Origin of the sequence: Pseudomonas sp. K8, assembly GCF_014889455.1 — a bacterium.
In the GTDB taxonomy this organism is placed as follows: Bacteria; Pseudomonadota; Gammaproteobacteria; order Pseudomonadales; family Pseudomonadaceae; genus Aquipseudomonas; species Aquipseudomonas veronii.
In genome coordinates, this window is the sequence record NZ_VJWO01000016.1 from 1 (window position 1) to 57,671 (window position 57,671).

General features: G+C 56.3%; 49 protein-coding genes and 1 pseudogene (1 of these 50 running past the window's edge). 19 read left to right on the forward strand and 31 right to left on the reverse strand.

The window, feature by feature from the left end:
• Window positions 1–90: 90 nt before the first annotated feature.
• From INT12_RS13710 to INT12_RS13735, 6 genes are all read right to left on the reverse strand, one after another.
• Window positions 91–897: a hypothetical protein gene (locus INT12_RS13710; protein WP_193040898.1), complete on the reverse strand. Its 807-nt coding sequence runs from the start codon at window positions 895–897 to the stop codon at window positions 91–93.
• Complete coding sequence (locus tag INT12_RS13715) at window positions 890–1,567, reverse strand: TauD/TfdA family dioxygenase (RefSeq protein ID WP_193040899.1); 678 nt, start codon at window positions 1,565–1,567, stop codon at window positions 890–892. The genes INT12_RS13710 and INT12_RS13715 overlap by 8 nt, the downstream gene beginning before the upstream one ends.
• Window positions 1,568–2,064: 497 nt before the next feature.
• Window positions 2,065–3,279, reverse strand: a complete 1,215-nt coding sequence (locus INT12_RS13720) for a hypothetical protein (protein ID WP_193040900.1) — start codon at window positions 3,277–3,279, stop codon at window positions 2,065–2,067.
• A 137-nt stretch (window positions 3,280–3,416) separates the two neighbouring features.
• Entirely contained in the window at window positions 3,417–4,565 is a 1,149-nt protein-coding gene (locus tag INT12_RS13725; protein ID WP_193040901.1) for a hypothetical protein, read from the reverse strand.
• Window positions 4,566–4,674: 109 nt separating this feature from the next.
• Entirely contained in the window at window positions 4,675–5,145 is a 471-nt protein-coding gene (locus INT12_RS13730) for a hypothetical protein (RefSeq protein ID WP_193040902.1), read from the reverse strand.
• 597 nt (window positions 5,146–5,742) lie between these two features.
• The gene (locus INT12_RS13735; protein ID WP_193040903.1) at window positions 5,743–6,003 is read right to left on the reverse strand and encodes a hypothetical protein; all 261 of its coding nucleotides are present in this window, start codon (window positions 6,001–6,003) and stop codon (window positions 5,743–5,745) included.
• Between the two features lie 432 nt (window positions 6,004–6,435).
• Here INT12_RS13735 and INT12_RS13740 point away from each other — a divergent pair, with 432 nt between their 5' ends.
• A complete protein-coding gene (locus INT12_RS13740; protein ID WP_193040904.1) occupies window positions 6,436–7,422 on the forward strand; it encodes a hypothetical protein in 987 nt (328 codons plus the stop codon).
• A gap of 279 nt (window positions 7,423–7,701) precedes the next feature.
• Here INT12_RS13740 and INT12_RS13745 read toward each other — a convergent pair whose 3' ends face one another.
• The 4 genes from INT12_RS13745 to INT12_RS13760 form a co-directional block, all read right to left on the reverse strand.
• Complete coding sequence (locus INT12_RS13745) at window positions 7,702–8,190, reverse strand: hypothetical protein (RefSeq protein WP_193040905.1); 489 nt, start codon at window positions 8,188–8,190, stop codon at window positions 7,702–7,704.
• Between the two features lie 309 nt (window positions 8,191–8,499).
• Window positions 8,500–9,132: an HAD family hydrolase gene (locus tag INT12_RS13750; RefSeq protein ID WP_193040906.1), complete on the reverse strand. Its 633-nt coding sequence runs from the start codon at window positions 9,130–9,132 to the stop codon at window positions 8,500–8,502.
• Between the two features lie 59 nt (window positions 9,133–9,191).
• A complete protein-coding gene (locus INT12_RS13755) occupies window positions 9,192–9,689 on the reverse strand; it encodes a hypothetical protein (RefSeq protein ID WP_167656324.1) in 498 nt (165 codons plus the stop codon).
• Between the two features lie 498 nt (window positions 9,690–10,187).
• Entirely contained in the window at window positions 10,188–10,922 is a 735-nt protein-coding gene (locus tag INT12_RS13760) for a metallophosphoesterase (protein ID WP_193058877.1), read from the reverse strand.
• Window positions 10,923–11,236: 314 nt separating this feature from the next.
• On the opposite strand from INT12_RS13760, the gene INT12_RS13765 reads away from it, so the two are divergent.
• Window positions 11,237–11,611 (forward strand): helix-turn-helix domain-containing protein, encoded by a 375-nt coding sequence (locus tag INT12_RS13765; protein ID WP_226926188.1) that lies wholly within the window; start codon window positions 11,237–11,239, stop codon window positions 11,609–11,611.
• A gap of 150 nt (window positions 11,612–11,761) precedes the next feature.
• On the opposite strand, the gene INT12_RS13770 is transcribed toward INT12_RS13765, so the two are convergent.
• The 10 genes from INT12_RS13770 to INT12_RS13815 all read right to left on the reverse strand — a co-directional run bounded on the left by INT12_RS13770 (window position 11,762) and on the right by INT12_RS13815 (window position 22,815).
• On the reverse strand, window positions 11,762–13,270 hold the full coding sequence (locus tag INT12_RS13770; protein ID WP_193058878.1) for a hypothetical protein: 1,509 nt from the start codon (window positions 13,268–13,270) through the stop codon (window positions 11,762–11,764).
• Window positions 13,263–14,249, reverse strand: a complete 987-nt coding sequence (locus INT12_RS13775; RefSeq protein WP_193041106.1) for a hypothetical protein — start codon at window positions 14,247–14,249, stop codon at window positions 13,263–13,265. Before INT12_RS13775 ends, INT12_RS13770 begins: the two co-directional genes overlap by 8 nt.
• A gap of 15 nt (window positions 14,250–14,264) precedes the next feature.
• A complete protein-coding gene (locus tag INT12_RS13780) occupies window positions 14,265–14,531 on the reverse strand; it encodes a hypothetical protein (RefSeq protein WP_193058879.1) in 267 nt (88 codons plus the stop codon).
• Window positions 14,532–14,554: 23 nt separating this feature from the next.
• The gene (locus tag INT12_RS13785) at window positions 14,555–16,339 is read right to left on the reverse strand and encodes a hypothetical protein (RefSeq protein WP_193058880.1); all 1,785 of its coding nucleotides are present in this window, start codon (window positions 16,337–16,339) and stop codon (window positions 14,555–14,557) included.
• Complete coding sequence (locus INT12_RS13790; RefSeq protein WP_193041108.1) at window positions 16,336–17,019, reverse strand: hypothetical protein; 684 nt, start codon at window positions 17,017–17,019, stop codon at window positions 16,336–16,338. Before INT12_RS13790 ends, INT12_RS13785 begins: the two co-directional genes overlap by 4 nt.
• A 1,161-nt stretch (window positions 17,020–18,180) precedes the next feature.
• Window positions 18,181–18,744, reverse strand: a complete 564-nt coding sequence (locus INT12_RS13795; protein ID WP_226926189.1) for a hypothetical protein — start codon at window positions 18,742–18,744, stop codon at window positions 18,181–18,183.
• A 328-nt stretch (window positions 18,745–19,072) separates the two neighbouring features.
• The gene (locus INT12_RS13800; protein WP_193041154.1) at window positions 19,073–19,918 is read right to left on the reverse strand and encodes an amidohydrolase family protein; all 846 of its coding nucleotides are present in this window, start codon (window positions 19,916–19,918) and stop codon (window positions 19,073–19,075) included.
• A 28-nt stretch (window positions 19,919–19,946) separates the two neighbouring features.
• Window positions 19,947–21,236, reverse strand: coding sequence for an MFS transporter (locus INT12_RS13805; RefSeq protein ID WP_046489496.1), 1,290 nt, complete (start codon window positions 21,234–21,236; stop codon window positions 19,947–19,949).
• A 135-nt stretch (window positions 21,237–21,371) separates the two neighbouring features.
• Entirely contained in the window at window positions 21,372–22,103 is a 732-nt protein-coding gene (locus INT12_RS13810; protein ID WP_017846225.1) for a GntR family transcriptional regulator, read from the reverse strand.
• 205 nt (window positions 22,104–22,308) lie between these two features.
• Entirely contained in the window at window positions 22,309–22,815 is a 507-nt protein-coding gene (locus INT12_RS13815) for an AAA family ATPase (RefSeq protein WP_104904551.1), read from the reverse strand.
• Between the two features lie 313 nt (window positions 22,816–23,128).
• Between INT12_RS13815 and flgE the strand changes: the two genes are divergently transcribed.
• The 4 genes from flgE to INT12_RS13835 all read left to right on the forward strand — a co-directional run bounded on the left by flgE (window position 23,129) and on the right by INT12_RS13835 (window position 26,407).
• A complete protein-coding gene (gene flgE / locus INT12_RS13820) occupies window positions 23,129–24,445 on the forward strand; it encodes a flagellar hook protein FlgE (protein ID WP_017846227.1) in 1,317 nt (438 codons plus the stop codon).
• A gap of 77 nt (window positions 24,446–24,522) precedes the next feature.
• On the forward strand, window positions 24,523–25,308 hold the full coding sequence (gene flgG, locus INT12_RS13825) for a flagellar basal-body rod protein FlgG (protein WP_057004138.1): 786 nt from the start codon (window positions 24,523–24,525) through the stop codon (window positions 25,306–25,308).
• A 152-nt stretch (window positions 25,309–25,460) separates the two neighbouring features.
• Window positions 25,461–25,871, forward strand: a complete 411-nt coding sequence (locus tag INT12_RS13830) for a response regulator (RefSeq protein WP_132849932.1) — start codon at window positions 25,461–25,463, stop codon at window positions 25,869–25,871.
• A 194-nt stretch (window positions 25,872–26,065) separates the two neighbouring features.
• Window positions 26,066–26,407: a hypothetical protein gene (locus INT12_RS13835; RefSeq protein ID WP_193058881.1), complete on the forward strand. Its 342-nt coding sequence runs from the start codon at window positions 26,066–26,068 to the stop codon at window positions 26,405–26,407.
• 88 nt (window positions 26,408–26,495) lie between these two features.
• On the opposite strand, the gene INT12_RS13840 is transcribed toward INT12_RS13835, so the two are convergent.
• The 5 genes from INT12_RS13840 to INT12_RS13860 all read right to left on the reverse strand — a co-directional run bounded on the left by INT12_RS13840 (window position 26,496) and on the right by INT12_RS13860 (window position 37,331).
• Window positions 26,496–29,249, reverse strand: coding sequence for a fimbria/pilus outer membrane usher protein (locus INT12_RS13840; RefSeq protein ID WP_226926190.1), 2,754 nt, complete (start codon window positions 29,247–29,249; stop codon window positions 26,496–26,498).
• Between the two features lie 119 nt (window positions 29,250–29,368).
• Complete coding sequence (locus INT12_RS13845; protein ID WP_226926191.1) at window positions 29,369–30,130, reverse strand: molecular chaperone; 762 nt, start codon at window positions 30,128–30,130, stop codon at window positions 29,369–29,371.
• A 66-nt stretch (window positions 30,131–30,196) separates the two neighbouring features.
• Window positions 30,197–30,772: a fimbrial protein gene (locus INT12_RS13850; RefSeq protein ID WP_169886607.1), complete on the reverse strand. Its 576-nt coding sequence runs from the start codon at window positions 30,770–30,772 to the stop codon at window positions 30,197–30,199.
• 268 nt (window positions 30,773–31,040) lie between these two features.
• A complete protein-coding gene (locus INT12_RS13855) occupies window positions 31,041–34,484 on the reverse strand; it encodes a hybrid sensor histidine kinase/response regulator (RefSeq protein WP_193040170.1) in 3,444 nt (1,147 codons plus the stop codon).
• Between the two features lie 75 nt (window positions 34,485–34,559).
• On the reverse strand, window positions 34,560–37,331 hold the full coding sequence (locus INT12_RS13860; protein WP_193058882.1) for an ATP-binding protein: 2,772 nt from the start codon (window positions 37,329–37,331) through the stop codon (window positions 34,560–34,562).
• A gap of 246 nt (window positions 37,332–37,577) precedes the next feature.
• Here INT12_RS13860 and INT12_RS13865 point away from each other — a divergent pair, with 246 nt between their 5' ends.
• A complete protein-coding gene (locus INT12_RS13865; protein WP_017846236.1) occupies window positions 37,578–38,255 on the forward strand; it encodes a response regulator transcription factor in 678 nt (225 codons plus the stop codon).
• On the opposite strand, the gene INT12_RS13870 is transcribed toward INT12_RS13865, so the two are convergent.
• Window positions 38,218–39,147: an EAL domain-containing protein gene (locus INT12_RS13870; RefSeq protein ID WP_193040168.1), complete on the reverse strand. Its 930-nt coding sequence runs from the start codon at window positions 39,145–39,147 to the stop codon at window positions 38,218–38,220. The two genes, INT12_RS13865 and INT12_RS13870, sit on opposite strands and share 38 nt — an antisense overlap.
• Before the next feature lie 66 nt (window positions 39,148–39,213).
• Window positions 39,214–39,888 carry a response regulator transcription factor gene (locus tag INT12_RS13875; protein WP_026139934.1) on the reverse strand — a complete coding sequence of 225 codons (675 nt, stop codon included), beginning with the start codon at window positions 39,886–39,888 and terminating at the stop codon, window positions 39,214–39,216.
• A 257-nt stretch (window positions 39,889–40,145) separates the two neighbouring features.
• Here INT12_RS13875 and INT12_RS13880 point away from each other — a divergent pair, with 257 nt between their 5' ends.
• The 3 genes from INT12_RS13880 to INT12_RS13890 all read left to right on the forward strand — a co-directional run bounded on the left by INT12_RS13880 (window position 40,146) and on the right by INT12_RS13890 (window position 43,497).
• Window positions 40,146–41,000 carry a hypothetical protein gene (locus INT12_RS13880; RefSeq protein ID WP_319017427.1) on the forward strand — a complete coding sequence of 285 codons (855 nt, stop codon included), beginning with the start codon at window positions 40,146–40,148 and terminating at the stop codon, window positions 40,998–41,000.
• A gap of 22 nt (window positions 41,001–41,022) precedes the next feature.
• Window positions 41,023–42,093, forward strand: coding sequence for a linear amide C-N hydrolase (locus tag INT12_RS13885; protein ID WP_104903214.1), 1,071 nt, complete (start codon window positions 41,023–41,025; stop codon window positions 42,091–42,093).
• Between the two features lie 390 nt (window positions 42,094–42,483).
• A complete protein-coding gene (locus tag INT12_RS13890; RefSeq protein ID WP_193040167.1) occupies window positions 42,484–43,497 on the forward strand; it encodes a fimbrial protein in 1,014 nt (337 codons plus the stop codon).
• 104 nt (window positions 43,498–43,601) lie between these two features.
• Here the strand turns inward: INT12_RS13890 and INT12_RS31980 are convergent, their stop codons facing one another.
• Both INT12_RS31980 and INT12_RS31985 read right to left on the reverse strand, forming a co-directional pair.
• Complete coding sequence (locus INT12_RS31980) at window positions 43,602–44,465, reverse strand: methyl-accepting chemotaxis protein (protein WP_371920069.1); 864 nt, start codon at window positions 44,463–44,465, stop codon at window positions 43,602–43,604.
• Window positions 44,460–45,224 (reverse strand): annotated as a pseudogene (locus INT12_RS31985) (MCP four helix bundle domain-containing protein); the annotation flags it as partial. The gene INT12_RS31980 and the pseudogene INT12_RS31985, both read right to left, overlap by 6 nt.
• 190 nt (window positions 45,225–45,414) lie before the next feature.
• On the opposite strand from INT12_RS31985, the gene INT12_RS13900 reads away from it, so the two are divergent.
• Complete coding sequence (locus tag INT12_RS13900) at window positions 45,415–46,626, forward strand: multidrug effflux MFS transporter (protein WP_017846243.1); 1,212 nt, start codon at window positions 45,415–45,417, stop codon at window positions 46,624–46,626.
• A 43-nt stretch (window positions 46,627–46,669) separates the two neighbouring features.
• On the opposite strand, the gene xerC is transcribed toward INT12_RS13900, so the two are convergent.
• A complete protein-coding gene (gene xerC, locus INT12_RS13905) occupies window positions 46,670–47,584 on the reverse strand; it encodes a tyrosine recombinase XerC (RefSeq protein WP_017846244.1) in 915 nt (304 codons plus the stop codon).
• Window positions 47,585–47,692: 108 nt separating this feature from the next.
• Entirely contained in the window at window positions 47,693–48,505 is an 813-nt protein-coding gene (locus INT12_RS13910; RefSeq protein WP_102617093.1) for a M949_RS01915 family surface polysaccharide biosynthesis protein, read from the reverse strand.
• Window positions 48,506–49,017: 512 nt separating this feature from the next.
• Between INT12_RS13910 and arnC the strand changes: the two genes are divergently transcribed.
• The 8 genes in view from arnC to INT12_RS13950 are tightly spaced (at most 15 nt apart) and all read left to right on the forward strand, a layout consistent with a single transcriptional unit that may run on beyond the window.
• Window positions 49,018–50,055 carry an undecaprenyl-phosphate 4-deoxy-4-formamido-L-arabinose transferase gene (gene arnC / locus INT12_RS13915; RefSeq protein WP_032804319.1) on the forward strand — a complete coding sequence of 346 codons (1,038 nt, stop codon included), beginning with the start codon at window positions 49,018–49,020 and terminating at the stop codon, window positions 50,053–50,055.
• Window positions 50,052–52,043 carry a bifunctional UDP-4-amino-4-deoxy-L-arabinose formyltransferase/UDP-glucuronic acid oxidase ArnA gene (arnA, locus tag INT12_RS13920; RefSeq protein WP_017846247.1) on the forward strand — a complete coding sequence of 664 codons (1,992 nt, stop codon included), beginning with the start codon at window positions 50,052–50,054 and terminating at the stop codon, window positions 52,041–52,043. Before arnC ends, arnA begins: the two co-directional genes overlap by 4 nt.
• Entirely contained in the window at window positions 52,043–52,927 is an 885-nt protein-coding gene (arnD, locus tag INT12_RS13925; protein WP_017846248.1) for a 4-deoxy-4-formamido-L-arabinose-phosphoundecaprenol deformylase, read from the forward strand. Before arnA ends, arnD begins: the two co-directional genes overlap by 1 nt.
• Window positions 52,924–54,579 (forward strand): lipid IV(A) 4-amino-4-deoxy-L-arabinosyltransferase, encoded by a 1,656-nt coding sequence (gene arnT, locus INT12_RS13930; RefSeq protein WP_193040164.1) that lies wholly within the window; start codon window positions 52,924–52,926, stop codon window positions 54,577–54,579. The genes arnD and arnT overlap by 4 nt, the downstream gene beginning before the upstream one ends.
• Window positions 54,576–54,923, forward strand: a complete 348-nt coding sequence (gene arnE / locus INT12_RS13935; RefSeq protein WP_193040163.1) for a 4-amino-4-deoxy-L-arabinose-phosphoundecaprenol flippase subunit ArnE — start codon at window positions 54,576–54,578, stop codon at window positions 54,921–54,923. The genes arnT and arnE overlap by 4 nt, the downstream gene beginning before the upstream one ends.
• Window positions 54,920–55,333 carry a 4-amino-4-deoxy-L-arabinose-phosphoundecaprenol flippase subunit ArnF gene (gene arnF, locus INT12_RS13940; protein WP_017846251.1) on the forward strand — a complete coding sequence of 138 codons (414 nt, stop codon included), beginning with the start codon at window positions 54,920–54,922 and terminating at the stop codon, window positions 55,331–55,333. The genes arnE and arnF overlap by 4 nt, the downstream gene beginning before the upstream one ends.
• Window positions 55,330–56,709: a UDP-glucose dehydrogenase family protein gene (locus tag INT12_RS13945; RefSeq protein ID WP_017846252.1), complete on the forward strand. Its 1,380-nt coding sequence runs from the start codon at window positions 55,330–55,332 to the stop codon at window positions 56,707–56,709. The genes arnF and INT12_RS13945 overlap by 4 nt, the downstream gene beginning before the upstream one ends.
• Window positions 56,710–56,724: 15 nt before the next feature.
• Window positions 56,725–57,671 carry the 5' portion of an ArnT family glycosyltransferase gene (locus INT12_RS13950; RefSeq protein WP_193040171.1) on the forward strand. It continues 664 nt past the right edge of the window, so the window shows 947 of its 1,611 coding nt (coding positions 1–947); its start codon is at window positions 56,725–56,727; the stop codon falls past the right edge of the window.

The window sequence follows — 57,671 nt, forward strand, 5'->3', positions numbered from 1 at the left end:
GAATTAATCCTGCGTTGCTGCCTGCCTTGTGGGTGGCCGGATGGCCGTGGAACGGGTGGCCGGATCATCGTGGAATCAGTGGCCGGATGTTCATGGAATGGGTGGCCGGATGCCCGTGGAATCCGCACATGCAGGGCACGGGATGTCCCAGTGGCTATCCAAGTGGTATCTGAAGGCACCTCGATACGTCCACCACTCCAAGCCTTGGGAATGCTCTCGCAGTTCCTTGATCTCTTTATGAGAGCGCTTTTTCGGCTTCTGCTGTGATGATCCAGGCACTTCATCAGGTTTTTCGAAGGTCGCTCGGGCGTTTGCGATGCTTTGTTTGGCTGCCTGCACCTTGATCGTGTGGAAGTCCTTGGCAAGGGTCGCAGGGATTTTTGACTTACTGCCCACCCAATCCTCCAACTCCAGTCCCATGGATGCGAGGATGAGTTCTGAGGTTGTCCAGAACTCCCCCTCCCAGTCGCTATCCACGACGCCGGCGTATGCTGCCTGGCCCGAATGGAGTTCGGCATTTCTACGTGAGGAGATCAATTCGCATGACTTAGCATGCGGTGTGCCGAATTTTGCCACCGTATGCTTCAGTCGTGCGAAAACCACGTGAGCACTGATGGTCTTCACCTTGGTATCGGTTTCGACACCGCAAGCCTCCAAAAGGCTATTTGGATTGTCGGTTTCCACGACCAGGCAAGGATGAATCGCCGCAAGCTGAGCTTTACCCAGGAGTTCAAGGGCCAGAGCTGCCCAAATCTGATAGACCTCCGAATCCTTCGAGGCCTTAGCTTGCAACGCTCGCAAGGCGTAAAGCCGAGACTTCCCTAGCAGCGCCTCCGCCGAGATTGCTGATGGCACGTCCTTGCGCGGTTTTTTTACGCCACTTCCCGTGTTAGCCATGGTTGCCTCTCTCCATTACGGTGACCCTAAGGAGTTTCCGCTCAGTGCTTCCCTGTGCAGCTCCGCGGCGATGTAGAAAACGCCAGTTATCAAGCAGCAAGAATTTCCCGGCCTGCCAAGTGATTGCCTGTCCGTCTGCAGGCTCAAAGAGATCGATCGCGCGCACGATCTCCTGGGCGCCGGCATCCACTGGCGTCATGCAGCCAGGGTCAAACCTGTAGTAGCAATCAGAACTTCCTCGAGCCGCGACGTAAAAGCTGTTTCCGCCATTGGTAACCCTGAACACCGACGACCGAGCACCATCAACATTCAATGGATCGAATGTGCTGCCCTCGCAGAAGAGCGTTTGGGCAGTGTGTGGGGCGGCCTCCAAGCAGGCCATAACTAGGTACCGCGGCGGCGTACTCCAGTGGGCTCCGTCGGTGTGCCATGGGAATGGGCTCAGCCCATAGCGGAAGCTGAGAGAGCGACGATTCGCAGATCGCCTATCAGTCGGAATTAGTACATCGACCAAAGGCCCCAGGCGTCGCGTTGCCTTGGGCTGCCCGAGGAGAAAGGCAATATCGAGCGCAGTTTGCTCTATTACTGCGGCGCCATCATCCGGCAATTGAAAGCTCGCCCATCCTTTTGAGCTCAAAGCTGAAACGGCATTCTTGATCAGGTGTGGCATTTCGCATCCTTGCGGCGGGAGGGCAACGTGAACGATTGTAGAACCTCAAAGCTATCCGAAGCGTGCTCCTTCGCTGGCATGCTGGATTTCACTCTTCGCAGTGACAGCGTAGTCGCCCTGCGTAAACCCTAGGTGCGCCGAGCTGATGCTAGCCCAAAACCGTGCCCCCCCCATTAGCGGTTCAAATCTGGTTCAGCACCCCTCCTTCATCACCTCTAGCTGGGTATTACATTGGTTGTACACGTGGACACCGTCGCGGTCTGACTGACAAATATCATGCGCTCAAACACAGCTGACTTGGCGCACCAGACCTATCCCCGAAAATTGCTCCACAGACCGAAGGCTTCTGGCCCTCAGGTTAACTGCAACTCGCCGCAATACATTGATGTCTCTATCCCAGCTGTAGCCAAGCTAGCTTTCGGCCGAATTGGGAGGATGAATGAGGTGATGAGTCCCAAGCAACGTCGTTGCGATCATTAAGTCCGCCTTGTCGCGGATCAGGTACCCGCCACACGTTCCAATATTGCTCCGACCCCATCACGACTTTGGAATATCACCTGGCCAGCTGAAACTACCTTTCCGTCTCCGGAGCTTTTCGCATTGTCAGGGGGCGGGGCCAGCATCGCCGGGGTTTCAGCAACTGCCGGAGCGTTATCAGAAACCAGGTTTTCTAAGGCCTCCTCTAGCACGTCGAGCCTACAGAACGGCTGCATTGTCCAAGCACCTTGATCGCCCAAATCGACAATTCGTCGTTTGCCTGTGTACACGGAACCAAGATCATCAATATCTACCGCGCTTCGCCGAGCAGCATCCATTTCGGCTCTCGCTAGCCCCAGAGGGCCACCAATGAAATGGTTGGCCATAGCGTTTAAACCTAAGAGATAGAAAGCGTTGGTGAAATTGATTTTCTGAACAGTTTTTATCGCTTTGCTGGTAGTGCTCACTCGGCTCGAATGCCCAGCGCCCGGAGGAAGAGAAGAGCCTAGAAATCGTCCGTGCGCGGTTACTAGGCCGACACCATTCGGATTTGCCAACGAGGCCGCGATAATGCGCCCCTCGGTAGCCGTGCCACCGCCAGCTAACTTTACTAGTCTGTTTGAGTAGATTTGACGCTTCCACTCATTCTTGGCGATCTGTCGCACTTCCTGCATCGTTCGAGCAGAACCCTTAGCATCGACTAAACATACGTTGCTCGAGGAAGCAAACACAAAGTCAGGCGCGGGTGCTTTGGTTTTAGCTTTGGCTGAGCCGGAAGCTTTCGACGTCGATGCTGCGGAGCTTATGATCAAAACTGCGGGAGTTGTACAGTCCTCCCAATGACCGCACCATGCGTATCCTAGATCTTGCATCTCCAAGTAAGCCAAGGCTGCACCGATTGTTCCTTTTATACTGGAACCAATGAAGTCTTTGGTGTAATTAAAATTGTGATGAAGAAAAATTCTATTAGTTACCTTTGCGCCCGGACTGTAGAGATTAGGTGTCAGATAGCATAAAGCAGCTGCGCCCAGCCCTCGTCCAGCCAGCTGACCTCTTAGTCCAATTTTTTGCCCGAGTATTGACGCGCGGGTTGACGCATAAATAAAAAGCGATGGATCAATAGCTAGCGGTGGCCCAGCTGGAATAACGGGTTTATCCCATGATGCCTTCGTTCGGACTTGCTTCAATTTGTAAAGTTCGTAGCGTGGAACATCCTTAATTCCGTGGAACCACATTGGGCCGTCTCCAGTCGCTCGTACATGATGATGGAGCGCGATGATATCATGGCGCCACCTCGAGCAGGATCCCTGGCAACAGCCATGTCGCTTAGATGTTGGTAGCGAAAGCCTCGAAGATGTTATCCGGGTACGGTTTAGTTCGACGTCCCCGCTTGCCTCTTCAATTCGGCAACCTTGAAAGCGATTTCCTCTTTGACGCTCAGAGGGGGGATCTGGATTGGAGGCAAATCTTGGATGCTTTTCAACATGGCCCATGCCGCGAAGTCATGGAAAGGGTTAAGTCCCATCACATTGCCTAACGTTTCATCCGCCTGCAGCTTACTGGAGGCAATTTGCGCAAAGCAGCTGACCGCAGCGTCCAGGTGCCAGTCGGAAATGAACAATAGCAAAGCCGAAAACGCCAACAGCGGTTTGACATTTTTCAGCCCATTCAAGGGGTAGTGAGCTTTCGACAATCGTCTCAACGGGCTATGGTTTGAGCACATGAATGCTGCAAGCCGGTTAGTAAGCTGGAAGTGGTTTTGCAGAACTGTAGGGTCATAGACCGATTTTCCATGGTAGTCAGTGGCCAGCTTTTCGAGGCGCTCAACCATTGCACCTGGGTACAGGCGTTTCTCCCGGATGATGTCTAGCGTAGCGCGATGGCGCTGAGAAACCTCTCGCGTTGCTGCGGCCTCGAAATTAAAACCGGGAATGCCCAGCACCTCTGTCGTCAGCTCAATAGGCACAGCATCCAAATCTTGTGACCATGAGACATGACGATGCAGTCCATCCAACCATCCAGGCAGTTTGGGATCCAGCGTAATGGTGAACTGCGACTGTAGCTTGGTCTGGAAGAACCACTCGCGCATCCGCCGAATATCCCACTGCGTGAATATCTCTAGCTGAATGCCTTTGCATACGAGCTCCCGCACAACCCTGGAGACGCCATCCTTCGCAGACGAAAACTGGACAAGGTTTTCCGGGATGAACGCAGCTGAGACATTGCCCGAAAAGTCACAGAATGGATGGTGTCCTGTTGAACTATCGCTTTGAGGGAACCGGAAGTACGCCTGCCGCACATCGTGACCATCGACCTTGGACTTGCTCGCCCTTACCACCTCCGCACCTGTGCAGAAGCACGAGGGGCACTCGAGATCCGTCGAACAATGCACCTTCCAGCTTTCCGGAATGGGCGTACTCTTCGACGGCATGACATAACCAGTCTCAACCCCTAGCTGTGTTAATAGCTGCTGAACGTCCAATTCCATCCGGCGGGATGCGGAAAAAACGGTTAAGGGCATGGCGACTCCATTCACGCGAGGGTTGATTCATCATGCTCGAGCTTAACCACATTTCGCCTACTGCGCTAAGGGTGGAGCTGGCTCACTCGCCACTGCTGAAGATCACAGGTCAATAAAACCTTTCGTAGTCGCCTCGGAAATCACCGAGCTCCACCAGCCCCTCCAGCACAGCTGCACTCGATGTGAGGAGAGACTGCGTACGTTGAGGGCAATCCCAGCCAGCGGCGCCATGCTTGCCACCATGGAATAGATTGTTGCGAACTGTTTTCACCGTTCGGACAACCTTCGCTAGGTCAGATCTACAGTCTTGAAATCCAACTGGCGCCCACTCCAAAACCAACCCGGCTCCAACCACTTGCCGATCAGGTGGAGCAGCAAGAAGCTCTGCCGCTTCAGCTGTCAGCACGTAGGTTTCGGCATGGCGCTCTACAAATTTGTCCCAACCTGGTTCAGCTTTCTGCCCAGGGATTTCGAATTTTAGGTAACCGTTCTCTTTGAGACAGAACTCAAATCGTGAAAACCGGTAGAAGAAGTCAAACGCGAGCAATGAGAGCTCGATCGGTATCTCACCTTTACGCATAGCACCCTCTCGAACGGCCTGAGCACAAGAGTGAAGTATAACTCTACGAGCTTGGGCGCGCCGTCACTGGCTGAGCACCCAGGAACAAGCCACCCGCCACTTCAGCCTTCTAACCCTTTGGAGGTCAAAGCAGCGAAGCCGTGCGAGGGGTGAAACACCGAGCTCTTGGTGGAGTACACCACCCGATGACGTAATGGCTTGCGAGAACTCAAGCAAATCGCCGAACCGTCCTGCTCTATTTCGATCCAATTGATAGCCTAGAATTGCGAGGCTCAAGTAATCAGACTCAAGCCGTCCATGTAGTTGTTCAAGGCTGGGCTTATGATGGTTGCGTCCGATTTGTGAGTCTTTACCGGGGCTGTTTTGCCATCGAAGAACTTGGGCAGTGCACTTACCAGTTCCTGCTTAGTCGCGGCTCGCTTGGACGCTTGACCCGGAGCGCGCACTCCTGTGATAGGGACGCGAGAATGAGTTGTCCTGTGTGGTACAGAGTGGCCAGTTCGCGTGGATGGACATTCACCTGCAGGCTTGATTCACACACCCTAACGTCATCCGAGAGCAGTTTCGATCCTGCTCTCAGACGACCTGATTTGCGTCTCAGAAGAGCTTGTGCTCTCGACGCAACTGGATCGAAATCATCTTGGCGCAGCCCGTTAGGGCGAAGACCACAGCGCAGCTTGCTACGTACGGGAATGACTCCCACAGCGTCATGCATTGTGTGACCTCAATCGTCGCCCAAGCGAGATCCCACATTCCTTTGATTGCCATCGAGAGTGCTCCGGGAATGAGCAACCATGCACCGATAACCTTGGCTTGTGGGGATTGGGTGCACTCATACAGCTTGCGAAGCATTTTCACATCAGCATCCTCTGGTGGTAAGAAGATCCCACTCTAGGGAGGTGCCAATCGAATTTCCTCTCAACTGGATGCATTTACTCAATGACGGTGCTGATGACGCACCGCCCGATGGCATCTCTCAGCCGCAACGAGTCCTTGTGAGCCGCCGCCGTCTCAAGCCCGTGTTCCTGAGCGATTGCTGAAGCTATTTCGCGCCTTGTGTCCGCTCTTGCCCCGTTGATACATTCTGGGATCGGGGATGAAGTTAACGGATACCGACCCCTCCACTGCCGCGCTAGCAGATCGAACGCTAGACGCTAAAGCGTCCGGCTTTGAAGTAATCGACCTCTGACTTAATGCTCATCGTCAGTGTAATGGGCAGTGACCGCGACCACTCAACCAACTCCCGCGGCCGGCCTTTAACAAAATGAGGCGTTAACAGGAGGTACATCTATGGGCATCAAGATGAGCCAGGCACGAGACCAAAATGGCCATTTTTGGGATGCGGAGACCTATCAGAAAGGGCTAGGTGCAGAACCGATGCTGTGCATGCATTGCGAGACAAACGTGGCTCACAACCCTCCTTACACCAGGGAAATGTACGACAAGTCAGTATTCGTACCTGGTTACTTCCGCTTGAAGCCCAAGGGGGCTCATGCCGCGCACTGCGATTACGGCGTCGATGAAGAAATCGAAAAGATTGCGAAATCCTCAGAGGATCTCATCGAGAGCATTCAGCGCGACAAATATCGCCTGCGCTTGGTCATGATCCAGGAGGCATTGGCTGGCAATGCAGGTAAGCCTAGGCAGGGCGATGGAGAAAGACGCCAGGGCGGCCGTACTTACACCTCAAATCCGGGGCTTCTGCCGGCGTATGTCAACTCGGCTAACAGAGTCCTGAAGCTGCGCGCACTGTGCGCAAGCAATGAGGAGATGGAACAGCATCTTGAGCTGGTCTTCGAGGGCAACACCACCGTCTCGTGGGATCAGTTCTACTTTGAGCAAGAGCGCCATAGACACGCCTACCACGCCGTGTCACAAAACACCGTGTCGCACCCTATTGCAATCCAGGGGCGTATCAAGAGCGTGCGATACGCTGTTAAAGACAAGCCTTCGAGCAATGTGATCAACCTGGTAATGAACAAGGTGCAAGCCGATCCAAATGATCCATCCAATGGCATTGGTTTGGAGGTGAGCATCTGGTCGAACCAGCCCGAATGGTTCAAAGGCTTCGAGCAAGACGACGAGGTGGTAGTGCTTGGGATCTGGCGCCACTCAGTTTCTGAACCACGGCCAGCACCGATGCAAGGTGGAAGGTATGAAACCCTGACCAATCGTAGGCTCTCCTTAACTCTCGCACTAAAGGCTCAAATTAGCCTTGTCGAGCCCCTCAAGGTCGCAGGTAAGCGAGCCAGTGTGGAGCCCTCTGCTGCAGAGTAGAGTGCCCCCACCAAATCAGTGGGGGACACGCTATCAGTGCTTGAACAGTCCGAGGATCAAGTTGGCCAGGCCAATCACGATTTTCAGGATGTCCAGCAATCGGGTGACCCACCTCCGCTCAGGCTTCTGGGGCTTCTCAGGGGCGGGATTCGAAGGCGACACGGGTACCGGACGCCCCTGTTTGCCCGTATGCGGGCATTTGGAGCAGGCACAGCGCTTTTTTTCAGGCACAAGCAAATCTCCCAATCGAACAAGGAAATGACCAATTCGAAGGAAGAGTTAGCGAAGGCGGTGCTTGTAGCCGTTGAGCTCAGGGCCGTCAGCGAACAGCGGAACCTCCAGGAAGGAGTACCGAGAATAGGCAAAGAGGATAAGGAGCTTCGCCACAGTGGCCCGGGCGAACGCCAAGACTTCGAGCCAGTACTTGACCTCCCGTTGAAGAGAGGGTGTGAGTCCGATAAAACGACAGTACGAGGCAATGAAATCCAATGCCTTGCGCGCTTGCTCAGCCTCATCCAATGCTTTGGTTAAAGCACTCATCCAGACAGAACTCAAAATCGTTTTCCCCGACCCAAAGGCAGCGTGGATTGGGATTTCGCTATCTACGGGCAGGCTATTTTCGATCCCATGCTCAGCATCGTCTCTGAAGTCAGAGTCCCGCACGATGCTCTGCAGCTCAGCCGTGAACATGCTGAGCAGGATTTCAGCAATCTGCACCTTCATCCTGATCGTCACGTTTGTGTGCTTCGTTGAAGATTGATCGTCCATATGGATTCTCGTATTTGCCACTCAATCAACATAGCCACGTTGCTGAACACCAGCAACCCCCTAAGTACCGCTGTTAGGGTCGGGCGCCTGAATTGAAGCACCTTAGAGAGTGTCAATTACTCCGCTCATCAGTCCGGGTACTGACTCTAAATGGCCTATTCGCGTTTAGCGAAAGCGCAGCGGGATAAGTCGGGAATGATCTGTTGGTTACCTCGCATACACTTGAGTACAAATGTACTCCTGTCGAGATCGGGCACACATCTCCTACACCCGCTTCAAAGGTCGAACGCGAAGGGCTGGCTGTGGGCATCAACCTCTGCTGGTGTTGATACCTGTAACAAACTCAAGCAGGTCACAAAAGCGACCCGCTCCACTACGATCCAGTTGGTAACCTTCGATGCCGGCCACTCGGGGGCCATCAGCATCACATCGCCGGGAGTCTCCGATCATCAAGACCTGAGGCGCGTTCGATCCTGGGAGTTGGCTGGGTGCAACCTCGAGCTGGGTGCAGATGTGTTGGTACATGGCCACATCAGGCTTCATCAGCCCAACCTCGGCACTGAGCGCATAGCCATCGAGCCCCGGCAGCAAATTCCGGGCTACCGGGCAATACGGGCCACCCAAGTTCGAGCAAACGCCAATTTTTATTTGGTGGTGTCGCAGCAGAGCGAGCGCCGGCAGCGCATCCTCAAAGAGTGTGATCGATTCAAGTTCGAGCTCTAGGCAGCTCTGGAGCTCAGTGAGTTGAGTGGAGGAAAGTTTGATTCCAAAAAAATCAGCAGCCTCCTGCAACCCACAGGCGTTGGTCATAATCCAGCGCAGATCTCCAGGGGAAGCGGCGCGTCCCTGCTGTGAGCCTAGGCGGAGGAGCCGTCGAAAGGGGTTCTGCCGGTTTCGAATCTGCAAAAGCGTACCGAAGAGATCCAAAATTACTGCTGTCATTTATTGCTCCTCATCGACACGCGGCCTTTGCTCTGCATCGCAGCAGTCCAGCTTGACAGCTACTGTACAATCACTCCATGCGCGGCGAGCTCGTTTAGCAGCGTATCCCGGCGCAGCATCCGGGGGATCTTAAAGAGACTTCTGTATGCATAGAAGAGGCACACAGGCGTAAACAGCAGCCCGATACCAAAAGTCGCTGTTGCGATGATCAAACCCGCAGGAATTGCCGCTACCGCGAAAACAATCCCTTTAAGAATGCTGGATTTAGCAACCTGTCTCAGGTGATCAAGGTCATACTCAACCTTTCCATCTGCCTTTTGGAACGCCACTAGAACGATGGTTTTCTTGTTCAAATGCTTGTAGTACCATGTACGAGGCTTGTCAGTAACAATCGCCCCGTGCCTTTTCAAGTAGTCCAACATGCAAACTTCTTTGAAATAGAAAGTTTTTCCTTCACTGTCTTCGCACCGAACTTGGCTATAGAGCGTATCAATGTCAGCAGAGTTTTTAACATTGTAGTTCTTGACAGTGAGCTCAATTTTTTTCAGATCAGACATGCATTTTCCTTAGTGCACTTTTAAGTGCTACGTGAATACGAGCGCACATGAAGTCGTCCAGCGGATTGGTCAGCGGGATATATAAAGCTCTAAATCCAAGGTGCTCGCCGCGCCTTGCCAAGTACTACAGCTTGAAAGCGGCCTTTAGGCTGAGTGAGTCAACCCAATTGGATGCTCACCGCGGCTCGCTGAGCTCGCTAGCGATAACGTAGTAGTCTTTGCCACTTAGGCTGCGCATTAGCTTGAACCCCGCCCTTGTCTCAACCAACTGAAGTGGAGGGGTAGCAACCGTCATTCCATTCGAGCTCACGTTTGACTGATCGTTGTAAACGAGCGCCGCATAGCTCTGCCCTACCCTTGCTGCGTTGACAAGGTAAGCGTCGACCACCATACCCCAGGAAATGCCCCGCGCCTGAATGACCTCCGAGGGAAGATCCCGATCGAGCTCTATCGGCTCGACGGAGTGGTCAAAAAAGTGCTTCATCGTCGAAGTGGCCATTAGATTTGGATCTCGAAGTAAGGGTCAAAACCAGTGCTCTCTCCAGGGTAGCCACCTGGGTTCGAGACCACCCTGCCGCCGGCTCGCTCAACATCTGTAGCCTCATGCGTGTGACCGAACACCCACACATGGGCCTTCTCGATTAAACGCGGCCAGTCGTTGGTGTACGCTGCAGTAAGATGCCCGTCATGCTGCTCACCAATCACCACAGGGGATGGTGAGTGATGGGTCACTACTACCGTTTTGCCGTCAAACGGTCGAGCAAGCTCTTGGGTGAGCCAGTCCCGGGCGATGTGATTCCGGGTAACCAAGTCGTCCAGTCTCAATCGTCTGTAGTTCGAGTCTGCCCTGATGTACTTGAAGTCGTTCATGCCTTGCCTGGCAGCGTTGCTGGCCGCCAACAAATCCCCTGTGACGCTGTAGTCAGTCCACGCAGTAGTACCCAAGATCCTGACGTCACCCAGTATGAGTGCTTCATTCTCTAGCACGTGGACATGGCCGGCCGCAGCGCCCTTCATTTTTTGCAGGGTACGATCGATGTGACCGTCGTAGTACTCATGGTTCCCTGCGATATACGCGACATGGCAGGCGAAGGTATCGTTGGTCCACTGGACGCCCCTGGCCTTCTTGTTGATGTCGCCGGCGAGGATCACCAGGTCAACCCCCGCATCGAGGGATGGGGGGGCGAAACGGTGGAACTCGGCGTGGAGGTCTGAGTAGATTCTGATTCGCAAAACGCTGGCCTTGAGGCTTTAGCTATAAATTGACGCCGACTGGGTTACAGAGCGCACGCGTGCCGGGACTCGGCGCAATGGAACGGGAGCATCCCGACCTACACTTCCTCGATCAGAGCGCGGCACAAGCGTGCCAGTCAGTTCATTTCGCAGCACTATATTGCATGGAGTCGAACCGCGCAATATGGCTTTATCCTCGGCTTTGGGTATTCCAAATGTCGTTGAGAGAACCGCTAGCCGCAGTCTTGAGGCTGACACGTACCGCCCGAAACCTGTCTCAGGAAGACTTTCATGGTCGGGTCGAAGCTCGGCATATGAACAATATCGAGCGCGCGAGAAGCAGCCCTACCCTGTCATCGCTCGAAGACATCGCCATCGCATTGGGCGTTGATCTTGTAGCGCTCGTGGCCGTGGCCAGCGCTCATGACCGTAGCCAGACCCCGACGGAATTTTTGAAACACTTGGCCGGCGAGATCACCAAGCTTGAGAAGCTGGGTGTCCTAAACAAGCTCGACGGCGAGTTCACCGGCGGCAAGCTTCAGTCAGTGCACGGTCGCATTCGATCAGGCGCTGCCAATCGGACAGCGGTGCTTCAATGCAAAGTTGAAGGTAAGACGCAGAAGGAGACTGCGGAACTTCTGGGGCTTGCGAAGTCGACAGTTAGCAAATATTGGAATGAACGGAGCTGAGCCGAGGGGAGCACAATATCGCAACAAACTTACTTACCATAGGGCCAACAATAGAGCAAAGCATGGCCCTTTGGTCTAGCTCGTGCCAGTAGCCTCGTCAGACGCACTAGTGTTCAAGACTAACATCAAGTGACCTCACTCCCGAATGTGTCACCAGATGCTGATGACAGCCGTGTTGTGCAAGTTACATTGGCCGTCAACGAACCTCATGACACCATGTGCATTTCGAACAAATACATTGTGAGCAGGCAATTGAAAAAGCCTTGAATATGCATTCATCTTATTACTTGAGCATCGCGCTTGCGATTGGGCTTTAAGTTGTAGCGGCGATATAATATAACTCTTCTCTTTCTGTGTATGACCACTTGCCTCGTCACGATGGGTCAGCGTGTACGAAGCGTTCATGCACACAAAGAATTGGGTCGGAATTGTAGCCCTCTTCACGATTAGACCAGAACATTTGTTCTGTTTTGCACTCGCCCTTTCCAATGCCCCCCAAATATCAAAAAAAGAAACCAACTGAGTTACTAGGGCTTCTCTCAGGCTAGCAGCGTCTTGGGAAAGAAGATCGCTAAAAGCCTCAATCATAGGTAAGCTAGATCTAAGCGCCTGGTACTCAGGAAAAGTTGAAACTCCCCCTGATGACACCAGCCATGAGCAGTAAGCGGACACGCAGGTGCAGCTAGCCGAAAGGCTGAGAACATTAAGCTGACTGTGGCTTAGTGACTTCATAGTATTGAAGCATTTTCGGTGCTGCCTTATGTACTCTTTAAAGAAATGACGCCGCATGCACTTCAGACAGCTTACAACGTCCCTTACATTGAAGCTAGGTCGCTGATTACTAGGCAATTTACCTATGCTGAATTTGCAAGTACTAGCACCTTGAGCATTTAAATTATCGATGCCAATTGCCGCAGGGGCGTAGTTGACAACGCAAACGTCGTGAGAAAAATTATTATCTTGCCAATATAGATCAAATGGAAGGCCTACGCGCCCCCTTACATATTCAAAATAAAACTCACTAATCTCAAGGTCTCGCAAACCGGAAATCTTCGAAATCACTTTACAAACGTCACCCAAATCCAAGCGTTCAATATCTTCTAACCAAGCCTGATATACATCGCCGATTATTTTAAATGCTCTGATTTCGTCTAGTGGCAATTTGACGATCGGTATACGCTCAAGGGCCAGAGACCTCAAGTGCTCGCAAGAGTTGCTTTTGTTAAGCGGCTTAGTATAAAGGCTTCCGCCCTTTATCAAGGCGACTGTGCAGCCCCTGCAGTACGTCAATACCTTATGATGCACTGGGCATTTCTCTAGCAATGGATTTTGAAAAAGCGATGAATGAAAATTTTGAGTGATGCAATCCTGGCAATGCCGAATGGTTTGGGCGCGGGCTTGGCTTGGCGAGTGAAAATTTGAGCTTATGCAGCTTTGCTTCAAGGTAAGCGCTGAAAGCTGTAAGCGCTTATTCAGATCCAACAAAAGTTTTTCGTGATGCCGTCCTAAGCTTGATGCAATTGCACTGCCGCCATTAACATCAATACCTTTCAATACCGCACTCAGGCTAATGCGATTAATAATCAAGGTTTTTGCAATGATTAACCAGCAAGATTGATATGGAGTTTCAATCTTCGGGTAAGACAAGACCTTATCCATTAGAGACCTCTTCCGTGACATCTATGAGCTGTGCGAACTCACCCATCCCCGAAACTCGGATAGCACTGACCACCATGGATTGTGTGAGAATAAATTCAGGTTTATCTCCGGGCCTCGCGGTAGCAAGTATATAGCCAATGGCGGTAAACAGATGAGCAGTAGGGATGATTTTTGCTTTCGAGGAAGAAACTGCTTTTTTTGCCTCTTTGAAGATCAATTCAGCGGAGTTCGCGAGCCTGAAGCCAGCACCAAAAGCATTGGGCACAAAAAAATTAGTAAAAGTGCAGGCGCTTAACTCCGGAAACATTAACTCTTCATCAAATTTTTCAAGGGTCGCAGCCAACCAGCCAACCTCCGCACAACCTTTGAATCTCTCCCTCCGGCTTAGAAATCTGGCGACCAGCGCGATCTGCCCTCCCCGACTCAGTGTGGTTCTTACGCTGTTAATCTCATGCTGTGCAAACCCGATGGTGGTGAGGGAGATATTATTGAGTTTCAGCTCATTTTGAATAGCCTGAAGGGCTTGATAATCTTTGGTTACCATAGCTTGCATTTCGTCAATCATTAGCAAACAATGCTTTCCACTTTTTCCCGACAACTCACAAATTATGTGATCAACCACGCGATCCCGCGCCTCTGACTTTGACAGACGATAAGTGTCTTTTTCCAAGCCCATACTTTTAAATATCGTCGGAATGATGCCTATCTCTTTGGAGGGATCGCAAGACGCCATAATTACCATTTTGTCCGGAAACTCCTTGCAAATCAGATACCGCACAGCTTTGGCACATTCAGTCTTACCCATTCGAGGTGTTGACCAAAAATAGACACTGGGTTCGCTAAGAAATATTAGCTCCCTAACTTTCTGATAAATCTCGACGATAGTAGGAGTAAGAGTGAAGTAGTTTTTCAGCATAAGTGGGTGTTGCGACTGCAGTTCATCCCTTCGAACACTGTCTAACGGATCAAAACCACGCATCCCTAACTCCTCCAGTCAAAAATCCTTGATCATTTTATTCAAGTCTGGCATTGGATATGGAATAATGGTCGCAGTTTTTTGCGGCTTGGGTTCATCATTATTTTTATCCGGGCTCGGTGACGACTCAGATACTTCGACGTTCCTTGTTAGGGGGCTTGTAACTTCGTCATTTGAGTCGTTCCCTGGCTTGTACGAGTTAAGCTCTTCACCTCCTAAGTCCATGCCCGCTAAGACTTCCATCTCGACCCTCTTATGCTCTGTGGCTGCCTTGGCGACACTCATGGCAACATCTGCTGCGCCATCTTTTATGCCTGGGCGACGTTTGACAAGTATTTCATATACAAGATAATTGGATCATCAAATTCAGAGGCAATTAACAGCTTCTGGGCCAGAAGACTATTAATGGACTTTCGAGTTTTTCGGCTATGTCTTGTCAGCGACCATTTCCCACAGGCTGTAAGATTCTCCATAAATGAACCATCAGGCCAATATGCCTTGAGGATTCTCATATCATCCTCATCGACCTCCACAATGATTTTCTTATCCGCAAGCCATGCTGACTCTCTCAGCACGCCTGACGAATAATGCACACGATCAAGTTGAATATGAGGCCTGACTCCTCGCTTTGGATAACACCTCACAATGACCGATTCGGTAACAGAATAATTAGTCATTTTCGAAACATTCTCTTGGAGCACAGTTCTAGGAATGTAGTGCCTGCTGTCCTTATTCAACTTTTGTCGAATGTACTCATTCGGCGAGAGGAAACCTATACCCTCTGAGGGCGTGGCATTGCTCAAAGCAAAATGGTAAAAGGCGAGTTCCTCAATCAAGCTAGCATCGATCTTGAGGTGAGCTGATACCTCAGAACTGCCTTCGGCTCGCCCTGACCCAGGGCTGGAACCTGTTGTGCTTGGTAGGCGCTGGAATATTTGACTAGCCAGCTCTTTAAAAGACCTCTCCACATTTGGACGCATCTCGAAATGACCAGGGGGCCCGTAGCATAGTGAATATCCTAACTTTTTGCGGAGGACATCAGATACCGCACTAGAGAGGTTTGCTAGCGCATTATCGGGCATCAGCACTGTTGGAATTGTATGAGCAAGCTCAGGGAATATTTCTCCCGGAAAACCTACATCTCCACTCAAATTCATTCCAAGAACTTCTTTTCTAGGTCTAGGAAGATTTACCCTCAGACTCTCGGTCAGCAATCTGACAACGTCGACCGCACTCACCTCACTACTGAAGATGACGATAAACCACCAAACAGCCGTTGAAGCCCGATCTACCAAAGCCATGATATTGATCCGTTGTATCGGAACATAGCTTATTAGACCGTCTCCATTATCGAACCCAATGGAGAAATGCGCATCAACATGGTAGCTATCAATTTCCGCCGCCTCCATCATGTATTCAAATGTAAGCAAAGCGTTATTACCGCTGCCTACCATAAGATGAGCCTTGGCAGCCACTTCACCGTTCACCGTCACATTGCGATCAAAATCTTGATCAAGTACTTGCTGGACAAACTTCCCTATGCTTCTTGAACCCAAGAGCTTTGTGCCATAGGGCCACTCGTCCTTAGGATGATTCTTCCCTTTAAGGTAATCCATCATCTCCTTATGTACATTTTTGGGCTTGATGCGAAACTCATATACGGTTCTTTCATGCTTAAGCTTGAGCACTTTTCTGACCAGCACCAGTTTTAGGTCAGGGTATTTAGTCAGCAAGTTAGCAAACGCGCCGGCATATCCGCCTTTGCCCTCTGGGAATTTTGGCTTTATAGGACTAGTACGCGTATACACTTCCACCCTAACGTTAGGTATTAAGGCCTGATACCCTCGAACCAGACCGTTACTCGCTATTGACAGACATCTTTTGATCAGTCTGTGCAGCTCAGGAGCTTTTATTTTTGTTGCATCTTCGATTGCGTAAAGGCTGTCTCCTTCAGCATATAGGTCAACAGCCTTCACGCGATTTATGAATAGTTCTTCAGTATCCGGATCCATGCCATCAGTCACGACAGGTGGCCAAGGGCGCGTTGACCTAATTGCCGATACAATCTCGTAGCGACTCCTTTTGGCGCTCATGTAAGCTTCCAGTAACTGTGGTTACCAAATGGGAGCTCCATCAGGTCAATGCCCACTCCTCCCGCTAAGACTTTTTCTGCGAATATCCCCAACACCACCATCGGATCATGTCGGGATGTCGCTAATAGGATTTGCTCAACTTTCCCTGCCTTCAAAGCTAGAAGTGCCAGTTCTACGGAGCCTTTGGTCGCGTTATGTTTCCGCCCTCTGATTTGAGACGCGTAACCGATCAGCGTTAATGTTCTAGTAGCCTTTTTTGCCTGTTGCCTGAGATGGTCATAATACACCCTAACAAAAGTTACTTGGCGTTCCTCTACTACCGCCCTGCCAGCAAAACGTTCGCGCAGCGCAATAGTGCTTTCTTTGACCCCGCCATCACCTGCGGACAAAGTATGAATTTGCACGTCACCATTCATTCTCTCTACTCGAATGACCTCACTATTACGAAACTTACCCTCGCCCTCTAGCTTCAACTCCGCCTCATAGCCAAACTGAAAGCTACGGATTGTTGGATCGGTTTCCAAGTGCGTCACCCAGTAAACGCACTCATTATTGCTGGCTAGAGCAAGGTCTTTCTGGGATTTCGGGCTATACACGACCCAAAGAGCATTTCTGGTATTTTTTCGGGCTCCATGGGAGGACATCAACTTCCCTCGAAGCTTCGACTTGAGTGTCGCCATCACCACCTCTATCTGCCATGATAATCCCAGGAACTCCGCTCATGCCCATTGGCGACCTTAGACTGGCTTGGCTGAATGTGCCAAATAACTTTTTCATCTAATAAAAAACATCAGATCTCTTACCGGATATAGCTGGCACCATTAAGCATTATATTGAAGGACGGCAAAATCTCTGATCAATATTTATAATACCCAGTGTTTAGCTAGAGTTTGAAATTGTCTTAGACATATATTGAGCGCAATACATCCGCACTACCCCCTTTGAAACCTATTTTAAATCATTGAGATATCAGTCAGGGAGCGGTGGTCTCTTTGGTGGCTCATCAAGCCAGTAAAAGGCTGGCACCCTTCCTGCTAGTGCCTGCAAACCCGTTGGTATTGGACTGCCCTAGCCCGGGCTTTATGTTGTAGTGACCTAACGAAGCTGGCCACCCATTCGCGCGAGAATGCTGCGATAGAGAGGTGTCTGATGACAAAACAACGCCGTACCCATACCCCTGGGCTCAAGTGAGTAGACGCCAGCTTGCTGGAAGGCCAGTGTATAGTTATGACGCACGTCGGCCGGTTGATTCATCCCCTTGCCGCTGTGTGAGCCAACTGCAGCAAGAAAGTGGCGGTGTCACCGCCGACCAGCAAAGTACTGATGCCTTAGGAGAAAAAAATCCTGGAACTAAAAGCTCGCATCAATCGCTTGGAATGGGAAAGGCTACCGCGATCTTGGTAGTCGAGGAGCACAAGCGCTCGCGTTAGTCGATCAGCTCCGCTCAGAAGTGGCGGTTGATCTGTTTTGCTCATATTTTAGAGTCATAAGACCTTGCTATTACGAACACTGCCGCAAACGACGCACGCCGGATGTTAATGGTTCGAAGCGTTTGTCAGCGGGGGCAGGCAAAGCGAAGGCCGACGAAGGTGCGAGGTGCTTCATGCTCTAGGGGCCATGCTGACTCTTTCTCCATTTCTAATCTTTACTAGACAACCTTCTCCATTTCTATTCTTTGCAGCATTTGTGCTCCATTTCTATTCTTTATTGGCAAAAAAATGGTCAGCAACCATGCGAAAAAATCTCGAGTGCAATGCAGAGCATCTTCATATCTTATTGATTCTATAGACTTTTACTTTTAGTAGAGATTTATAAAGCTTTAGTTCCGAGTACTTCTCCGGCTACTGATCGGGATCAGGCAGCAGCTCCAGCGGCGGCATTCCATAACACACGATGAATATGTCTTGGCAGCCAAGCTCGCGATACCAGCGCACAACGTCCTCAATCAGTTCGCCCAAGACACCGATCAAAATATCGTCGTAACCTCCAGGAGCACCGGCTTCATATCGATAACGCGCATTGGTGAAAACTTCACGATCCTTCTCGATCCAATGCTCGTGACGATCAAGCCGAATACGTTGCCTGATCGGTTCAGGTATCGCGTGAAACAACGTAAGCAGATCATGCTTATTAGGCCCTTTGTCTTTCCGATAAGCCGGAATTCTGTCTGTCGCTTTCAAATGCTCATGCGCAGTTTTTATTGCTCCCTGATCCAGTTCGTAAGTTTCATTGACTTGGCCAAGGTTGCCATTGGGCTTTGACACGAAGCTTTTGAGCAGGATTTCCATGCCAATTGCAGCATTGATCTGCGCAATGTCCAGCATGTCATGGCCACGTCTAAGGTGCTTCGCTGCCTTCAAATAGCGATATGCGCTTTCAACCATCCAGGGCGACAAATTTGTCATTACAACAGTCCTTTTCGCTCGTTTTCGTTCAGTTCTTAGATACCAAAGCCAGGAGCTTCGCAACGCTGGAGCCCTTGATTTACGTGGCTTGTTACCGATTACACGTGTCTGCTGCAGCTTTGCAAGATAACGCACATGCTTGGAAGATAGCGACCAAGGATGAACGACCCCTAGTTCATTTAATGCGCTACCCTCCTCCATTAATAGCTGATGATTATAACTAAACTAAATAGTCATTTAGTTGAGCTATTAATATGCTCCTTCATCCCTTCCTACCTACTCTACAACTAAGGAAGGTCTGAAGTAGCCAGAAACTTACGCGTAAGTTTCAGCTTTCGCCTTTTGCAAACCCGAATAACATCCGTGGCGAGTCCACTAGCAGCGCACGCATAAGCTCCGTCGAGCACTCCAGTGCTTGAAGTTGATCGATCACCGTATCGAAACCGACGCCTTCTTCATGTTGCGTATGCGGCCAGTCGCTGCCCCACACCAAACGGCGACGGCCGAAGCTCTGCTCCAGCAGCGGTAACGCCATCCGGGCAAACTCGAGGTTCTGTTGTGGCGTACCTTCCAGTCGATAGATACCGGACACCTTCATCCACACTTGCCCGCTCAGCCCCAGTTCCAGCACCTCGGAAAAACCTGGCTGATCAAGGCCAAAACGCGCGTCCGGACGCCCCAAGTGATCGATGACGAGTTTGATCCCAAACGGCATCAGCTGACGAATCAGTTTCGGTAAATCCTCCACCTGGCGGTGCAACTCCACGTGCCAGTCCAGTTCAGCGATGTGGCCGAAGAAGTCCTTCCAGGCAGCGTCGTGAAAGTCAGGCAAGGCTTTGCCCATGAGGTTCAAGCGAATGCCGACCACGCCCAGCCGAGCCATGTCGTTCAACATGACGCGGCTGACACCTCGCTCCAGCACCACTACCCCTCGCAATCGCTCCGGCACCTGCCTCAGCGCCGCCAGCAGGTAGTTATTGTCGGTGCCGAGAAAACTCGGCTGCACCAATACACCATGACTCAGGCCATGGGCTTGCAAGTGCTTCAGATACTGCGCAAGTGTGGCGTCGTAGCCAGGGGTATAGCGTCGTGCAGCGGCCAGGTTCAGCTCGCGGCTGAACACATGAGCGTGGGAGTCGATGCCGGTGATCGGCGCAGGACAGGTATCAGGCATGGATTTCATCTATCGAAGGTAATGGTCATCAGGCCCGGGCGGTCTCGTTGCCGTCAACCGTGGTTTGCACCGGCGCAGTCGAGGCCACGAGACTGCGCCCACGGGTTTCCGGCAGGCAAAGTGCCGCGATCACCGCCACACCGTAGGCGACCCCTGCGTCGATGCCAATTGCAGACCCCAAGGACATGGAGTCGCTCATGTGGCCGACCAGGAACGGGAACACCGCGGAAAGCACTCGGCCAAAGTTGTAGCAGAAACCGACACCGGCGCCGCGCACGTCCGCTGGATACAACTCGTTGAACAGCGCACCAAGACTCGCCGGAATGCCAGCCGCGAAGAAGCCGAGCGGAAACCCCAGGAACAGCATCTGGGTATTGGTCAGCGGCAGGAACACATAGCACTGCACGGTGACGACACAGCACAACGCAAACAACACGATGTTTTTGCGACGGCCAATACGGTCGATCAAAAATCCGCTGACCACACAGCCACACCAGAAGGCGAAGATAATCACCGCCAGGTAGCCGCCAGAGTTCAGCACCGACAGGTTGCGCTCTGTCTTGAGGAACGTCGGCAGCCAGGTCATCACTGCGTGGTAGCCGCCGTGCGCGCCGAGGCCCAACAGGCCGCCGAACAGCGTCACGCGGATGAGTTCAGGGCGGAAAATGCCGGCCAGGGATTTGAAGAAGCTTTGCGGGATGGCGTTTTCTTTTTGCAGGCGCTGGAAGCTGTCGGGCTCCTCAACGTTGCGACGTACCCAGATGATCAGGAACGACGGCAGCAATCCGACCAGGAACATCACACGCCAGGCCATGTCCTGGGGTACAAAGGAGTAAATCAGCGTAAACACCCCGACCGCCAGGCCCCAACCCACGGCCCAGGCGCTTTGCACCGTTCCCATGACCTTGCCGCGATATTGAGGGTTGATTGTCTCAGCCATCAGCACTGCGCCGGCAGCCCATTCGCCACCGATGCCAAAACCCTGGAGCGCTTTGACGATCAAGAGCTGATTGAATCCCGTCACGAACGCGGACAGAAAGGTGAAGACCGAGAACCACAAAATCATCCACTGAAGTGTGCGTACCCGGCCGTAGCGGTCGGACAACGTCCCCCCTACCCAGCCACCAATGGCTGAAGTGACCAGGGTGACACCACTGATCAGCCCGGCGTCGCCCTTGGTCAGGGCGAACGCGGCGATCAACGCCGGAATCGCCAGGCCGAACATTTGTACTTCCAGCGCATCGAGCGACCATCCGCCGAAGCAGGCCCAGAACGTCTTGCGCTCCCGAGGAGTGACTTGGCGATACCAGCTAAACATGATTCTTATCCTTATAGGTGGAACGTGAGGCAGCCGAGAGCGAACCGCGCCGCTACGAGGCCAGTCAGAACAGACAAAACGATCAAACCAGCGGCGACCGACTCGCCGCTGAACGAAACGCTACCCAGGCACGGGTCAGCGAATATCCACGCGGTAACGGAAGTGCTCGGCATGCCCGCGAGAACGACGCCACTCCAGCGGTGTACCGGCGTAATCACGCGCCAGCCTCTCGATCACCACCACCGGGCTGTTGACCGGGACTTGCAGCAATCGCGCGTACACGTCATTCACCGACTCAGCGGTCAGCGTTTCTTCGGCCGAGGCGACGACCTGACCGCAGACCTCTTCATAGATCGGATACAACAACGGCCCTTTGCTACTCAGGTCGATCTCCAGCAGCGGCTGAAATCGATTGCGGGGTAACCAGATTTCTTCGGCGAGCACCGGCTGAACATCAAGCAGACGCACACGAACAATGCGGATCACCGGCGCGTCGAGTGGCAGCCCCAACGCCTGGGCCACCGCCGAGGGCGCGGCCACCGGTTCGATCGACAGGATGCGACTCTCTGGCACCCGACGCTCGCCGGCAGCGGTTTGAAAACGGAAGAATCGGAACAGCGAAGATTGGAACTGAGGCCGGCGAATGAAAGTGCCTCGACCTTGCTGACGTTCCAGGATACCTTCACTGACCAATGCATCGACCGCTTTGCGCACGGTGCCGGTAGACAGTTGGTATTCCGCTGAAAGCGCAGCTTCGGTGGGAATCGCTTCCCCCGGACGCCAGCGATTGTTGGCGATCTGTTCAGCCAAATGGTCACGCAGGCGTTGGTAAAGCGGCAAGCGAACATCACTGGAAAGAGAACTCATCGACTTTGTTCACCTTGTTATCTAGTCATATATATGAATATGGAGGCGAGTATTTCCCCATACAGCTTCGCTGTCAATAAGGGTCAAGGCACTTTGCTGACGAATGGCGGGGCCAAGCCGTAGCCAATCTGCGTCAGTTCGACTCGGAAATCCTCACCGTTGTCTCCCCTGCCCTCACCGCAGACTAAGCACCCATTAGCCGCCACTACTCACTGGACAATAAGCCTTCGGTGAGCATCGATACTGCTTGCTCCGGCGAAGTCAGCGCGGTGTCTATGCAAAACGGAGCTTCGGCCCACGCTTCATATTCGTGATCCAACACAGATTGCCAGGTTGCTGGAATCAACCCGGGAATATCACCCAGCCTCGTTTCTATGCGGCGCCGATGTTCGTTTTTATCCGAGCAAATCACTTCAATATTTACCAACCGAACACCCGTTTTTGAGGCGGTTTCGTTCCACGCCATTCGGCTTTCGATGACTGGATTTACGCAATCAACGATGACCATACGGCCTAGACGAAGATTACTCAGGGCGAGTTCATTCGCGACCATGTAGCCACTGCGCCCCACGTCTTGCGCAAGAGCACCGGAGTTTCGAATCGCTTGTTCGATCGTATCGATCCGCAGGTAGAGGGCGCCTGTCGTAGCGACGAGGGCCTTGGCGATAGTGGTTTTTCCAGTGCCCGGAAGGCCGCTGAATACGATAAGCATTGTCTGTCCTTGGAAGAGTGCGAACACAATGCACCTTGTCACGTCGGTCATCAGATCACCGTTTAAGTTATGCCTCCCACAAGAAATCTGACGCCTCCATCATTCCTCCATGGTTCCTCCCATAAAACCCAACATTCTTTGCGCACAATCAGCATCTCTAAAGTCATCGCCGATTAAGCGGTGGGCGCTTGGATGACTAACTGACGGCCTGAAAAAGATGCTCCAAGGGTGCCTCAGCAACCCCATGCTTCAATCCCGGCCAGATCAGCCCCCTGCTTCAAATTCAAACTGAATGGCAAAATAAGGAGTGGCTATGTCTTTTAATATTGGGCTCAGCGGGCTGTATGCGGCCAACAAACAGTTGGATGTCACTGGCAATAACATCGCCAACGTCGCCACCACCGGTTTCAAATCATCCCGTGCAGAATTTGCTGATATCTATGCGGCTGCCAAGCTGGGTACTGGGCACAATGCTATCGGTAATGGTGTGAACCTGTCCGCTGTGTCCCAGCAGTTCACTCAAGGCGATGTCAACGGCAGTGGCGGCACACTGGATATGGCGATCCAAGGCGGTGGTTTTTTTGTGCAGAAAGGCAGCGACGGCTCTCTGCAGTACACCCGTAACGGTGCCTTCAGCGCAGACAAAGATGGCTACATCACCAACAATACGGGCACCTCACGCCTGCAAGGCTACGCCGCAGACGCCGACGGCAAGATCATCAAGGGCGGGTTGACCGACCTGCGGCTGAACCTGTCGAACTTGCCGCCAAAGGCTTCCAGCAAGGTGGACTCCACCAGCAACCTGAACGCGTCTGCGCCGGCGATCAACCAAGCCACCAAGCCGTTCGACCCAACCGACACCAGCAGCTTCACGACCCAATACAGCACCACCTTGTACGACACCCAAGGCAACTCGCACGCTATGGTGCAGTACATGGTGAAGACGGACGCCAATAAATGGATGTCTTACACCCTGATCGATGGGCGAAACCCAGACGGTACGGCAATCAGTGGCATTGCCGGTGTCGCGCCGAGGGGTTCCCTTTTGACATTTGATACGTCGGGCACTCTTTCGACTATCACGATCCCCCCCTCCGCAACGTCCAATACCACCCTGACGATTACCGACTGGAAGCCGGGCGCACTGGAAAACGGAGCATGGAAATATAACGGCGCTGCCGCCAACCCGGCCGGCGTTGCCATCAACATGGCCAACATTACACAGTACAACTCAGCCAGCTATCGCAACCCACCGATCACCGATGGTTACGCGACGGGGCAAATCACCGGCCTGAAAATCGACGGTAGCGGTGTGATGTTCGCCACGTTCAGCAACCAGCAAAGTAAAGCGATCGGCCAGCTGTCGCTGGCGAGTTTCAACAACGAGCAAGGCCTGCAGCCGGCAGGTGGCACTGCCTGGAAGGAAACCTTCGCTTCCGGCCAGCCGGGTTATGACGTCCCTCAGGCCGGAACACTCGGATCGATCGTCGCCAATGCTCTGGAGAACTCCAACGTTAACCTGACCACCGAGTTGGTGAACCTGATCAAGGCCCAGAGCAACTACCAGGCAAACGCCAAGACGATTTCGACCGAAAGCACCATCAACAAGACGTTACTCCAGATGACGTGAGGCTCGTTCGGAAGTCAATTGTGTTTGCCCTCCCCGACAAATCCTAACCACGCAAAACGGCCGCCAAGGAGATTTGGATGCTTCCTGCACTGTATGTCGCAAAAACCGGGCTTTCTGCCCAGGACACTAACCTGACCACTATTTCCAACAACCTGGCGAACGTCTCGACTACCGGCTTCAAACGTGATCGCGCCGAGTTTCAAGACCTTGTCTATCAGATCAAACGACAGCCAGGCGCACAGTCAACCCAGAACAGTGCATTGCCCTCTGGCCTGCAACTAGGCACCGGGGTGCATGTCGTCGGCACCCAGAAAAACTTCTCTGCCGGCAGCCTGCAAACGACCGGTCAACCTCTGGACCTGGCGCTGAACGGCCGTGGTTTTTTCCAGATACTGCAACCCGACGGCAGCCTTTCCTACACTAGGGACGGCACGTTCCACTTAAATGCAAACGGTCAGATCGTCACAGCGAATGGGTTCGCCCTGGAACCGGCGATCGTTGTTCCCAACAACGCCCAGACATTCACCGTGGGCCAGGACGGGACTGTATCGATCACTGTCGCCGGCAGCCCTGCCTCGCAGGTGATTGGCAATCTGCAGATAGCCGATTTCATTAATCCGGCAGGCTTGCAAGCACAAGGCGCCAACCTCTTTTTGGAAACCGCCGCCAGCGGGGCTCCTCAAGTCGGCACTCCAGGAGTCAATGGTATCGGCACAACATTGCAGAGCACCTTGGAAACCTCAAACGTGAGTACCGTTGAAGAGATGGTCAACATGATCACCACTCAACGAGCCTATGAAATGAACTCCAAAGTTGTCTCTACCGCAAAAGAGATGCTAGGCAACCTTACAAAGAGTCTTTGATTGAATCGTCACGGGGTTTCGTAGACGTCGCTACTGTGTGCGCGCTGCTTTTAATACTCGTCCCATATAATAAAAATTACAGCATCGTTAGGCTGGGCTGTTGTAGGAATAAGTTTCCTCTACTGCATACCTTACCGCGCAGGGCTGTAAAAATGATACATAAGTCATCACGAATTCTCATCGCCGATGAACAGCATTTCTTTCGCTTGCGAATTGAAAGGGTATTGAACCAATTGGGCTATCACCGGATTGCACCAGTGCAGTCCATTACGGAATTACGGCGCTTGGTAGATTATGCGTATGCGCCGTTTGATGTACTGATTCTCAACGAGAAATTCAGCAACCAGAACAGCTTTGCCCCACTGGCTTTTTGCCTCGACTCCCCGCAGATTCTCTCTGCATTGATCTATGGCAGCGAAAAGCTGGTCGCCGGGTCGGTCATTCGTTGCGGTAAAGTCACCATTTGCGATGCGACTTTTGTCGATCGCGCGGAACTCCAATGGATAATCTCATCAACAGATAATTCCATTCCAGTGCAGGACACCGTCCGATATCCGTATTGAACGAAGTCACGCGGAAATCAAGCAGCCCCATTCAGGATAAGACCTCTCAGAACACGATCCGATCGTATCAATGCTCCGCTGCTACTGCGCACTGTATTTAATCAGCCGACCCTAAAGTTTATGAAAAAGGTGCCGTTGAATTAGATAGCAGTAGCCTGGTTCGATTCTCGACCCAGTACTAGCAGGAGAAAACCATGAATACCATAAAACCCGGTCTAATGGTGTTACTTACATTGCTTATTAGTCCTATCGTGATTAATCAGGCCAACGCAGAGGCCGTTACGACGGGCAAGATTAAGTTCAGCGGAGCAATCGTAGAAGCGGCGCAATGCCAACCCCTCCACTCCCCCTTCCACACCACCCTCCCCTCCGCGCTCGCCATCCAGTGCGAGCGCAGTGAAATGACGTCGCGGGTCACCGCCAGCATGGATACTGATGTGGTTGTCTGGCGGCACCTGAGTTCAACGGGAAAAGGTATTGTTCTCAGCCAAGATGCTTCGCATGACGCTTACCGAATCACCTTGAGTTATTTCTGAGCCTCGTGCTCTGGTGTAGGCAGCGCCGCCCTTGAGGGCGGCGCGCAATTGAGGTCCATAACGCTCATGGACATGGCGAAGTCGACGGTTATTGCCGTGGCTGGTAGAACGCAATGCTCGGCACGGCACTCTTGATCTTTTTCGGTGCAGGTGCAGGCTTGTCTGGCGTCGGAGTCACTGCGTTGCACTTCAGAGAAATACTCTGATAGTTCTCCCCGGATTTTTTCTCCGGCAAAGCAAATCTTACGCGGCACTGATTGTTATCCCAGCTAATCAGCAGCTCACCCGAAGTCTGCTCATCGCTCAGCAACGCGAGCACCCGTCCGCGTGGATCGGCAATACCCAGGCGCTGGCCGTCGTCATGATCCACCGTCGCACCGAAGGGCATCAGCTTGCCATCCGGGCGGAACAGCTCGAACTGCACCCGGCGTCCACTGCTGGACTTGAACGTAGCCAATGCCGCAGCACCACGACGCGGCACCACTTGTTGCATGGCCGTGTCGATCTCGACGTCAGGACTCATCCCATTCGCGCTTAGGCCCAGCCAGTTCGCCCGGTATGGCGTAGCGTTGGGGACGACCGCGTAACCGTTGGCACCGGTTTTCACCCCCGAGTAGCTCGCCACCGGTACGTCCGCCATGCGCGGTTCGACCTTGACCAAGGCAAAGGTCTCGCTCAGCGGCTGGGCGAGGTTGACGCCTCCGGCATGGGCGACGATAGCGCCGTTGGCTTGCAGAGAAGTCGAGTGGTACTGATTGCCATAGCTGTAACCCAGCGTCATGTTGCCGACGGACGTGTTACTGCCCACCGATGCCGAGCCATTGCCGGTTCCGTCCGCTCCCCGGCCGGCGACCACCGAATAGTTCACGTCACGGTCACTGGGCAAAGTCCCGGTGACGCCCGTCTGCAGGCTGGTATCGCCGCCCTGCTGCCGGCTGCTGTTCATGAACACTTGCGGCGGCCTTTCCCCGCCACCTAACGGGAAGGACAGTGAAAGCGTGAGGGTGGTGTCGCTGTAGCGACTGTTATACACCGACGAGCTGACGTTCTGCGCGTGGGTCACACCCACGTTGTAGCTCAGGCTGCGCCAGGAGTTGCTATAGCCCGCCGAGTAGCTGCGTGAGCTTGAATTGTTCCAATAGCGGTCGTCCGATCCGTTGAGGTACACGCTGCCAAAGCGATTGTCCTTGCCCAGGTTCTGCGCCAGATAGACGTCCAGACGCGTTCGCGAGTACGCAGAAGAAGTCGACGAATAATCAGGAAACTCACTCGAATACCACGCATGCCCCTGTGCAGCGCTGCTGGCATAGACGTGGTCGGAGAGGCTTCGGAAGTTTTCATTGAGGCTGCGCTGGGCATTGACCGACACGTTAGTGTTGGTGCTCTCGATGAATTTTGCATAGCGCAGGCGCAAGCGCTGGCCGGCCTTGCTCGTACCCTCAATGCTGCTGTGGGACTGGGTTCCGTCCAGGGACACTGCGCCGATACGCGTATTGATCCCTGCGCCCATGCTATACGCCTGAAAGCCGGAAGCCGCCTGCAGACCGCTGGCCAAGGTCAGGTCGCTGGTCAGGCCATACATCATCGAGCCATTGGCAAATACCGGACGTTCACTGGAACCATAATCCTGCTGGAACTCCCCCAGCGTTGCGTCATACAGCAGCCGCCCTTCACGCACCATCAAGGGTGGGCTGGAAAACGCCTGGCGCATCACCCGACGGCGGCCATCCGCCTCGATGATGGTCACCTCCAGGTCGCCGTTGGAACCGGACGGCGAGAGGTCGGTGATTTCAAAAGGCCCTGGCGAGACGTTTGCGCTGTAGATCAGATAATTGTTCTGGCGCACTTCAACGGTGGCGTTGGACTCGGCATTCCCTCGAATGACTGGCGCATAACCCTGTTCGCTATCCGGACTCATGCCTTCGTCGGAGGCCATCTGCACCCCGCGAAAACGTACCCCGTCGAACAGCGGCGAATTGGTGTAGGTCTCGCCTAGCCACAGTTGGCTTTTCAGTCCTGTGATGTCCCGCTGCAGGTAGGTGTTCTGGCTGGTGAACTTCGACGGTTGCCCGGTACTGGAAGTCTGGGAAGAGTTATTGCGCAGACGCCAGTCACCCACATTCAGCCCCATGCGCAACCCCAGGTTGGTCGATTGCCGGCTTTCATTGCTGGAACTGTAGTCGTAGCGGCTATTGAGGTTGTAATTGACGAAGCCAAGGCTGACCCCGGAATCCCACACGGAAGGATCGACATAACCGCGGCGCTCGCGAGTCATCGCGGCCTGCGGCACGCTCAGGTTCAAGCGCAATCGCGGCGAATCGTAGACCGCACCGGCTTGATCGATCAGATCAGGCAGACGATAGCAGTCAGTGTCGGTCTTGAGCTTCCCCTCGCTGTGCAACGCCACGGTGTTGATGCCGACTTGCTTGAGCAGATCCTCGCTGAAACACGCCTCGACCTCGCCGGACTTGGGGTTCTCGGAAAAGACCACATCCTGGCGTCCGACCAGCGTGTTGTTTGCATAGATATCGACCCGATAGATGCCCGGCAGTACGTCGCTGCCCATCAACAACGTTTTCACATCCGCAGACTGGCCCATGCCATACAGGAACGCGACGTTGTAACCCTCATGCCCCCGGCCGGGGGGGCGAGTGATATCTACCGCCGTAGCGTTGGCAATCAGCTGAGTGTCGGCCTCCGGTACGGCCTTGACCAGGCCGTCGGCCGCGATAGCGTCGATCCAGAAACATAAGCATGTGCTCAACAGCATCAGACGCGGAGTGCCGATGCGAAGTCGCGAGCCGGTCATGTGTGATGTGAAAAACAAGCTAGGTATCGACATGATAGTTTCGAGAGATTCTGCTCAAAAAAAAGGAACGCGCAGCCGTATGACTCAGGCAATCAGCGCAAGCCTTAGCGCTATGTATGGGACAGATGCCAGGGAGGCGCTCGGGCGTGTGGTTAAGGCGTTGCGCGTTGAGCTTGAACGGGGGTGCCACTGACAAGTTGTGCGTTGAAAGTGTCGACGCCGCCGTAATCGTTGACGGCCTTGAAGCTGAGGCGCGCCTGGGGCGAAATGCCAGCGTTCTTCAACGTCAGGTAATGGGTCTCTCCCGGCGCGATCATGAAGGGCGTGGAGAGTTTTTCCTGCTGCGCCATGGCGCTCAGATCGACAGTATTGATCGGGACATGAAAAGCACTGGAATTGACGACTCTCAGCGCCGGTTTTCCGGCTTGCTGAACCAATTGCCAGGTCAAACCGGTAGCCGCATCGGCCGCCGTTCCGCTGATGCCCGCGGGACGATAGAACAGCTTGATGCGCTGACGAATCGCCAACTGCAGCGTATTCTCGCCTTCGACTTGCTCCGGAACTTCCTGAACATTGAGCCAGAGCACGGTCTCTTTATTGGTCGGCAAATCGCTCTTGCCTGCATAGAGTACGCGCAACAGTTGTTGGCCATTAGGTTGCATCTTGGCCAATGGCGGTGTTACTGCAAATGGTAGTTCACCACTATCACCGGGCGTATTGCTCTCGATCCACGACTGGACCAGCACTTTTGAACCTTCATTGCGAACAATGATAGAGGCTTCTTTATTCTTACCCTCAAATATCAGGCGAGTACCACTAAGGGAAATGGCAGCCTGCGCGGACAAACTGAAACCCAGGCACGCCGTCACCAGCATGACTTGGGCCGCGAGACTACGAAATATGAAAGTGGTCAAAAAACAATCCTCCGAAAAAAGACCTCAAGCAAGGTTCTGCAACCTCGCTTGAGACAAGCCGAGGGCTTAGTTGTAAGACAGGGTGTAGGCCACGGTTGCGTTGGCCGGACCCGCAGTTGCCGCGCCCGAGGACGTGTGGGTGTAGTAAGCCTTCAGCGGGATACTGCTGCTGCCACCGCTGATCGCACCGGTCAAGGTTGCGCTGCCTGAGGTGAAGTCAAGCGGTGCCGGAGTACTGGTACGCGTATCAACCAACATGATTTGTACGTTGCTCGCACCACCGCTCACCGCAATACCTTTGCCGGAGACTGCAGTCGGCGTCAGTTTCAGTTCGACGGTGGTTGCCGCCGAACCGCACTCCACACTCAAGTTCAGGTCTGTCGGCAGCGCGGTCAGGGTACCGCCGCCACTTGGATTGGCTTCAGTCCCCAGGGCGCTGACTGGAACAGTCCCGAGGTTGTAAGTCAGGTTGCCGCCCGCAGTGCCAGGGCCGTCACTATGAACAACACAACTATCGGCACTGATAGTGCCATTGAAAGTGATAGTGCCTGTAGCACCAACAGTAGGAGTAGAAGCCGCGTTGGCCATGGCCGAGAGCCCCATTGCCGAAATAACTGCAACGCTTAGAAAGAGCTTTTTCATATTCAGTGTCTGCTTTAATGGAGTATAGATATCGTCCGCCAATGGAAGTCCCACAGGCCTTTGCATATCGATCGATAGCCGTTACCGGCACCAACGAATACTAAGTAAAAGCAGAAAGATTTTATGTAGGACCAGTACGGAAGTTAAACTTGCGGCGCAAAATCGCAGCGGACTAACAGCGTTATTGATCCAGGTCAAGTTCCGTGCCCGAGGGGCCTCGGAAAGGCAACTAACGCCGAGAGCGACGCATAGCAATCAGTGACCGCGATCAACCATCGCGCAGACGTTGTTGGGCTTGGCGCGCCAGCACGGCGATTTGAGCCATGGCGTCTTCGGGCGCCTTGGCATCCGCCAGGGATAACATCCGTTCCAGGAGATCATGCAATGATTCAGGGGGGCTGATCACACTGGTTTGCAGCGCATCGCACAATTGCTTCACGCCGGTGCTGCAAGCCCTTACACCGTTGGCGCGCACATCCTGTTCCAGGTCCATGCACAGCGCGGCCATGTGTTGCATATTGAATACGCCCAAGGCGCCACGCAACGCATGCAGTTCTGCCAGGATCGCGGCGGTATCGTCCGCGTCCCGGGCCCGACACAGGGTTGCCACCGATGCTTGGCAGGATTCGCGAAACACCCGCCGGATGTCATCAGGCACTGCGTCGCCAGCCAGGAGTTCACTGCCAGACCAGGCCTTGCCCCCCCACTCGGTGCCGGTCACTTCGGACAAGGCTTGGCCCAGGTCCCTGAGCGACAGCGGCTTGCTCAGAACGCGAGTCATGCCGACGTCTTCGCCGCGCGCGCGCTCCTGCGGTGTTACGTGCGCCGTGACCGCCAGCACCGGGAGTGCCGGCCATCGCTGGCGAACCTGCAAGGCAAGCTCATAGCCGTCCATCCCCGGCATCGACAGGTCGGTGAGCAACACATCGAAAGGCTCCTGCTCCAGACAGGCCAGCACTTTTGCCCCGCTCTCCACGGTGGTGGCGAGGCATCCGAGTCGCTTGAGCTGCTCCTCAAACAGTCGGCGGTTGACCGCGTTGTCTTCCGCAATCAATACCTTCAGCGGTTTGGCCAGTGCCGATATGCCCTGCTCCGCCTTCGCTAACGGTTGACCTTGCAAGCCATAGCGCAACGCCGCTGCCAGCCCGCGCAGACCGAACACCGACGCACTGAGGACGCGCCCGGCGGCCACGGGTTCGGCCGGGCCGTCCTCCGTGCAATCGATGACCCAAGAAGACTTTTCCACCAGGCGGTTTTCGTCATCGGCATGCCAGGTCTGTCGTGAGCCCCACAGAATCAGGGTGTCGGCGCCCTCAAGCTGGTCATCTTGCAATTGTGCCGGGTGACCATAAGACTGGACCTGTAACCCCCAACTGCACAGAGCCCGGGTCAAATAGGTGCGGCAATCAGGCGAGGCCGCCACCAACAGCGCGCGTTCAGACTCGAAGCGCGGAAGATCCGGGTGGCCGGTCGCCGCTCCCAGAGGCAAGCGCAGGGTAAATCGACTGCCGTGACCATGCGCGCTTTGCACCACAAGGCTGCCGCCCATGGCCTGGGTCAAGCGCGAGCACAGTGCCAACCCCAATCCGGTGCCGCCATACCGACGGTTGATACTGGCGTCGGCCTGACTGAACGCACTGAACAGCCGCGCCTGTTGCTCGGCGGTCAGACCGATCCCACTGTCCTCGACCTCGATAGTCACGGTGCGCGCAACTTTATCCGCAGTCAGGCGCAGCAGTACCTGGCCCTTGTCCGTAAACTTGATGGCGTTGGACAGCAGGTTATGGATCACCTGCCCCATGCGCGTAGGATCACCGCGCATCGGCAACGAAACACTCTCCTCGAACTCGCCGAGCAACGTCAGGCCCTTGGCCCGCGCGACCGGCGCAAATATCATCAGCGCCCGAGACGCGATCTCCAGGGCATCGAACTCAAGGTCCTCCAGGCGTAACTCATTGGCTTCGATTCTGGAAAAATCCAGGACGTCGCTGATGATCGCCAGCAACGCATCGGAGGTTGTCTGGATGGTCTTGAGGCGGTCGCGTTGGCGCGAGTTGAGCGGCGAGTAGGCAAGCAATTCGAGGTTGCCCAGGATGGCGTTCAACGGCGTGCGGATTTCGTGGCTCATGGCCGCCAGGAACCCGGACTTGGCCGCATTGGCGGCGTCCGCGGCCTGGTGTGCTTCACGCAGTTGCTGCTCAAGACGTTTTTTCGCGGTCACGTCGGTGAATGCCGTCACCAGCACATCACGACCTTGGTAACGGGCCTGGGCGATGCTCACCGACAGGTCGATGTGTTGGCCATCGAGGGTGGAAACACCGAGGTCTTCCTGGCGAATGGTATGCACCGGAGGCGTGCCCGGCAGTGTCAGCCGTTGTTTGAAATGCCGGGCAAACAGTGCCGACAAGCTGGTTCCAGGGCGGGAGATATGCCGGGCCATGTCGATCATCGCCGGGCTGCGCAGCAACGGTTGTTCGTTGTCGACAGCAATCAGGCCCAGCCCTATCGGTGCGGTCTCCACCAGAATCCGGCTGAGTTGCTCGTTTTCAAACACCCGGCGCGACTGCGCCACGGCTGGCGCCAGCAACCGCCACTTGACCAGCAGCAATACCAGCCAGGTGGCCAGGATGATCAGGGCCGAGGTCAGTGCGGTGACGGCGATCTGCGGTGCAACACCTTTAGCGATCTGCTGCCACGACTGGGCGTACACCAGCGTCCAGGAGGTGTCTCCCAGCGGCCAGCCGCTGAGAACATGGCCTTGCAGATAGGTCGTTTGGCGGCTGCGCCCCAAGCCGTCAGCCAATGCCTGCTGGGCCTCGCTCAAGGTTTGAGGCCCACCCGCCTGCTGACAGGAAAAGATCGGTGAGCCATCGGCGCCCAGAATCATGCAACTGCCTTGCAGGCCGGTGTCCGGCAACTTGGCTGCCAGGCTGGCCAGCGGCAGCTCGAACACCAGAGTGCCGAAAGAGTGCTGATCACGGCCGATCAGCGGTGCCGCCACCCGAATCGCCGAAGCGCCGGTGAGCGGGCTGTCATAGGGCGCCAGCCACTGAAATGCCGGCAGCCCCTTTGCGCTATTCCGCGCAGGGTTGTCCGCTGCGAGCAGTGCGCGTCCGTTCTGACGGGTCAGGGTTTCGAACAGACTGTCGCGGGACGCCGCGATACGCGCCTGCCACTCTGCTCCAGGCCAGGGTGCAACCGCGAGGATGAGAACACTACGTTCGGGGCTGTAGAAGTAGGCGCTGAGATCACCGGCGTTTCGGGCCGCTATCACTGCGGTGGCGGGCGCCATCTGCTGCGCCAGATCGATGTAGCGCCAGGCCTGGGCGGGATCGTCCTGGTGGGTGCTGCCGAGCACCAGCAACGAAGGCGCGGCAGCGGACGCATTGACGCGTACCAGCTTGCCAGCTTCGATGTAGGCCTGCAGACGCTTGCTGTCCGGTGCCTCGGCACGCTCCCAGGCAAGCTCCATGTTCTGCACATTGTTGCGTAAAGTCGCCGTGGCACGCGCAGTGAAGTCCATTACGTGACGCACATCGACGGAGACTTCTTCGTTGGTCCGGGCAACGTAGGTCATCACCGAGGCAACCACTTCCAGTACCGCGGCCAGCAGCACCAACACGGTGATGGCAGTGCCACCGCCCATGACCAACATAGTCTGATAGCGATGCAAGCGGGCCAGCACACCATCCTGGTCAAAGGTTGTGGTCATCGCTCGAACGTTCTCCCACTGCGCACTCATTTGCTGAAATATGGATCGCTGCTTTCAGACGCGGTAACGGCAAGCTCACGCGATAGCTGCGGTGCGCGCCAGATTGATCTCTGCCGCCAGTTCTGCCATCAGCCTGTCCACCTCCGCCAGCGCGGAAGCGGCCCCACACTTCAGCCCGTTCTCCGCATCGATCAGCTTGCGGCTCACCCCGCGCATCCGGTACACCCCGAGCATGCCGCGCAGGGAGTGTAACTCTGCGAGCATTTGCTGCACATCACCGTCGCGTCGGGCCTGGCGCAGCACGGCCAATGAGCTTTCGCAGGACTCCCAGAACATTTCGCGAATACTGTCCGGCATGACCTGCCCACCCAGTAGCCCACTGCCCTGACCGACCTCATAGTAAGTGCATTCGGTGCCCGTCACTTCCGACAGGGCCTGGGCCAGTGCATTCAGCGACAAGGGTTTGCCCAGCACGCGGAGCATGCCCGCCTTTTCGCAACGCCTGCGGTCCTGCATCGTGACATGGGCGGTGACCGCCAACACCGGCATATCGGGCCAGCGCTGCCGCACCCGACGTGCCAATTCGTAACCATCGAGCAAGGGCATGGCCAGGTCGGTGAGCAGTGCGTCAAACGGTTGATCGTCCAGCCATGCCAGCGCCTGCTCGCCATTCGCAACCACCAACGGGGCACAGCCCAGCAGCTTGAGTTGCTCCCTGAACAGCTCCCGGTTCAATAGATTGTCTTCGACGACCAGCACCCGCAATGGCTTGACCAGGACTTTTCTGGCGTTTTGTGGCGCGGCCAACGCTTTGCCTTGCAGCGCATGACGCAAGCCTGCGACCAGCCCACGCAGCCCGAACATCGAAACACTCAACAGACGTCCAGCAACCAAGGGTTCCCGGGTTCCATCGATAGCACAATCGATGACCCACGACGACTCCTCCACAAGTCGATTTTCCTCAGCGGCGTGCCAGCTGTGCCGCTCCCCCCAGAGGATCAATATCGACGCCGTCGAAATTGCCTCTGATCCGACCTGGGAGGGATGGCTGTAGCAGGTGACACGCAGGCCCCACGCTTGCAACACGCCGCAGACATAGTCACAGGCGGAATGCGAGGCCACCACCAGCAATACGTGCTGGCCATTGAAGCGCGGCACCAATGGCACTTGCGTACACGCCCCCAGGGGCAGGCTCAGGATGAAACGGCTGCCCTGCCCCAGTTCGCTGACGACGGACAATGTGCCGTCCATGGCCTGCACCAGCCGCGAGCACAACGCCAGCCCCAACCCGGTACCGCCAAAGCGGCGATTGATAGACGCATCCGCTTGGCTAAAGGCCTGGAACATGCGCGCCAACTGCCCCGATGACAAGCCGATGCCGGTATCCTGGACCTCGATCAGCAACTGTGACCTGGACTCGTCCGTCAGCATGCGCAACAGGACCTGCCCGGACTCGGTGAACTTGATGGCATTGGATAGCAGGTTATAGATCACCTGCCCGAGGCGGGTCGGGTCTCCGCGCATCGGCTGCGTCGATTCCTGGCCCAATTCGCCCATCAATCGCAGGCCCTTGGCCGCCGCCACTGGAGCGAACATCATGAGCGCGCGGGACACCACCTCCAGCGCATCAAACTCGATGTGCTCCAGACACAGCTCGCCGGCCTCGATTTTAGAGAAGTCCAATACATCGCTGATAGTCGCCAGCAGGCCATCGGAGGAGGCGCGGATCACGTTCAGCCGATCGCGCTGCACGCAATCGAGGGCGGAATGGGACAGCAGTTCCAGATTGCCGAGGATAGCGTTGAGAGGGGTGCGGATCTCATGGCTCATGGCCGCGAGGAACGCCGATTTCGCAGCATTGGCCGAATCGGCGAGCTGGCGCGCCTCGCGCATCTGTTCTGTCACCCGGATCTTCGCCGTGATATCAGCAAACGCCGTCACCAGCACCTCTCGCCCCTTGTGGCGTGCTCGCGCCATTCTCACCGACAAGTCGAGCCTGGAGTTATCGCGCAATGTGAAGCTCAACTCTTCATGGAACGCCTCAGGCGGTTTCCCTGGTTGCCCGCGGTATTCAAGCATCAACTCGTCATACCGTTTGATAAAGGCCGCCGGCAAGGAGGCGCCCACAGGGGCTAAGCGTTCACCCGTTTCCAGCATCGTGGGGCTGCATAGCAGTACCTCGCCACTATCCAGGGCAATCACCCCCAATCCCACCGGCACGGTGTCGATCAAGATACGGTTGAGTTTTTCACTCTCGTGGACACTCCGCGCCCATTTCAACAACGGAGAAAAGACCCCTAGCCTAAGAGCAATCAGTAACAGCCACATCAACATCAGCGTTATCAGGGTCAACGCGCCCTCCATGCCCACTTGCCGGCCGATGATGATGCCGATACTGCGCGAGCTATAGGCATGCACCAGGACCCAATCGCTGTCCGCGACGATACCCGTGAGGCTGAACACCCCGTCGCCGTATCGCTCTTGCAGAGGCAAGTAAGTGTTATCGACCAGATCATGCAGGTAGTCAGGCTCCAGGTCGCGAGAGTCATCGCACGGGTTGGTGGCACTGACCTGTACGTCGCCGTTGCGCGGCAGAATCAGCACAGTGCTGCACATGCCATAAAAATTGAATGGTGTGACCAGCACGCTCATGTCCTGTGTCGCCAGAATATTGCGGTTAACGATAAAGACCTGGCGTAACACTTCCAGATGCGTGCGCCAGCGCTCATGCACCCCCAATGAAAAAGTCAACAACACCATCAGCGTGGTGAACAGACCTCCTCCAAACAGCAGCAGTCGCTGAAAACGGCGATAGCGAGTCAAGACGTTTATTTGGGCGTTGGTCACAGCACTGGGCTCATCCTTTAGTAGGGGCATACTATGAACCGAGTCAGACTTTTTCAGGACGGCTGGAGACCCATTGCAGACAAGTACTAGCCCCATTACGCAACTTTTAGTACTTTGATGAATGAGGCCTTAGTGTCTTCCGTCGAAGAACAATCGAGTGCTACCGTGCCTGATTGGCGTTGTTATAAATTCCCGACGGTTTGAATCGATTGTTTCTCCACCTTCCACGAGTAAAGTGCGCGCATCATGAAGATCCGTATTCTGCTGGCCGATGATCACCCAGCCCTTTTGTCGGGCATCCAACATGATCTCGCAGCGATTCCGACCCTTGACGTCGTCGGTGTCGCCCGGGACTCTGGCGAACTGGTTGGATTATTGCAGCATCAATCCTGCGATGTCCTGGTCACCGACTACGCGATGCCTGGAGGTGCCTATGGCGATGGGTTGACCTTCATTTCTTATTTGCGCCGTTGTTTTCCCACCTTGAAGATTGTCGTATTCACCACATTGGATAGCCCCGCCATCGTTCAAGAACTGGCCAAGCTCGGGGTGGAATCGGTGCTGGGCAAGGTCAACGAAACCCGTCATCTGATATCGGCCATTCATGCTGTGCATGCAGGCGCTCGTTATTTCCCCTCCGAGATTTCACGGACGGGCTCTGCCGGTCACCATAGGAATGCGGATGAAGGCTTGGATCTGACAAAACGCGAGTTGGAAGTGGTCAGGCTGTACGTCGGCGGTCAGTCGATCAACGAAATTGCGGAACAACTGCACCGCTCAAAACAAACCATCAGCTCGCAAAAAACCAGCGCCATGCGCAAGTTGGGCATAGAGCGCGATGCCGACCTGTTTCGCTTCGCCTACGAAACCGGTATTGCCACGGCATCTACCCCTTCCAGCGAGACAGACGCGTCCCCGGAGTGATCTCTTGCTGGCGCGCCGCAGCCAGCGCATAGGCAATGAAGGCCTCGACTTCCATGGGGGCGCCCAGTCCATAACCTTGCCCCACCCGCCCGCCGAACTCTCGCAGTAAGTGGATCTGTTCGGCGCACTCGACGCCTTCTGCCACCACCTCCATCCCCAGGGTATTACCCAACTCCAGAGCCGCCCGCACCACGGCGCCCGCCGCTGGCTGATGCAGCATGCGGCGGACAAAGGAGCGGTCTATCTTGAGCTCGGTGAAAGGCAACTGTGTCAGTCGCTCCAGCGTGGAGGTACCGATGCCGAAGTCATCCATGCTGATCCCGAAGCCTTGAGCGCGCATCCGATGGAGTTCATCGGCGAGGCTTTGCAGATCATCGATCGCCAGGTCTTCAGTGATCTCGATTTTCATCAAGCGCGGCGAAACCCGGCTTTCGTTCAGGCTGCACTCAAGCTCGCGCAAGAGGCCTGGAATCGACAGCGTCGCCACCGAGGTGTTGACTGAAATCGGGCATGCCGCATCCGCTTCGACCAGCACCCACAATACCGCCTGGATCTGCCTGACCACCTGTTTGAACAGCCCGGGCTCGCCCCCCAGCCGGGTCAAGGCAGGTATGAACAGCGAGGGCGCAATTTCGCCGTGTTGTGGATGGTCCCAGCGGGCCAGGGCTTCAGCGCCGACCAGGGCGCCGGTCAGCAGATCATGCTGGGGTTGCAAGACCACGCGAAAAGCCCGGCCGCCAGTAATGGCATGGATGAGCTCCTGGTCATTCAACCCGGGCTCAAGACTGTTTTTAATAAACATAGAGAAATACCAACTGCAGTAACGCGAGTTAAAAAACCATAAAGCCTTTTGCATAACCAAGAAAAGTTGGCGGGTGGCGACGCGACTCATTATTCAGGTCGTCATATGCTCGAACAATGAGACAAGTATCAAAAACATTCATCATGGTGTTCTTAATTAATCGAGTTTTTCCTCAAAGTAATCATCTGAGCGCATGGTCGTAACTAATCCCATCTCACGGGCGAAGCGAATCAGTTCAACGTCACGCTTGATGCCCAGTTTGCGCATGGCGCTGGTTTTTTGCGAACTGATGGTCTGCTTGCTTCGATTGAATTCGCTGGCAATTTCATTGACCGAGCGTCCAGACACATACAACCGAATGACTTCTGCCTCGCGCCTGGATAAACGCCGCGTCGTGCGGGTCTGGGCAAGGTTGAGATCGTTGCCGGGATGGGGTTTCGGCGAAAAATAAGTGGCCCCCGCGTAGAGCGCATGAATGGCAAATATCAGGTGACTGATATGCTCCGATTTGTTTAATACCGAGTGTACGCCGAGCTTGATCAACTCGGTCAGCATGATCTGGCTGTCGATCATGGTGAACACGATGATCTTCAGGCTCGGGTAGCGCCGGCGCAGAAACGAGAGCATGGTCATCCCATCACCAAACTCACCGCCAGGCATCACATAATCCGTGATCAGGATGTCGCATTGTTCCTTGGCGAGCAGCTCCATTATTTCAGTAGAGTTGTTGGCAGTTCCCACCACCTGCAGCGTATGAATGCTGGACAACTCATGTTGTATACCCGAGATTAATACTGGGTGATCGTCAGCAATAATGAGATTGATTTTCATGATATTCGCAACTAGTTGATGGTTAGGCCCAATCGTTACCAGAGGACTAATATAGTGGCCTGCCACCTTGCAGACTCTCGTACCCGTCTGCTTTTTTAGTGCAAACAAATAAGACTGGAACGAATGCAAGTCCGTCTATCTTCTGGCGCTAGTAAATTCACGATAAAGTTCAGGCTCGCTTCATATCTTTCTCTTGTTAATCTCGCAAACCACCGAAAAACCTTGGTTTGGCGATGACTTTGCGGAGCGAACCCATTGTGCAAAAGTGGAAAAATCCGGCCATGACATTCAAGTGCGCTAAAACAAAAATGATCTATATCCTGATTGCCATCAGTTGTTTTTCCATGCAATGGCAACAGGCCCAGGCGGCTGACTCGAGCGCCGCATCCGCACATGGCGATGCGCCCTGGCGCGTGCTTGTCAGCCCATTTGCGTGGGCACCTTCGATGTCCGGCCAGGCGACACTCGGCGGTGTAAGCACCCACGTCGACGTGCCGTTTTCTGAAACCTTGAACAACTTGCGCTCGGTCTTCATGGGTAATCTCGACGTCACCAACCGCAGCCTCGGCTTCTATGTCGATGGAGTCCATGCCGATACTCATGAGTCCCACCGGGTGTTGGGCCAGAAGGCTGGACTCAACATCACGCAGACCACCATCGCGGCGGGGGTCTATTACCTCGCTTATGAGCAAGCGCTCGGCGGCACGACGATTTTCGGCGACCCGCGCGCCTGGCGCGTGGAACCGACTGCCGGGGTACGTTGGACGCGCCTGGCGAGCAAACTGGAGATCGACAGCATCGGCTTTGCCACCCGCAAGAAAGCGCAATGGAGCGATCCGTTCGTGGGCGTGCGGATGCTGACGGATCTTGATGAACGTTGGACGGCCTCCGGCGAAGTGGACGTCGGCGGCTTCGATACCGCGACGAAGAGCAGTTACAGCGCCCAGGGGTATTTGGGGTATCGGACCCACCTGTTCCAATACCCAACTACGCTGCGAGCGGGATATCGAGTGTTATCACAGAAATATCAAACTCACGATTTCACCGGTAATACGTTCAAGTACGACGTTACCCAGCGCGGCCCGGCAATCGGCCTGTCCGTGCGTTTCTGACCAACAGTTGAGGAGTCATACAATGAAGGGAGCACAGTTGCGTAAACCCATCACCCGCGCGCTAGCCCTTGGCCTGGCAGGATTCATGCTGTGTCTGCCGGTGGCCCAGGCCTGCACGCGACTGACCTACCTGGGGGATAACCAGACGGTGATCACCGCGCGCTCCATGGACTGGAAAACCGATGTAGCGACCAACCTGTGGATCTTTCCCCAGGGTATGCAGCGTAATGGCGAAGTGGGCGCAGGTTCGATCAAGTGGACTTCGCGTTATGGGAGCGTGATTGCTTCGGGTTATGACATCGCCACCACCGACGGGGTCAACGAGGCCGGTTTGGTCGCTAACCTGCTGTGGCTGGTGGAGTCGGAATACCCAACGGCCAAAAGCACTAAGCCCGGTCTGAGCATCGCCGCCTGGGCGCAATACGTGCTGGACAACTACGCCACGGTGGCTGAGGCCGTGGAGGCGCTGAAGAAAGAACCGTTCACCCTGGTGACGTCCAAGGTTCCCGGGGACACTCGCCTGGCGACCCTGCATCTGTCCCTGTCCGATGCGTCAGGCGACAGCGCGATCATCGAGTACATCAAGGGAAAACCGGTGATTCACCATGGTCGGGAGTTCCAGGTCATGACCAACTCACCGACCTTTGATCAACAGTTGGCCCTCAATGCCTATTGGAAATCCATCGGCGGGACAGTCATGTTGCCGGGCACCAACCGCGCGGCCGACCGCTTCGCCCGGGCGTCCTTTTATGTCAACGCGATCCCCAGGAACGAGAACCCGCAGGTGTCGCTGGCCAGTGTATTCAGCGTGATCAGGAACGTCTCGGTGCCCTACGGCATCTCCACGCCAGGGGAGCCGAACATCTCCTCCACCCGCTGGCGTTCGGTGGTGGATCATCAACGCAAGTTGTATTTCTTCGAATCGGCCCTGACGCCCAATACCTTCTGGGTCGATTTGAAAAAGATCGATTTTTCCCCCGGCACGGGCAACGTCATGAAACTGGACCTGGGCAAGGATCAGTCGAATATCTTTTCCGGCGAAGTGTCGCGCGAGTTCAAAGTGACACCTCCGTTCAAGTTCGAAGGGGGTTAATCCCATCGTGCAGAACCTGGCTTGCCAGCGTTTTTAATACTTGTCCGATATACAGCAGCCAGATGCACTTTTAAACTAACTTAAACTTGCGTTCTCGCGTGGAGGTTTTCAGCCAAACTATATTTAGTCCATACCACACATATCAGGCCAATTTCAGAGGGCATTTTGATGAAATATTCAGAGCCTAGACTAGCCAACCTTTTGAACTCTTGGGGTGTCCGTCTAGCTAAGTTGTGCAGTGCAGTCACGTTGATTCTGGGTGCGCTCTGGGTTTCCCCGGTATACGCGGAGATAGGCTCTTGTTCCGCATCGAGCTTTCAAGCGTCGGGGGGCTGGGATATCAAGCAGCCGGCGACATTTGGCAATGGTACGGTATTAGCTTCCATCACCATGAAATTGCCAATCACCTTGACGAATATCCGCGGCGGCGGAAACAGCACCACCGGTGCGGACTCCGTGTATTCATGGGGGATACAGACAAACGCCGGGGGCAGCTACCCGAATTACGACACAAGTACCAATTCGGTGCCACTTTCCACCACGTCCGGTATCGGCGGCAGGATGACGATAACCTCACTGACGTCCAACATACTCACGAGAGTAATTAGTTATACGCCAGTCATACTTGCCCCCAATACGCTCGACGTCGCCTATGCTTATCTGCCAACCTCCACCAATTTCATTCGTTATAATGGCAGCGTTACCTATTATGCGCAGTATGAACTGGTCATCGTCGACGCGGCCAAATATGCGGCCAATGATACGACAACCACACTTCTGTCGCAGTACATGGCCGCCCAGCGCGGGCCACAACTTCTTGTGGGTATGTATGTTTACCCGGACTCGACGGGGACACAGAGCACAATCAATTGTTTTAGAGGTTCCAACTACGCGTTAAACTTGCCTCAGTTGCAATCAGCACTGCCCAAGGACCTGCCCACCTGCAAGTTCAGCGCCGGTGAACTGAATCAGACGGTCAAACTCAACTCCGCCACACAGACGCAGATTGCCTCGCAAGGCAGTACACGCAGCGCGGGCACGGTGGGCGAAATGGCGTTTTCGATCACAGCCTCGGCTTGCGGCAAAGGCGCGGTTTATTCCACCTATTTCACCGATGCGCTTCACACCGGTAGTCAGCAGAACTATCTGCAGCCAAGTGCAGACAATAAAGTGGGGGTACGCCTCTACCACAGCAACGAGACAGCCCCGATCACATTCGGCCCTACGCCAACAGGCAGTACGCTGCCTTCGCAGGCACCGATTCAATATGGCAATTCCTCGGCTGCTGCGGGGGCCTCATATACCATGCCCTTTACAGCACAGTACGTGCGGATGCCGGGTGTCGATACCGCACCCGCTGGAGCGGTCACTGCAATGGCGACTGTCACGATCGTATATCCCTAGCCGCCAGCGTACCAAACAGCCAAACCTCATCCCTCAGCCATCACGAATTGCCGATGGCTGCTGGCGTTAGGATTGAGTCGAGTTGTCTAAATCAGCGGTGATGCTCAGAGCCGAAATCGATCCACCGACTGCGACAATTTCCCCGCCAATGCAGACAACTCGTCCGTCGTCGAGGCCGTCGTGCCGATCACCTGGCTGTTGCGCTGCGACATGCTGGCAATCATCTCCACTTGATGGGCAATTTCGTTACTGGCCAGGCTTTGCTCGCTGATGGTGCGGGAGATGTCGTTGACCAACTCAGTGGTGTTGAGGGTGGCCTGGAGAATCTCGCGGATGGCGCGCTCGACTTCGGCGGTCACGGCCATGCCCTTGTCCACTTGTGTGACGCCCTCCTCCATGCTGGTCACCGCTTCGCGGGTGTTTTGCTGGATACGGCCGACCATGCTGGCAATTTCCTGGGTCGAGGCGCTGGTACGTCCGGCCAGGCTGCGCACTTCATCGGCGACTACCGCAAAACCGCGCCCCTGTTCACCGGCGCGGGCGGCTTCGATCGCGGCATTCAGGGCCAGCAGATTGGTTTGATCGGCAATGCCCTTGATGACCTGGATAATGCTGAAGATTGCCTCGGACTCCTTGTCCAGCGTGCGGATGACGTGAGCCGACTGCTGCGCCGAACGGGCAATGCCGGCCATGTCACTGACCACTTGGTGGATCACCCGACCGCCGTCCTTGGCCAAGGCTTCTGCCTGGTTGGCCATGTTCAGTGCGCGCGCCGCATGTTGGGTGATTTCCTCGATACTGGCGGTCATTTCACTGGCCGCCGCCGCCATGGTGCTGGCGGCGCTGCTTTGCTGCTGACTGCTGCCCGCCACCTCATGGCAACCCTGGCTCAGTTGCTCGCTCATGCCATTGACGCCATGGGCATTGCTGCGCACCACTTCGATCATGCCGCGCAGGTCCCGCTGCATGGTGCCGAGGCTGCGTATCAGCGCGCTGGCCTCGTCCTTGCGCTGGGGCTCGACAATCGGTTCGCTCAAATTGCCACGGGCGATGCTGTCGGCGATGCGGCTTGCGGCCTGCAACGGCCCCATGATGCTCCGCGAAACCCAGCGGCCCTGCGCCAGGAGCAACAGCAGGCTCGCAATCAACACCACGCCCAAGGTGAAGTTGGCGTTGCTGATGGTTTGTCGGGTGCCGATGCTGGTTTGCTGCGTATTGTTTTCGATCAGCTCGCTGAGGCTCGCCATCTGACCTTCCAACTGGCTGAAGGCTGTATTGAAGGTCTCCAGTTCGCCGCGAGCGGCCTCCGGGTTGTCCAGCGCGAGTGCCGTAATGCGTTCAGCAGCGCTGATATAGGTATCCAGGCTGGGTTTGATTTTTTCCAGGCTGGTCTTGAGCGTGTCGCCCAGCGGCAGCTTGAGGTTGTCCTCCAGCACCTGGCGAAAGTGCTCGGTATGCTCCTTGAGCGAGTTGCCGACCTCGGCCTTGGTGCTGGTGCTTTTACCCAACCCGACCAACATCGCCGACAACACATCGGCGCGCAGGGCGTCGTGCATCATGTCGGCTTCCATGTGGTTGCGCAGCACCGTCATGCTGATCTCGTTATCCTGCACGGCATCGGCCATCCGGACGTTTCCCAGGTAACCGGCCAGGCTCATGATCAAAGCGGTGAGCAACCCGGTCGCAATCAATAGCCACAAGCGTAATTTGATCGTCATGCTGGTCATCCCCGTAGCCTGGACAGCCGGTTGGGAACCCAACCGCTAGAGCGTCACTGATACTGTTATCGGCATAGGCTCCCTGTTATTGAAGCTCAATTGCGCAGATCTGCGCAGATAAACTCAAAGCCTTACCCGCCTTGTTTGCGCGGGGGCGGTTCTTTAAGCTGACCGACCTTTGCTTCACCCGGAACTGCCCATGCCTAAACGTATCGCCCGCCTTGCTTTGCTGCTAGGTCTGATCACGGCCGTCGGCCCCTTCGCCATCGATATCTACCTGCCGGCGCTGCCGACCCTGGGCGCCAGCCTGCAGGCCTCGCCGGCAGCGGTGCAGATGAGCCTCACGGTGTTCTTCATGATCATCGGCGTCTGCCAGCTGTTTTATGGCCCGATCAGTGATGTGTTCGGGCGCAAGCCGCCGATCTATGCCGGGTTGGTAATCTTCGCCGTGGGCAGTATCGGCTGCGCCCTGGCGCCGAGCATCGAAGTGCTGATTGGTTTTCGCGCCGTGCAGGCGTTCGGCGCGTGCGCGGGGATGGTGATTCCCCGGGCGATTGTGCGTGACCTGTATACCGGCCATGAAGCGGCGCGCCTGATGGCTTTGCTGATGTTGGTGATGAGTGTGTCGCCGATCCTTGCGCCATTGGCCGGTAGCCTGGTGATTGCGCTCTGGAGTTGGCGCGAGGTGTTTGCCGTGCTGGCGGTGGTGGCCGTGTTGTGCCTGGGCATGACCATCGTGCAATTGCCTGAAACCCACCCCGCCGAGCGCCGACTGGGCAAGACCCTGGGGCATGCATTCAGCAGTTATGGGGCGTTGTTGCGCGACCCGGTGTTCATCGGTTTATCGGTGGTGTGCGGGTTCGGCCTGGCAACGTTCTTTGTGTTTATCGGCAGCGCGCCGTTCGTGTACATCGAGTACTTCGGGTTGACCCCGACCCAATTCAGCCTGTGCTTTGCGCTGAACGCGGCGTCATTTTTTGCCATGAGCCAGCTCACCGCCCGCCTGAGCGCACGCTTCGGGCTGGCACCGCTGATTCGCTGGTCGGTGGTGGGTGTGGCGGCGGTCATGGTGGTGTTGGCCGCCACCACGCTGTGGGGCAGTCACCTGGCCTTGATGATGACACTGCTGTTTATCGGTTTCGGGTTTCTCGGTTTGCTGTTACCGGCGGCCGGTGTGTTGTCCCTGGAGGATCATGGCGCGGTGGCGGGTTCCGCGTCGGCACTGCTCGGCGCGATCCAGATGATCACGGCCGCGGTCTCCATGACCCTGGTGGGAATCTTCGCCGATCACACCCCGGCGCCGATGTTGGTTGGCATCGCCTTGTGTGCGGTCGCGGCGATGCTCACCACGTTGTGGACCTTGCGCCGTTTACCGGCGCACCTGCTGCCCGGCGCCCCGCCTTCCTCCTGAGCCATGCCCGAGGATGGAACGCGGCGGCCGCGCTCGCCAGCGGCTACAGGTCAAACCGATCCACCGCGCGCCGGCGCTCATTGTCGTCGCGCATGTCATAGCTGGCGGTGGTCTGGATATTGGTGTGGTGCGCAAGTTTTTGTGCAATCGACAGGTCATGTTCCTCGATCACCCGCGTGATGAAAGACCGCCGGAAATCATGGGGCATGATCGTCACCCCGACTTGCTGACCGCGCTGGCGGGCGATGTAGTAAATCGCATGCTTGGTGATGCGTTCGCGGGTGATGTGGCTACCCCGGCGGATGCGGTTGAACAGGAACGCATCGTCTGGCTCGCCTTCCTTGAGCTGTTCGCGCCGGAATTCGAGCCAGGCCTGTAATTTGGCGAAGGCCCAGCCCGGCGCGTACTTGATCAGTTCCTTGTTGCCCTTGCCGATCACGCGCAGGCTGCGCTCGCCAAAGTTGATCTGCGCCAGGTCGAGGTTGACCGACTCCGACTTGCGCATGCCTGAGCCATACAAGATGCCGATCACTGCAGCATCGCGCAGGCCCTGGGGGCGCGGATCGGCAGCGCATACGTCCATCATTTCGCGGATCAACGTGCGACGCAGATTGCGCCCCTGGCTCAGGCGTGTACCGGGCGCAGCCTTGACCGTGCGGATTTTCAGCAGGTGTTCCTGGCTGATCAGGCTCATGCGCCAGGCTTCGTTCATGACCCCGCGCACAGCGTTGACATACAGCGATGAGGTATTGGGCGCGTAGCCGTCCTCGCGCAAGGCCGCAACCAGCGCGATCACCTGTTCGGGTTGCAGCAGGTGCCAGTCGATCTCCTCAAGGTTGATGTCCTCGAAGCCCAGGCGGTCGGCGGCATCCTGCAGCACGTAACGCATGGTCAGTTGGCTGGAGGGCGCCAGGCGGGTGAGGTAGAGGGTCAGAGGGTTGCGGATAGACTCAGTCAAGGTAGATCAGCCTTTGGATTAAATACCTCGAGTAACCAATTGTTTATTCGAGGTATTTATTGAATTGGCGACGGCCGAGTCTAACGCACGATCGGCCCTGGCGCCAAATCACGGGGCGCTCTCTTCGTCCTCGGTCGGCTCCTGGGGCGGGGTCTGCGCCTGGCCCCATTCAGCATCCTGTTTCTGCATCAGCGCGAACCAGTGCTGACGCATGAACGTCAGGTAGGCCTCCGGCGCCTTGGCAAAGTCTTTCTCGTCGCTGTAGCAGCCCGGCAAAGGCAACTCGGTGCCCTGCTCCTTGTACTGGCTGACCAACGCCTGTTGCCCGGCGACGCTGCAGTCCCTGGGCAGCGGCATGCCACGCAGTGCCCCGGCCTCTTCGTCCCACCAGGCGGCGCCGACCCGGTCGACCCCGCGCAGGCGGTACTTCTGCGCCTTGCCGACATGCATGATCAGTTTGAATTCATTGGGGCTGACATCACTGGTGCAGGTGCGCGTGTAACCCACCGTAGCCTGGGTGGTGCCGTCGCCGGCTAGGTCGGTGACTTTGGTCGCCGCCATGTCGAAGCGCAGCGCGGCATCGAATTCACAGTGCTGCACGTCGTCGTAGAGCATCCACATGCGCTTGGGGCGGTCACCGTCGATCAGATACTGGGCCGCGTAGACAAACGCCGACTGGGTGCCGTCATCCTCGCGTTCGCTGATTTGCTCGGCCAACACCAGCAGGTTCTTGCCCTGGCGGTCGTCCCAGGTGTAGGCGGCAACTTCCTTGCCGCGCACTTCAACCCCTTCCGGCAGTTGGACCACCGTGGTCAGCGCCACTGCGTCATCGGCGCATGCGGTGGTGACGCAGGCTGCGCTCATCAACAATCCCATCAACACCGGCCGCCATTGGCCGCCTAAACGCTGCACGCTATTCATCCGAGTACCCTGGCAAGAGATGGCTTACTTTACCGGCACTTGAGGCGCAATGCAGAGAAGATTCTTCAATAAACACACGTAGCAGACACTGCCGCCACGCACCACGCAGATCCGCGCCTACTCAGTGGAGCCCGGCGTCATGTAAAACGTTCCTATTACGCTAAATAAACAACGCCCTCAGTGCCTTAGTTGTGTAGCTGAACCCTAGCTGTCTACCTGTCAAATAAACGAGTTTTTCATACGGCTTTCATATTCGTTGAACATTTTTACGCTTAATCTTGGCCGCAGGACTTGAGAACGAACCGCACTGTGCCGAGTAACTTGTTGATTCGTCTTTATCTTTGTAATTTTTGATCTTTAGTCTCGGCGGCACATGGAAGATCTCAATAACCCATCAGGATGGTCGGATGAACACACCAACTCCACAGCAGGTTCAACCAGACACCCGCCTTTTCGGCCAGTGACTGTTGTCTTTACGCTCCAAGTTGCTCAAACCCCGAGGTCATGAATCTTTGAAACCCTACCCTATTCATTGTGTGTCGATCGTCATCCCGGTCTACAACGAACAAGAGAGCCTGCCTGAATTGCTGCGTCGCACGACGGCAGCCTGCAAGCAACTGGCCTACGAATACGAAATCATCCTGGTGGATGACGGTAGCCGCGACAAATCCGCCCAATTGCTCGAAGACGCCGCCGCCGAAGACGGCAGCAATGTGGTCGCGGTGATCCTCAATCGCAACTATGGCCAGCATGCGGCGATCATGGCCGGTTTCGAGCAGTGCCGGGGCGATGTGGTGATTACCCTCGACGCCGACCTGCAGAACCCCCCGGAAGAAATCCCGCGCCTGGTGGAACAAGCCGCGCTGGGCTACGACGTGGTTGCCACCGTGCGCAACAACCGCCAGGACTCGGCATTCCGCCGCTGGCCGTCGCGCCTGATCAACCTGGCCGTGCAGCGTTCGACCGGCGTTGCCATGAGTGACTACGGCTGCATGCTGCGCGCGTACCGCCGCACCATCGTCGACGCCATGCTCGCCTGCCGCGAACGCAGCACGTTTATTCCGATCCTGGCCAACGGTTTTGCCCGTCACACGACTGAAATCCTCGTACACCATGCTGAGCGCGAACACGGCGAATCCAAATACAGCGCCATGCGCCTGATCAGCCTGATGTTCGACCTGCTGACCTGCATGACCACCACCCCGCTGCGCCTGCTGTCCATCGTCGGCTTCAGCCTGGCGGGCCTGGGCGTGCTGTTCGCCGTTGCGCTGATCGTCCTGCGCCTGGCCTTCGGCGCCCAATGGGCCGGCGGCGGTACGTTCGTGCTGTTCGCGGTGCTGTTCGTGTTCACCGGCGGCCAGTTCATCGGCATGGGCCTCTTGGGTGAATACCTGGGCCGCATGTACAGCGATGTGCGCGCCCGCCCCCGGTTCTTTATTGAAAAAGTGCTGCGCAACCAACCGGCAGCACCGGCACCCGTGGTCGTCGTTGACGGCATGGTGTCCTCCCATACCACCACTACTTCCCCTTCCGATCAGGTTTCGTCATGAATTCAAAAGCCGTTGTCTTCGCTTACCACGATATTGGCTGTGCTGGCATTGAAGCCCTGCTGACTGCCGGTTACGACATTGCTGCCGTGTTCACCCATGCCGATGACCCCAAGGAAAACAATTTCTACGGTTCCGTCGCGCAACTGTGCGCCCGCAAAGGCATCCCGGTGCATGCACCGGAAGACGCCAACCACCCGCTGTGGATCGAGCGCATCGCCAAGCTCAACCCGGATTTCATCTTCTCCTTCTACTACCGCAACCTGCTGAGCGAACCCCTGCTGGCCACCGCCCGCAAAGGCGCGTTCAACCTGCACGGCTCGCTGCTGCCGAAATACCGTGGCCGCGCGCCCGCCAACTGGGTGCTGGTCAAAGGCGAGACCGAAACCGGCGTAACCCTGCACCGCATGGTCAAGCGTGCCGATGCCGGCGCGATCCTGGCCCAGCAGAAAGTCGCGATCGAGCGTTCCGACACCGGCCTGACCCTGCACGCCAAACTGCGTGACGCCGCCAGCAGCCTGCTGCGCGACGCCTTGCCGCAACTGGCCGCGGGCAAACTGGCGGAAACCGCCCAGGACGAAAGCAAGGCCACTTATTTCGGCCGCCGCACTCCAGCGGATGGCAAGTTGGAATGGCAAAAACCGGCTGAAGAACTGTTCAACCTGGTACGCGCCGTGACGCAACCGTACCCGGGCGCTTTCTGCGCCGTGGGCGAGCACAAGCTGATCGTGTGGCAAGCCGAAGTGGTCCAGGGCAACGAAGGCCTGGCGCCTGGCCGCGTGATCAGCGTCAACCCGCTGCGCATCGCGTGCGGTGAAGACTCGCTGGTGATCAAGTTCGGTCAGCGCAACGACAACGGTCTGTACCTGGCCGGCCCGTCCCTGGCCAACGAATTGGGCCTGGTAGACGGTTCCGTCCTGCGCGGCGCCGAGTCCGGCCGCAAGCCACGTCGCACCCGCGTGCTGATCCTGGGCGTGAACGGCTTTATCGGTAACCACCTGTCCGAACGCCTGCTGCGTGACGACCGTTACGAAGTCTACGGCCTGGACATCGGCTCCGACGCCATCGAGCGCCTGCGCAGCCACCCGAACTTCCATTACGTGGAAGGCGATATCAGCATTCACACCGAGTGGATCGAGTACCACATCAAGAAGTGCGACGTGGTCCTGCCGTTGGTGGCCATCGCTACCCCGATCGAATACACCCGCAACCCGCTGCGTGTGTTCGAGCTGGACTTCGAAGAGAACCTCAAGCTGGTGCGCTACTGCGTCAAGTACAACAAGCGCGTGATCTTCCCGTCGACTTCTGAAGTCTATGGCATGTGCCAGGACCAGTACTTCGACGAAGACACCTCCAACCTGGTGGTCGGCCCGGTCAACAAGCAACGCTGGATCTACTCGGTCTCCAAGCAACTGCTGGACCGTGTGATCTGGGCCTACGGCGCCAAGGGCCTGAAGTTCACCCTGTTCCGTCCATTCAACTGGATGGGCCCGCGCCTCGACCGCCTGGACTCGGCACGTATCGGCAGCTCCCGCGCGATCACCCAGTTGATCCTGAACCTGGTGGAAGGTACGCCGATCCGCCTGTTCGACGGTGGCGAGCAGAAACGCTGCTTCACCGACATCGCCGACGGCATCGAAGCCCTGGCGCGCATCATCGATAACGACAACGATGTGTGCAACGGCCAGATCATCAACATCGGCAACCCGGAAAACGAAGCGAGCATCCGCCAGTTGGGCGAAGAACTGCTGCGTCAGTTCGAAGCTCACCCGCTGCGCAGCAACTTCCCGCCGTTCGCCGGTTTCCGCGACGTGGAAAGCAAGGCGTTCTACGGCACCGGTTACCAGGACGTGGCCCACCGCAAACCAAGCATCGAAAACGCCAAGCGCCTGCTGAACTGGGAGCCAACCGTGGAGATGAGCGAAACCATCGGCAACACCCTGGATTTCTTCCTGCGTGAAGCCATGCTCGAAATCGCGGACAAGCGCTGATGCAGGCAGGTCTTCGCATTGATGTCGACACCTACCGCGGCACCCGCGAAGGCGTGCCACGGTTGCTCGAGTCCCTGGATGAAGCCGGGGTAAAAGCGACGTTCTTCTTCAGTGTCGGGCCGGACAATATGGGGCGCCACTTGTGGCGCCTGATCCGCCCGCAATTTCTGTGGAAGATGCTGCGTTCCAACGCCGCCGGCCTGTATGGCTGGGATATCTTGCTCGCCGGCACCGCCTGGCCGGGCAAGCCGATCGGCCGCGACCTGGGGCACTTGATGCGCCAGGCCAAGGCCGCCGGGCATGAAGTCGGCCTGCACGCCTGGGATCACCATGGCTGGCAGGCCAACGCCGGACGTTGGAGCGACGCACAGTTGATCGAGCAGGTCCGACGCGGTGTGGACACCTTGAGCGACATCCTCGGTGAACGTATCGACTGTTCAGCGGCCGCCGGTTGGCGCGCCGATGAACGCGTGGTGCAAGCCAAGCAAGCCTTCAACTTTCGCTACAACAGCGATTGCCGGGGCACCAGCCTGTTTCGTCCGACCCTGGCCGATGGCAGCGCGGGCACCCCACAGATTCCGGTAGACCTGCCAACCTTCGACGAAGTCGTCGGGCCGGTGGTGGCTGCCAAGGATTTCAACGGGTTCATTCTCGACCGCTTCGCAGAGTCGAAGCTGAACGTCTACACGATCCACGCAGAAGTAGAAGGGATTCTGATGTCCAACGATTTTCGCCAGTTGCTCGCCCAGGCAGGGCAGCGCGGCATCCATTTCAAACCGCTGGGCGATCTGCTCCCGGCGGACGTCTCCACCCTGCCCCAGCAACAACTGGTGCGCGGCGCCCTGAGCGGCCGTGAGGGTTGGCTCGGAGTGCAGCAGGCATGATCCGCCGTTGGGCGCTGCCCCTGCTGCTGTTGGCATTCGGCGCATTTTATCTGTTACCCCTGGCCACCCATGGCCTGTGGATTCCGGATGAAACCCGCTATGCACAGATCAGCCAGGAAATGCTGCTGACCGGCAAATGGGCGTCGCCGCACTTTATGGGCATTCGTTATTTCGAAAAACCGGCTGCCGGTTACTGGATGATCGCGCTGGGCCAGGCGATCTTCGGGCAAAACCTGTTCGGCGTGCGCTTTGCGTCGGCCTTGAGCACCGGGCTCAGCATTCTGCTGGTGTACTGGGTGTCGCGCCGGTTGTGGAATGACCCGCACAAGAGCCTGGTCAGCACAGTGCTGTACATGAGCTTTTTCAGCGTCGTGGCGCTGGGCGGTTATGCCAACCTGGACCCGCAGTTCACCTTCTGGGTCAACCTGACCGGCGTGGCGCTGTGGTTTTGCTTCGACAGCACCACCCGCAACGGTCGCGTCGGGTCCTGGGCGCTGCTTGGGGTTGCCTGTGGCATGGGTTTCATGACCAAAGGCTTCCTCGCCTGGCTGCTGCCGGTGCTGATCGCCCTGCCCTACGCGATCTGGCAGAAGCGCTTGCGCGAGCTGCTCGGTTACGGCATGGTCGCCGTCGCCGTGGCGATTGTCATCAGCCTGCCCTGGGCGCTTGCGGTGCAGAGCCAGGAGCCGGATTTCTGGAACTTCTTCTTTTGGCATGAGCATATCCAACGCTTTGCCGGCGCAGACGCGCAGCACGCCGAGCCATTCTGGTACTACCTGCCGCTGCTGGTCGCATTCAGCCTGCCGTGGGTGGCGCTGTTGCCGTCCACCGTCAAGCAGGCCTGGCAGCAGAAGCGCGCGCCCGGCACCGCATTCCTGCTGTTGTGGCTGCTGATGCCGCTGGCACTGTTCAGCCTGGCCAAAGGCAAGCTGCCGTCCTACATCATGCCGTGCCTGCTGCCGCTGGCGTTGCTCATGGGTAACGCGCTCACCGACAAACTGGCCCAGGCCCGTGACCGTGCCTTGCGCATCAACGGCTGGCTGAACCTGATCCTCGGTGTCGTGGCCTTGCTCGCACTGACGTGGTTCCAACTGAAAAAACCGCTGTACGAACACGGCCAGGAAACCCTCAGCCTGGTGCTGGTATTCACCGGTCTGTTCGGCTGGATCATCGCCAACCTGCTGCAGGTTGCACGCCCATTGAAACTGTGGGCCGCACCGGCGCTGGGCAGTTGGTTGCTGCTGGCATTGGCCCCGGCCGCACTGCCCCATTCGGTGGTGTACAACAAGACGCCGGATCAATTCATCATCGACCACCTGCAGGAACTGCAACCGACATCCGCCCTGCTCAGCAATGACCTCGGCGCAGCATCGGCCTTGGCCTGGCGCCTGCAACGCACCGACATCACCCTCTACAACACCATCGGCGAAGTGAAATACGGCCTCGCCTACCCGGACGCCGCGCAGCGCAAGGTTGACATGACCCAGGTCCAGCAATGGATGAACGAGGCCCGCCGGCAAGGCTCCGTAGGTGTGGTGATGCGCGTCAAGGGTGACGAGGAGATCGCCGAAGTGAACCTGCTGCCCCCGGATGGCAAGCGCTATGAGCAAGGCAATATCGTGATCCTGATTTTCCCGCAGGTTGCGCCATGATCACCCTGTTCCTGTTATTGGCCGCCTGCCTGCTCACTTGCATGGGCCAGGTCGCTCAGAAGTTCGCCGTGGAAAGCTGGCGCGACCAGCCTGACGGTTGGGCCCTGAAACTGCGCTCAGCCTGGTTGTGGGTCGCGCTGTTGTGCCTGGGTTTTGGCCTGTTGGTCTGGCTGCTGGTGCTGCAGCGCCTCGAAGTCGGGATTGCCTACCCGATGCTCAGCCTCAATTTCGTCTTGGTCACGTTAATGGCGCGCTTCGTATTCAAGGAGCACATCGACACCCGGCATTGGCTGGGCGTGACGCTGGTGATTGCCGGCGTCGTGCTGCTGGGGCGCCAGGTATGAGCCGGGCTCGCGGGTTTGCCTTCGCCCTGGGCAGTGTCGGCCTGGTCAGCGCCGCCCAGTTGGGGATGCGCTGGAGCATGACGCGCCTGCCCCTGCCGGACGAATGGCTCGGCGCATTCAGCAGCAACACCATCGACCTGGGCGCCCTCGGCGTGGTGAGCCTGGCAATCCTCGCTTATGCGCTGTCGATGCTGTGCTGGCTCTGTGCGCTCAAGGATTTGCCCCTGGGCCGCGCCTATTCGCTGCTCAGCATCAGCTACGCGCTGGTCTACCTGTTGGCCGCCAGCCTGCCGGTGTTCAACGAACATTTTTCGCTTTCAAAAACCCTGGGGGTGGCCTTGGTCATCCTCGGTGTACTGGTTATTAACTCTCGTCGTGCTAGCACAGCAAGCCCCAGGAATGCCCCATGAAAATCAGTGTATTTGGTAGTGGTTACGTCGGTCTGGTACAGGCCACTGTATTGGCCGAAGTCGGTCACGATGTCATCTGCATGGACGTTGATCAACACAAGGTCAGGCAATTGCAGCAGGGCCATGTGAGCATTTTCGAGCCAGGGTTGGCGGCGATGGTCAAGGAGAACCTTGAAAGCGGACGATTGAGCTTCACCTTCGATGAAAAGCTCGCTGTCGAACATGGCGAAGTGCTGTTTATCGCGGTGGGTACGCCGTCGGATGAAGACGGTTCGGCGGACTTGAAATACGTGCTGTCGGTTGGCGATGCAGTTGCCCGCCATCGCATCGAGCCGGTGATCCTGGTGGAAAAATCCACTGTACCCGTCGGCACCGGCGACACCTTGCGCGCCCATATCGAAAAGGCCCTGCACGGGACCGGCCGGCACCTGGAGTTCGATATCGTCTCCAACCCGGAATTTCTCAAGGAAGGTTCGGCGGTTGCCGACTGCCGCCGCCCGGACCGCATCATCATCGGCTGCGAGCGTGAAGCAGTGCGCGAAGTCATGCGCGACCTGTACGCACCCTTCAACCGCAACCACGATCGCATCATCTTCATGGACCTGCGCAGCGCCGAACTGACCAAGTACGCCGCCAACTGCATGCTGGCCACCAAGATCAGCTTCATCAACCAGATCGCCGAACTGGCCGAACACCTGGGGGCGGACATCGAAGCGATACGCCTGGGCATCGGCGCCGACTCGCGCATCGGCTATCACTTCATCTACCCAGGCTGCGGCTACGGCGGCTCGTGCTTCCCCAAGGACATGCGCGCGCTGATCCACAGCGCCAAGCAGGCCCATTGCTCGAGCGACCTGCTCGAAGCCGTCGAAGCGATCAACCAGCGCCAGAAGAGCAAGCTGTTTGAGCGCATCAACGCCTTCTTCAAGGGCGACCTGCGCGGCAAGACCTTCGCCCTGTGGGGCCTGGCCTTCAAGCCCAACACCGACGACATGCGCGATGCCCCGAGCCGCGTGTTGATGGAAGCACTGTGGGCAGCCGGCGCCAATGTGCGCGCGTTTGACCCCGAAGCCATGCAGGAAACCCTGCGGATCTACGGCGACGACCCACGGCTGATGCTGATGGGCACTCCGGAATCCACCCTGAGCGGCGCCGATGCGCTGATCATCTGCACAGAATGGCAGCAGTTCAAGGCACCGGACTTCGACCTGATCCACCAACGCCTGAACACTCCGGTGATCTTCGATGGGCGCAACCTGTACGACGGCGAGCGCCTGGCGCGCAAAGGCTTCCAGTACTTCCCGATGGGCCGTGGCGACTCCTGCCAGTTGCCGATTCCCCAGCAACAGTGGGTGCCGCAAGCACGGGAAGCCTGACAAGTGAACGATCAAATGCCCCAACTGATGAACGCAGCGATCCGGCGCCAGTCGCTGGGGTTGGCGCTGCTGACGTTGCTGTTATTCATCGCCGGTAACTGGCACCAGGCAATCATCGGGTTTGACTCGCGCTTCGTGGTATTCGCCCAGGAGATGCTGCGCCATGGGCCGAGCTTCTTCCCCACGACCTACGGGCAACCGTATGCCGATTACCTGGCGACCTCGACGCTGATGACGTGGCTGCTGTCCTTGCCCCTGGGCCAGGTCAACAGCTTCACGGCCTGGTTGCCGACGTCCATCGCTTCGGCGCTGATCGTCATGCTGGTGTATCGCCTGACGGCGCCCTACTCCCAGCGTTGGGGCCTGCTGAGTGTTGCGCTGCTGTTGCTCAGCAGCACGTTTATCAGCGAAACCCGCGCTGTGTCGCTGGACCAGATGCTCGCGGCCGTGGCCCTGACGGTGTTCTACCTGGGTTATGCACATGATCACTTCGGTGCCGCCAAGCGCCTGCATTGGCTGTACCTGCTGTTGATCGTGGGTTTTGCGATCCGTGGGCCGATTGGCCTGGTGATTCCCACAGGCGTGCTGTGCAGCTACTTCCTGATCAACCGTCAATGGCGCCAACTGTTCAGCTTCGGCCTGTTGGCCCTGGCACTGCTGGGGGCCTGCGTCGGCCTGCTGTTGCTGCTGGCGAAGCTCAGTGGCGGCGAGGCGTTCATGCAGGACGTGATCCGCATGCAGTTCCTCGGGCGGATGGATGGCAGTGAAGGCTCCAGCGGTGCGTTGTATTACTTCAGCAGTTCCCTGGGCAACTACGCGCTGGCTTACCCGCTGGCGTTGCTGGTGCTGCTGGCGATAGCGCTGGGCGGCCGACGCGCACCTGATCCGGCGTTGCAGTTGGTGCTGTACTGCGCCGCGGCGGGCTTGCTGGTGATGCTCGGCTTGTCGGTTCCCCAGGCGAA

What these genes read in the sequence shown, in the direction of transcription:
- INT12_RS13710 (WP_193040898.1), bottom strand. Translation starts at nt 897, where the DNA reads ATGGCTAACACGGGAAGTGGCGTAAAAAAACCGCGCAAGGACGTGCCA.
- INT12_RS13715 (WP_193040899.1), bottom strand. Translation starts at nt 1,567, where the DNA reads ATGCCACACCTGATCAAGAATGCCGTTTCAGCTTTGAGCTCAAAAGGA.
- INT12_RS13720 (WP_193040900.1), bottom strand. Translation starts at nt 3,279, where the DNA reads ATGTGGTTCCACGGAATTAAGGATGTTCCACGCTACGAACTTTACAAA.
- INT12_RS13725 (WP_193040901.1), bottom strand. Translation starts at nt 4,565, where the DNA reads ATGCCCTTAACCGTTTTTTCCGCATCCCGCCGGATGGAATTGGACGTT.
- INT12_RS13730 (WP_193040902.1), bottom strand. Translation starts at nt 5,145, where the DNA reads ATGCGTAAAGGTGAGATACCGATCGAGCTCTCATTGCTCGCGTTTGAC.
- INT12_RS13740 (WP_193040904.1), top strand. Translation starts at nt 6,436, where the DNA reads ATGGGCATCAAGATGAGCCAGGCACGAGACCAAAATGGCCATTTTTGG.
- INT12_RS13745 (WP_193040905.1), bottom strand. Translation starts at nt 8,190, where the DNA reads ATGGACGATCAATCTTCAACGAAGCACACAAACGTGACGATCAGGATG.
- INT12_RS13750 (WP_193040906.1), bottom strand. Translation starts at nt 9,132, where the DNA reads ATGACAGCAGTAATTTTGGATCTCTTCGGTACGCTTTTGCAGATTCGA.
- INT12_RS13755 (WP_167656324.1), bottom strand. Translation starts at nt 9,689, where the DNA reads ATGTCTGATCTGAAAAAAATTGAGCTCACTGTCAAGAACTACAATGTT.
- INT12_RS13765 (WP_226926188.1), top strand. Translation starts at nt 11,237, where the DNA reads ATGAACAATATCGAGCGCGCGAGAAGCAGCCCTACCCTGTCATCGCTC.
- INT12_RS13770 (WP_193058878.1), bottom strand. Translation starts at nt 13,270, where the DNA reads ATGGATAAGGTCTTGTCTTACCCGAAGATTGAAACTCCATATCAATCT.
- INT12_RS13775 (WP_193041106.1), bottom strand. Translation starts at nt 14,249, where the DNA reads ATGCGTGGTTTTGATCCGTTAGACAGTGTTCGAAGGGATGAACTGCAG.
- INT12_RS13780 (WP_193058879.1), bottom strand. Translation starts at nt 14,531, where the DNA reads ATGAGTGTCGCCAAGGCAGCCACAGAGCATAAGAGGGTCGAGATGGAA.
- INT12_RS13785 (WP_193058880.1), bottom strand. Translation starts at nt 16,339, where the DNA reads ATGAGCGCCAAAAGGAGTCGCTACGAGATTGTATCGGCAATTAGGTCA.
- INT12_RS13790 (WP_193041108.1), bottom strand. Translation starts at nt 17,019, where the DNA reads ATGGCGACACTCAAGTCGAAGCTTCGAGGGAAGTTGATGTCCTCCCAT.
- INT12_RS13795 (WP_226926189.1), bottom strand. Translation starts at nt 18,744, where the DNA reads ATGACAAATTTGTCGCCCTGGATGGTTGAAAGCGCATATCGCTATTTG.
- INT12_RS13800 (WP_193041154.1), bottom strand. Translation starts at nt 19,918, where the DNA reads ATGCCTGATACCTGTCCTGCGCCGATCACCGGCATCGACTCCCACGCT.
- INT12_RS13805 (WP_046489496.1), bottom strand. Translation starts at nt 21,236, where the DNA reads ATGTTTAGCTGGTATCGCCAAGTCACTCCTCGGGAGCGCAAGACGTTC.
- INT12_RS13810 (WP_017846225.1), bottom strand. Translation starts at nt 22,103, where the DNA reads ATGAGTTCTCTTTCCAGTGATGTTCGCTTGCCGCTTTACCAACGCCTG.
- INT12_RS13815 (WP_104904551.1), bottom strand. Translation starts at nt 22,815, where the DNA reads ATGCTTATCGTATTCAGCGGCCTTCCGGGCACTGGAAAAACCACTATC.
- flgE (WP_017846227.1), top strand. Translation starts at nt 23,129, where the DNA reads ATGTCTTTTAATATTGGGCTCAGCGGGCTGTATGCGGCCAACAAACAG.
- flgG (WP_057004138.1), top strand. Translation starts at nt 24,523, where the DNA reads ATGCTTCCTGCACTGTATGTCGCAAAAACCGGGCTTTCTGCCCAGGAC.
- INT12_RS13830 (WP_132849932.1), top strand. Translation starts at nt 25,461, where the DNA reads ATGATACATAAGTCATCACGAATTCTCATCGCCGATGAACAGCATTTC.
- INT12_RS13835 (WP_193058881.1), top strand. Translation starts at nt 26,066, where the DNA reads ATGAATACCATAAAACCCGGTCTAATGGTGTTACTTACATTGCTTATT.
- INT12_RS13840 (WP_226926190.1), bottom strand. Translation starts at nt 29,249, where the DNA reads ATGTCGATACCTAGCTTGTTTTTCACATCACACATGACCGGCTCGCGA.
- INT12_RS13850 (WP_169886607.1), bottom strand. Translation starts at nt 30,772, where the DNA reads ATGAAAAAGCTCTTTCTAAGCGTTGCAGTTATTTCGGCAATGGGGCTC.
- INT12_RS13855 (WP_193040170.1), bottom strand. Translation starts at nt 34,484, where the DNA reads ATGACCACAACCTTTGACCAGGATGGTGTGCTGGCCCGCTTGCATCGC.
- INT12_RS13865 (WP_017846236.1), top strand. Translation starts at nt 37,578, where the DNA reads ATGAAGATCCGTATTCTGCTGGCCGATGATCACCCAGCCCTTTTGTCG.
- INT12_RS13870 (WP_193040168.1), bottom strand. Translation starts at nt 39,147, where the DNA reads ATGAGTCGCGTCGCCACCCGCCAACTTTTCTTGGTTATGCAAAAGGCT.
- INT12_RS13875 (WP_026139934.1), bottom strand. Translation starts at nt 39,888, where the DNA reads ATGAAAATCAATCTCATTATTGCTGACGATCACCCAGTATTAATCTCG.
- INT12_RS13885 (WP_104903214.1), top strand. Translation starts at nt 41,023, where the DNA reads ATGAAGGGAGCACAGTTGCGTAAACCCATCACCCGCGCGCTAGCCCTT.
- INT12_RS13890 (WP_193040167.1), top strand. Translation starts at nt 42,484, where the DNA reads ATGAAATTGCCAATCACCTTGACGAATATCCGCGGCGGCGGAAACAGC.
- INT12_RS31980 (WP_371920069.1), bottom strand. Translation starts at nt 44,465, where the DNA reads ATGCAGCGGGACCTGCGCGGCATGATCGAAGTGGTGCGCAGCAATGCC.
- INT12_RS13900 (WP_017846243.1), top strand. Translation starts at nt 45,415, where the DNA reads ATGCCTAAACGTATCGCCCGCCTTGCTTTGCTGCTAGGTCTGATCACG.
- INT12_RS13910 (WP_102617093.1), bottom strand. Translation starts at nt 48,505, where the DNA reads ATGAATAGCGTGCAGCGTTTAGGCGGCCAATGGCGGCCGGTGTTGATG.
- arnA (WP_017846247.1), top strand. Translation starts at nt 50,052, where the DNA reads ATGAATTCAAAAGCCGTTGTCTTCGCTTACCACGATATTGGCTGTGCT.
- arnD (WP_017846248.1), top strand. Translation starts at nt 52,043, where the DNA reads ATGCAGGCAGGTCTTCGCATTGATGTCGACACCTACCGCGGCACCCGC.
- arnT (WP_193040164.1), top strand. Translation starts at nt 52,924, where the DNA reads ATGATCCGCCGTTGGGCGCTGCCCCTGCTGCTGTTGGCATTCGGCGCA.
- arnE (WP_193040163.1), top strand. Translation starts at nt 54,576, where the DNA reads ATGATCACCCTGTTCCTGTTATTGGCCGCCTGCCTGCTCACTTGCATG.
- arnF (WP_017846251.1), top strand. Translation starts at nt 54,920, where the DNA reads ATGAGCCGGGCTCGCGGGTTTGCCTTCGCCCTGGGCAGTGTCGGCCTG.
- INT12_RS13945 (WP_017846252.1), top strand. Translation starts at nt 55,330, where the DNA reads ATGAAAATCAGTGTATTTGGTAGTGGTTACGTCGGTCTGGTACAGGCC.